The organism is Salinicoccus roseus, from assembly GCF_003814515.1.
Taxonomy (GTDB): Bacteria; Bacillota; Bacilli; order Staphylococcales; family Salinicoccaceae; genus Salinicoccus; species Salinicoccus roseus.
Map to the genome: position 1 here is coordinate 459,303 of NZ_RKQJ01000001.1, position 57,671 is coordinate 516,973.

At 51.2% G+C, this 57,671-nt stretch carries 58 protein-coding genes and 1 pseudogene (2 of these 59 cut by a window edge); 10 read left to right on the forward strand and 49 right to left on the reverse strand.

Annotated elements, in window-relative coordinates; all coding sequences use genetic code 11:
• On the forward strand, positions 1–324 hold the final stretch of the coding sequence (chrA, locus tag EDC33_RS02500; protein WP_124010635.1) for a chromate efflux transporter. Its footprint begins 831 nt before the window's first position; 324 of the gene's 1,155 nt are visible here — the last part of the coding sequence; its start codon lies beyond the left edge, outside the window; the stop codon is at positions 322–324.
• 86 nt (positions 325–410) lie between these two features.
• Entirely contained in the window at positions 411–650 is a 240-nt protein-coding gene (locus EDC33_RS02505; RefSeq protein WP_094905660.1) for a hypothetical protein, read from the forward strand.
• 86 nt (positions 651–736) lie between these two features.
• Here EDC33_RS02505 and EDC33_RS02510 read toward each other — a convergent pair whose 3' ends face one another.
• The gene (locus EDC33_RS02510) at positions 737–2,443 is read right to left on the reverse strand and encodes an ABC-ATPase domain-containing protein (protein ID WP_124010078.1); all 1,707 of its coding nucleotides are present in this window, start codon (positions 2,441–2,443) and stop codon (positions 737–739) included.
• A 137-nt stretch (positions 2,444–2,580) separates the two neighbouring features.
• Between EDC33_RS02510 and EDC33_RS02515 the strand changes: the two genes are divergently transcribed.
• The gene (locus tag EDC33_RS02515) at positions 2,581–3,663 is read left to right on the forward strand and encodes an AI-2E family transporter (protein WP_124010079.1); all 1,083 of its coding nucleotides are present in this window, start codon (positions 2,581–2,583) and stop codon (positions 3,661–3,663) included.
• A 57-nt stretch (positions 3,664–3,720) separates the two neighbouring features.
• Here EDC33_RS02515 and EDC33_RS02520 read toward each other — a convergent pair whose 3' ends face one another.
• Together EDC33_RS02520 and EDC33_RS02525 are read right to left on the reverse strand one after the other, a co-directional pair.
• Positions 3,721–4,752: a threonine aldolase family protein gene (locus EDC33_RS02520; RefSeq protein ID WP_124010080.1), complete on the reverse strand. Its 1,032-nt coding sequence runs from the start codon at positions 4,750–4,752 to the stop codon at positions 3,721–3,723.
• 141 nt (positions 4,753–4,893) lie between these two features.
• A pseudogene (locus EDC33_RS02525) lies at positions 4,894–6,954 on the reverse strand (copper-translocating P-type ATPase).
• Positions 6,955–7,145: 191 nt separating this feature from the next.
• On the opposite strand from EDC33_RS02525, the gene EDC33_RS02530 reads away from it, so the two are divergent.
• Positions 7,146–7,337 (forward strand): hypothetical protein, encoded by a 192-nt coding sequence (locus EDC33_RS02530; RefSeq protein ID WP_040104580.1) that lies wholly within the window; start codon positions 7,146–7,148, stop codon positions 7,335–7,337.
• Positions 7,338–7,390: 53 nt separating this feature from the next.
• On the opposite strand, the gene EDC33_RS02535 is transcribed toward EDC33_RS02530, so the two are convergent.
• The 17 genes from EDC33_RS02535 to lepA form a co-directional block, all read right to left on the reverse strand.
• Positions 7,391–9,262, reverse strand: coding sequence for a PTS fructose transporter subunit IIABC (locus EDC33_RS02535; RefSeq protein ID WP_124010081.1), 1,872 nt, complete (start codon positions 9,260–9,262; stop codon positions 7,391–7,393).
• Positions 9,262–10,176 (reverse strand): 1-phosphofructokinase, encoded by a 915-nt coding sequence (pfkB, locus tag EDC33_RS02540; RefSeq protein WP_040104578.1) that lies wholly within the window; start codon positions 10,174–10,176, stop codon positions 9,262–9,264. Before pfkB ends, EDC33_RS02535 begins: the two co-directional genes overlap by 1 nt.
• Positions 10,176–10,943 (reverse strand): DeoR/GlpR family DNA-binding transcription regulator, encoded by a 768-nt coding sequence (locus tag EDC33_RS02545; protein ID WP_229716651.1) that lies wholly within the window; start codon positions 10,941–10,943, stop codon positions 10,176–10,178. The genes pfkB and EDC33_RS02545 overlap by 1 nt, the downstream gene beginning before the upstream one ends.
• 92 nt (positions 10,944–11,035) lie before the next feature.
• Positions 11,036–11,704 (reverse strand): hypothetical protein, encoded by a 669-nt coding sequence (locus EDC33_RS02550; RefSeq protein WP_124010082.1) that lies wholly within the window; start codon positions 11,702–11,704, stop codon positions 11,036–11,038.
• 11 nt (positions 11,705–11,715) lie between these two features.
• Positions 11,716–12,693, reverse strand: a complete 978-nt coding sequence (floA, locus tag EDC33_RS02555; RefSeq protein ID WP_031549028.1) for a flotillin-like protein FloA — start codon at positions 12,691–12,693, stop codon at positions 11,716–11,718.
• Between the two features lie 52 nt (positions 12,694–12,745).
• Entirely contained in the window at positions 12,746–13,429 is a 684-nt protein-coding gene (locus EDC33_RS02560; protein ID WP_094905667.1) for an NfeD family protein, read from the reverse strand.
• Positions 13,430–13,546: 117 nt separating this feature from the next.
• Positions 13,547–13,723 carry a 30S ribosomal protein S21 gene (gene rpsU / locus EDC33_RS02565; protein ID WP_017548804.1) on the reverse strand — a complete coding sequence of 59 codons (177 nt, stop codon included), beginning with the start codon at positions 13,721–13,723 and terminating at the stop codon, positions 13,547–13,549.
• Positions 13,724–13,824: 101 nt separating this feature from the next.
• Positions 13,825–14,490 carry a deoxyribose-phosphate aldolase gene (gene deoC / locus EDC33_RS02570; protein WP_094905668.1) on the reverse strand — a complete coding sequence of 222 codons (666 nt, stop codon included), beginning with the start codon at positions 14,488–14,490 and terminating at the stop codon, positions 13,825–13,827.
• Between the two features lie 74 nt (positions 14,491–14,564).
• Positions 14,565–15,917, reverse strand: a complete 1,353-nt coding sequence (gene mtaB / locus EDC33_RS02575; RefSeq protein ID WP_094905669.1) for a tRNA (N(6)-L-threonylcarbamoyladenosine(37)-C(2))-methylthiotransferase MtaB — start codon at positions 15,915–15,917, stop codon at positions 14,565–14,567.
• Between the two features lie 86 nt (positions 15,918–16,003).
• A complete protein-coding gene (locus EDC33_RS02580) occupies positions 16,004–16,729 on the reverse strand; it encodes an RsmE family RNA methyltransferase (RefSeq protein ID WP_124010083.1) in 726 nt (241 codons plus the stop codon).
• Between the two features lie 4 nt (positions 16,730–16,733).
• Positions 16,734–17,666, reverse strand: a complete 933-nt coding sequence (gene prmA / locus EDC33_RS02585) for a 50S ribosomal protein L11 methyltransferase (protein ID WP_094905670.1) — start codon at positions 17,664–17,666, stop codon at positions 16,734–16,736.
• A 2-nt stretch (positions 17,667–17,668) separates the two neighbouring features.
• The gene (dnaJ, locus tag EDC33_RS02590; RefSeq protein ID WP_040104572.1) at positions 17,669–18,793 is read right to left on the reverse strand and encodes a molecular chaperone DnaJ; all 1,125 of its coding nucleotides are present in this window, start codon (positions 18,791–18,793) and stop codon (positions 17,669–17,671) included.
• A 94-nt stretch (positions 18,794–18,887) separates the two neighbouring features.
• A complete protein-coding gene (dnaK, locus tag EDC33_RS02595) occupies positions 18,888–20,720 on the reverse strand; it encodes a molecular chaperone DnaK (RefSeq protein WP_094905671.1) in 1,833 nt (610 codons plus the stop codon).
• Positions 20,721–20,766: 46 nt separating this feature from the next.
• Positions 20,767–21,381 (reverse strand): nucleotide exchange factor GrpE, encoded by a 615-nt coding sequence (grpE, locus tag EDC33_RS02600; RefSeq protein WP_094905672.1) that lies wholly within the window; start codon positions 21,379–21,381, stop codon positions 20,767–20,769.
• On the reverse strand, positions 21,368–22,381 hold the full coding sequence (locus EDC33_RS02605; RefSeq protein ID WP_124010084.1) for a heat-inducible transcription repressor HrcA: 1,014 nt from the start codon (positions 22,379–22,381) through the stop codon (positions 21,368–21,370). The genes grpE and EDC33_RS02605 overlap by 14 nt, the downstream gene beginning before the upstream one ends.
• A gap of 100 nt (positions 22,382–22,481) precedes the next feature.
• Positions 22,482–23,597 carry a radical SAM family heme chaperone HemW gene (gene hemW, locus EDC33_RS02610; RefSeq protein ID WP_124010085.1) on the reverse strand — a complete coding sequence of 372 codons (1,116 nt, stop codon included), beginning with the start codon at positions 23,595–23,597 and terminating at the stop codon, positions 22,482–22,484.
• A gap of 44 nt (positions 23,598–23,641) precedes the next feature.
• Positions 23,642–25,465, reverse strand: a complete 1,824-nt coding sequence (gene lepA / locus EDC33_RS02615; RefSeq protein WP_124010086.1) for a translation elongation factor 4 — start codon at positions 25,463–25,465, stop codon at positions 23,642–23,644.
• Between the two features lie 161 nt (positions 25,466–25,626).
• On the opposite strand from lepA, the gene rpsT reads away from it, so the two are divergent.
• Entirely contained in the window at positions 25,627–25,872 is a 246-nt protein-coding gene (gene rpsT / locus EDC33_RS02620; RefSeq protein ID WP_031548992.1) for a 30S ribosomal protein S20, read from the forward strand.
• Between the two features lie 77 nt (positions 25,873–25,949).
• Here rpsT and holA read toward each other — a convergent pair whose 3' ends face one another.
• On the reverse strand, positions 25,950–26,912 hold the full coding sequence (holA, locus tag EDC33_RS02625) for a DNA polymerase III subunit delta (protein WP_124010087.1): 963 nt from the start codon (positions 26,910–26,912) through the stop codon (positions 25,950–25,952).
• 92 nt (positions 26,913–27,004) lie between these two features.
• Here holA and EDC33_RS02630 point away from each other — a divergent pair, with 92 nt between their 5' ends.
• Complete coding sequence (locus EDC33_RS02630) at positions 27,005–27,139, forward strand: YqzM family protein (RefSeq protein ID WP_084217810.1); 135 nt, start codon at positions 27,005–27,007, stop codon at positions 27,137–27,139.
• Between the two features lie 9 nt (positions 27,140–27,148).
• Here EDC33_RS02630 and EDC33_RS02635 read toward each other — a convergent pair whose 3' ends face one another.
• From EDC33_RS02635 to EDC33_RS02750, 24 genes are all read right to left on the reverse strand, one after another.
• On the reverse strand, positions 27,149–29,389 hold the full coding sequence (locus tag EDC33_RS02635) for a DNA internalization-related competence protein ComEC/Rec2 (protein WP_124010088.1): 2,241 nt from the start codon (positions 29,387–29,389) through the stop codon (positions 27,149–27,151).
• The gene (locus tag EDC33_RS02640; RefSeq protein ID WP_040107039.1) at positions 29,386–29,847 is read right to left on the reverse strand and encodes a ComE operon protein 2; all 462 of its coding nucleotides are present in this window, start codon (positions 29,845–29,847) and stop codon (positions 29,386–29,388) included. Before EDC33_RS02640 ends, EDC33_RS02635 begins: the two co-directional genes overlap by 4 nt.
• A 24-nt stretch (positions 29,848–29,871) precedes the next feature.
• Entirely contained in the window at positions 29,872–30,483 is a 612-nt protein-coding gene (locus tag EDC33_RS02645; protein WP_094906046.1) for a helix-hairpin-helix domain-containing protein, read from the reverse strand.
• 135 nt (positions 30,484–30,618) lie between these two features.
• The gene (locus EDC33_RS02650) at positions 30,619–31,365 is read right to left on the reverse strand and encodes a class I SAM-dependent DNA methyltransferase (RefSeq protein WP_229716650.1); all 747 of its coding nucleotides are present in this window, start codon (positions 31,363–31,365) and stop codon (positions 30,619–30,621) included.
• Positions 31,352–31,687, reverse strand: a complete 336-nt coding sequence (rsfS, locus tag EDC33_RS02655) for a ribosome silencing factor (RefSeq protein ID WP_094905679.1) — start codon at positions 31,685–31,687, stop codon at positions 31,352–31,354. Before rsfS ends, EDC33_RS02650 begins: the two co-directional genes overlap by 14 nt.
• Positions 31,688–31,691: 4 nt before the next feature.
• Positions 31,692–32,261 carry a bis(5'-nucleosyl)-tetraphosphatase (symmetrical) YqeK gene (gene yqeK, locus EDC33_RS02660; RefSeq protein ID WP_094905680.1) on the reverse strand — a complete coding sequence of 190 codons (570 nt, stop codon included), beginning with the start codon at positions 32,259–32,261 and terminating at the stop codon, positions 31,692–31,694.
• Entirely contained in the window at positions 32,251–32,814 is a 564-nt protein-coding gene (gene nadD, locus EDC33_RS02665; protein ID WP_094905681.1) for a nicotinate (nicotinamide) nucleotide adenylyltransferase, read from the reverse strand. The genes yqeK and nadD overlap by 11 nt, the downstream gene beginning before the upstream one ends.
• The gene (yhbY, locus tag EDC33_RS02670; RefSeq protein WP_094905682.1) at positions 32,811–33,107 is read right to left on the reverse strand and encodes a ribosome assembly RNA-binding protein YhbY; all 297 of its coding nucleotides are present in this window, start codon (positions 33,105–33,107) and stop codon (positions 32,811–32,813) included. The genes nadD and yhbY overlap by 4 nt, the downstream gene beginning before the upstream one ends.
• Positions 33,104–33,913, reverse strand: a complete 810-nt coding sequence (gene aroE / locus EDC33_RS02675; protein WP_094905683.1) for a shikimate dehydrogenase — start codon at positions 33,911–33,913, stop codon at positions 33,104–33,106. Before aroE ends, yhbY begins: the two co-directional genes overlap by 4 nt.
• Positions 33,913–35,019 carry a ribosome biogenesis GTPase YqeH gene (gene yqeH / locus EDC33_RS02680; RefSeq protein ID WP_124010090.1) on the reverse strand — a complete coding sequence of 369 codons (1,107 nt, stop codon included), beginning with the start codon at positions 35,017–35,019 and terminating at the stop codon, positions 33,913–33,915. Before yqeH ends, aroE begins: the two co-directional genes overlap by 1 nt.
• Before the next feature lie 3 nt (positions 35,020–35,022).
• Positions 35,023–35,547, reverse strand: coding sequence for a YqeG family HAD IIIA-type phosphatase (locus EDC33_RS02685; RefSeq protein ID WP_040105505.1), 525 nt, complete (start codon positions 35,545–35,547; stop codon positions 35,023–35,025).
• A gap of 194 nt (positions 35,548–35,741) precedes the next feature.
• Positions 35,742–36,443 (reverse strand): 5'-methylthioadenosine/adenosylhomocysteine nucleosidase, encoded by a 702-nt coding sequence (locus EDC33_RS02690; RefSeq protein WP_124010091.1) that lies wholly within the window; start codon positions 36,441–36,443, stop codon positions 35,742–35,744.
• Positions 36,436–36,912 carry a transcription elongation factor GreA gene (greA, locus tag EDC33_RS02695; RefSeq protein ID WP_040105506.1) on the reverse strand — a complete coding sequence of 159 codons (477 nt, stop codon included), beginning with the start codon at positions 36,910–36,912 and terminating at the stop codon, positions 36,436–36,438. Before greA ends, EDC33_RS02690 begins: the two co-directional genes overlap by 8 nt.
• A gap of 40 nt (positions 36,913–36,952) precedes the next feature.
• A complete protein-coding gene (udk, locus tag EDC33_RS02700) occupies positions 36,953–37,573 on the reverse strand; it encodes a uridine kinase (RefSeq protein ID WP_040105507.1) in 621 nt (206 codons plus the stop codon).
• The gene (locus EDC33_RS02705; protein WP_124010092.1) at positions 37,570–38,211 is read right to left on the reverse strand and encodes an O-methyltransferase; all 642 of its coding nucleotides are present in this window, start codon (positions 38,209–38,211) and stop codon (positions 37,570–37,572) included. The genes udk and EDC33_RS02705 overlap by 4 nt, the downstream gene beginning before the upstream one ends.
• A gap of 111 nt (positions 38,212–38,322) precedes the next feature.
• Complete coding sequence (gene mltG / locus EDC33_RS02710) at positions 38,323–39,450, reverse strand: endolytic transglycosylase MltG (protein ID WP_124010093.1); 1,128 nt, start codon at positions 39,448–39,450, stop codon at positions 38,323–38,325.
• 69 nt (positions 39,451–39,519) lie between these two features.
• Positions 39,520–39,825, reverse strand: a complete 306-nt coding sequence (locus EDC33_RS02715; RefSeq protein WP_040105510.1) for a DUF1292 domain-containing protein — start codon at positions 39,823–39,825, stop codon at positions 39,520–39,522.
• A gap of 3 nt (positions 39,826–39,828) precedes the next feature.
• A complete protein-coding gene (gene ruvX / locus EDC33_RS02720) occupies positions 39,829–40,260 on the reverse strand; it encodes a Holliday junction resolvase RuvX (protein ID WP_124010094.1) in 432 nt (143 codons plus the stop codon).
• Entirely contained in the window at positions 40,253–40,516 is a 264-nt protein-coding gene (locus EDC33_RS02725) for an IreB family regulatory phosphoprotein (RefSeq protein WP_040105512.1), read from the reverse strand. Before EDC33_RS02725 ends, ruvX begins: the two co-directional genes overlap by 8 nt.
• Before the next feature lie 54 nt (positions 40,517–40,570).
• The gene (alaS, locus tag EDC33_RS02730; RefSeq protein ID WP_124010095.1) at positions 40,571–43,198 is read right to left on the reverse strand and encodes an alanine--tRNA ligase; all 2,628 of its coding nucleotides are present in this window, start codon (positions 43,196–43,198) and stop codon (positions 40,571–40,573) included.
• Positions 43,199–43,450: 252 nt separating this feature from the next.
• On the reverse strand, positions 43,451–45,811 hold the full coding sequence (gene recD2, locus EDC33_RS02735; protein WP_124010096.1) for an SF1B family DNA helicase RecD2: 2,361 nt from the start codon (positions 45,809–45,811) through the stop codon (positions 43,451–43,453).
• Positions 45,812–45,844: 33 nt separating this feature from the next.
• Positions 45,845–46,483 (reverse strand): tetratricopeptide repeat protein, encoded by a 639-nt coding sequence (locus EDC33_RS02740; protein ID WP_124010097.1) that lies wholly within the window; start codon positions 46,481–46,483, stop codon positions 45,845–45,847.
• A complete protein-coding gene (mnmA, locus tag EDC33_RS02745; RefSeq protein WP_040105735.1) occupies positions 46,483–47,589 on the reverse strand; it encodes a tRNA 2-thiouridine(34) synthase MnmA in 1,107 nt (368 codons plus the stop codon). The genes EDC33_RS02740 and mnmA overlap by 1 nt, the downstream gene beginning before the upstream one ends.
• Before the next feature lie 28 nt (positions 47,590–47,617).
• On the reverse strand, positions 47,618–48,742 hold the full coding sequence (locus tag EDC33_RS02750; RefSeq protein WP_094905692.1) for a cysteine desulfurase family protein: 1,125 nt from the start codon (positions 48,740–48,742) through the stop codon (positions 47,618–47,620).
• A gap of 145 nt (positions 48,743–48,887) precedes the next feature.
• Between EDC33_RS02750 and EDC33_RS02755 the strand changes: the two genes are divergently transcribed.
• A complete protein-coding gene (locus tag EDC33_RS02755; RefSeq protein WP_124010098.1) occupies positions 48,888–49,886 on the forward strand; it encodes an LLM class flavin-dependent oxidoreductase in 999 nt (332 codons plus the stop codon).
• Positions 49,887–49,922: 36 nt separating this feature from the next.
• On the opposite strand, the gene thrB is transcribed toward EDC33_RS02755, so the two are convergent.
• From thrB to EDC33_RS02770, 3 genes are read right to left on the reverse strand one after another with little or no spacing between them, the layout of a single operon-like run.
• On the reverse strand, positions 49,923–50,789 hold the full coding sequence (gene thrB / locus EDC33_RS02760; protein WP_040105518.1) for a homoserine kinase: 867 nt from the start codon (positions 50,787–50,789) through the stop codon (positions 49,923–49,925).
• The gene (gene thrC / locus EDC33_RS02765; RefSeq protein WP_040105519.1) at positions 50,770–51,852 is read right to left on the reverse strand and encodes a threonine synthase; all 1,083 of its coding nucleotides are present in this window, start codon (positions 51,850–51,852) and stop codon (positions 50,770–50,772) included. The genes thrB and thrC overlap by 20 nt, the downstream gene beginning before the upstream one ends.
• Before the next feature lie 4 nt (positions 51,853–51,856).
• Positions 51,857–53,074: a homoserine dehydrogenase gene (locus tag EDC33_RS02770; RefSeq protein ID WP_124010099.1), complete on the reverse strand. Its 1,218-nt coding sequence runs from the start codon at positions 53,072–53,074 to the stop codon at positions 51,857–51,859.
• Between the two features lie 153 nt (positions 53,075–53,227).
• Here EDC33_RS02770 and EDC33_RS02775 point away from each other — a divergent pair, with 153 nt between their 5' ends.
• Both EDC33_RS02775 and EDC33_RS02780 read left to right on the forward strand, forming a co-directional pair.
• Positions 53,228–54,592, forward strand: coding sequence for an aspartate kinase (locus EDC33_RS02775; RefSeq protein ID WP_094906048.1), 1,365 nt, complete (start codon positions 53,228–53,230; stop codon positions 54,590–54,592).
• Positions 54,593–54,673: 81 nt separating this feature from the next.
• Positions 54,674–56,356 carry an ABC1 kinase family protein gene (locus EDC33_RS02780; RefSeq protein WP_124010100.1) on the forward strand — a complete coding sequence of 561 codons (1,683 nt, stop codon included), beginning with the start codon at positions 54,674–54,676 and terminating at the stop codon, positions 56,354–56,356.
• A 36-nt stretch (positions 56,357–56,392) separates the two neighbouring features.
• Here EDC33_RS02780 and EDC33_RS02785 read toward each other — a convergent pair whose 3' ends face one another.
• The gene (locus EDC33_RS02785; protein WP_040105521.1) at positions 56,393–56,809 is read right to left on the reverse strand and encodes an RrF2 family transcriptional regulator; all 417 of its coding nucleotides are present in this window, start codon (positions 56,807–56,809) and stop codon (positions 56,393–56,395) included.
• A gap of 76 nt (positions 56,810–56,885) precedes the next feature.
• On the opposite strand from EDC33_RS02785, the gene EDC33_RS02790 reads away from it, so the two are divergent.
• Positions 56,886–57,671, forward strand: the 5' portion of a protein-coding gene (locus EDC33_RS02790; RefSeq protein WP_094905699.1) for a replication-associated recombination protein A. It continues 483 nt past the right edge of the window; the window shows 786 of its 1,269 coding nt (coding positions 1–786); its start codon is at positions 56,886–56,888; its stop codon lies beyond the right edge, outside the window.

Here is a 57,671-nt window from a genome sequence, read left to right on the forward strand (position 1 = left end):
ATAATCAGTGGGTGGCAGGGAGGACTGTTTGCGGTGTTTGCAATCTTCCTGCCGGCATTCCTGCTCATACTGGGAAGTCTGCCATTCTGGAATATGCTGCGCAGCAATCCAAACATAAAAGGTGCACTGACGGGCATCAATGCTGCGGTCGTCGGCATATTGATCTCAGCCCTATACAACCCGATATGGACGAGCAGCATCAACCAGACGGCCGACTTTGTTCTTGCCGCCATACTTTTCAGCATGCTTGTCCACTGGAAACTCCCGCCATGGGTGGTTGTATTGGCGGGTGCCGCAGGTGGCACGCTGATTGCCGTTCTATAGAGGATATAGGATGGTGTTTAACTGCATGTCAAAAATGGTAGAACAAACTGTATCATCATAATCTTTGCGCAAAGGAGTGCATGATCATGACAGAGCAGAATAAAGATCAGCAGGAACAGATGCGGCAGGAAGCCGAACAGAAGGCTGAAGAAGGCAAGAGCCAAAAGGAACAGATGAAGGAGAAGGCCCAGGCCAAGCAGCAGGATTTCAGGGACGAGAAGTCGAAAGTACAGGCGAAACAGGATGAAACGCAAGGGAAGATCAATGATGCAGCAGACCAGGTCGAACAGGAAAAAGGCGACAACCAGTTCAACCAGTATAAGTAGCACATGCTTCCTGCAGCTGTGTATTAAATGAACATGCAAATAATGAAGCGGCATCCCCAAAATTTGGAGATGCCGCTTTTTTTGTCCTAGCTTCTGCTGCTCTTCACCTTCAAGCCGCGGTAACGGTTGATGGCCGCGCAGAATTCCTGTTTTCTCGGCAGCGCAAGATTCCCCGGATGGCCGGTATAGGGGGAAATGGAATCGAGGCCATTCTTTTCAATATGCGCATAGATGACGTCGGCCGCTTCCGACAGCGTCCGTCTGTCATCCAATACCTCATTCCTGAAATAATCCAGCATGACCGCAATGCAGTTCGTCTGACTGGCATCGACAAGCTGCTCCAGCCCCGACATGTCGATCGGTTCCCTGCCATAGAGGATGCTGGTTCTGCCTTTCGGCTTCAGTCTTCCGTCCTTACCGGATTTGGAGAACCCTGATTTCAATGGAATTCTGGAACTCACCTCGCCGAACTGGTCATCAAAGGGGTTCTCACGCCTATACCCTTCTGTTGCGGCGATTTCCTTGGCAGCATCCGTAACATCCTTCAGCCTGTATTCATCCATCATAAGCACCTGGTCGGCCGCTTCAAAATAGTCGCCTGAGCCGCCGACAATCAGGATGGTGGACACACCTTTGTCATCATAAAGCGGCTTCACTTTGCTCGAGAATGGTGTAATCGACTCCTTCTCCGGTGCAATCAGCTTCTGCATCCTTGCATCCCGGATCATGAAGTTCGTCGCTGATGTATCCTCATCAATGAGCAGGAGGGACGACCCATATTCCAGCGCCTCCATGACATTTGCCGCCTGGGAGGTGCTTCCGCTGGCATTTTCGGTCGAGAACGCCCCTGTATCCTTTTTGGCGGGCAGGTTGTTGATGAAGGTACTGATGTTCACCTTCTCTATATTCCGTCCATCTTCCGCCCGTATCTTCGAAGCATCGGGCCGGGTGATGACCATCTCACGCCCATCCCCCGGTATGTGGTGATATACCCCGCGTTCCAATGCCTGGAGCAGGGTCGACTTACCATGATACCCGCCGCCGACGATCAGGGTGATTCCTTCAGGGATGCCCATCCCGGTCACTTTCCGGCCGCTCGGCAGGGCAATTTCAATTTCAAACCGCTCCGGACTTGCAAATGGTACGGCACCCTCCATCGGTCTGTCCGAGACGCCGCTTTTCCGGGGGAGGATGGAATCATTCGCCACAAATGCGACCAGGTTCCTGCGTGCCAATTCCTCCTGCACATATGTCTGATCGACCATGAGTGTCGTTTGCTCCTTGAGCGCCTCCTGGTCCAGATTCCTATACAGCAGAGCCTTCTCGGCCACCTTTGGGAGTATGTCCATGAAGATGTGTGCAGCGGCCTTCCCGAGTATCTTTCTGCCTGCTGCAGGCATCCCGACTTCAAAGCGCACTTCCAGTTCCTTTTCCCCGATCATTACGGAAGTACGTTCCAGAATCTCCTGGCCGCACCTGTCGATCTGGATGCTGGCCCTGCCCTTAGAGGCCTTCTTTTCAGCTTGTATCTGATCTGCGAATGCCCGTGTCAAAAAGTCGGATGCTGCGGTGACCTTGGTTTTGCCATCCAGCAGGTCATCAGGGATGCCGGCTGTGTCCCTATCCATGATGATACGCATCTTGGATGGCGGTGCATATGGATCGGACTGGATATTGTCCACGGCAAGTCTGAACCGCTCAAAGCGGTATGTGCCCTTCAAACGTTTGTATGCTCCGTATTTCTGCCCATCCAGGCTTTTCAGCAACGCTTCAAACTGCTTGGAATCCTTCATTCAAATTCTCCTTTGGCTCATGTGTTTCATTGATTATACCCTTCCCTGATTTTAGCAATTCAACCGGACGAAGTATAGCCATTGTGAAATACGATGCCGCGGTCCGGGTATGGAGTATAGAAGAAAGGAGTGTTTGAATGACACATAAAATCTGGTTCCGTACAGCCGTCGCCATTATTTTTTCATTACTGATCATACGCTTGTTCATGGAAGTTCAAGGCATATTTTCTCCGATCGTGGTGGTCGCACAGACCATCTTCCTGCCCCTGCTGCTTGGTGGAGTCCTTTTTTATCTGACAAGACCTATATTGTATTTTCTCGAAGAAAAGGGCTTTCCGAAATGGTCCGCCATCCTGGCTATCTTCATTTTGCTGGGAGTGCTCATTTGGCTGTTTTACATCCTGATTGCACCAATTGTTGCCAGCCAGATCAATTCCTTTGTGAATAATGCGCCCGGAATCATCAGGAGTGCAGAAGAATATGGAAGATCCCTACTGAGCCAGCGTGAGAACCTGCCGGATTCTGTCCGGGAACAGGCCAACAGCATAGCCGGACAATTTTCCGACTGGGCTTCGAATGTCGGCTCGTGGATCGTATCTTTCCTGACTGGTCTGGTTTCTGGGGTGCTTACCCTCATCCTCGTTCCATTCTTCCTGGTGTACATCCTGATCGACCACCAGAAGTTCGCACCGTTTGTCGCCCATTTCTTTACCGGTGAAAGACGGACATGGATCCGCAAAACGCTGCATGATGTGGATGAAACCTTGAAGGCCTATATCGTCGGACAGCTATTCGTCAGTCTGTGTGTTGGGGCCATGCTGCTGATCGGCTATCTGCTCATTGGCCTTGACTATGCCTTCCTTCTTGCGCTCATCGGTGTCGCAACCAATGTCATTCCGTTTTTGGGTCCCTATCTCGCTGTGATTCCAGCATTGATAATCGCTCTTGTTCAGGATCCGATCATGACTTTGTATGTGGCGATCATCATGATTGTCGCCCAGCAGATTGAAGGGAATCTGATCACACCGAATATCATGGGCAACGCACTGAATGTTCATCCCCTGACAGTGATCACGATCATACTCGCAGCTGGAAACATTGCCGGCATCTGGGGCATCATACTCGCCGTCCCCTTCTATGCGGTGCTTAAGGTCATCGTGACGAACATCTATGAAAAACGGGAGGAGATTACAAGGACAGCAAGAACAGACTTATACTGATCGGAAAAGTATGAACAATTGACTATAAATAATGCCCATCCTCCGGATGGGCATTATTTATAGCTTCCCTATGTCTGCAATCAATGCTTCTACATCGTTTTCTTTGGTCGACCAGCTGGTACAGAAGCGGATCACTTTCCTGTCTTCATCCAGTTCTTCCCATGGCTGGAAAGCATACTTTCGGCTCAATTCATCAATCTGTTCCGTCGTCAGCACGGGAAACAGCTGATTGGTCGGCGATGGATAATGCATGTGGATCCCTTTGCTTTCAAAGCCTTCCTGGAGGCGTTTTGCCATTTTCAGGGCATGACGTGATATGTCCACATACAGGTCGTCTTGAAACAGCACTTTGAACTGGATGCCGAGCAGCCGCCCCTTTGCCAGCATGCCGCCCTTCTGCTTGATGATATAGCGGAAATCCTCTTTGAGGGCGCTGTTCGATATTACGACTGCCTCCCCGAATAATGCCCCCACCTTTGTGCCACCGATGTAGAAGACGTCACATAACCTGGCCAGGTCGGCCAGGGTGACATCATTGTCTTCAGCGGCAAGTGCATAACCGAGCCTCGCCCCGTCCACCATGAGATGAAGATTATGATCATCACAGACCTTCCGGATCTCCTCCAGTTCCTGCTTGGAATACATGGTCCCCGACTCGGTCGGCTGGGAGATGCAGACCATCTTCGGCTGGGCCATATGCTCACGGATGGGACTGGTCCAGTGTCCAGCCACAAAATCCTGGATCTGCATCGCACTGATCTTCCCATCTTCATTTTCAATCACCAGTACTTTGTGGCCTGTCGCTTCTATCGCTCCGGTTTCATCAGCTGCGATATGTCCGGAATCCGGGGCGATGACCCCCTGATGGGTCCGGAGAGCTGATGAAATGATGGTCAGATTCGCCTGCGTACCGCCGACCATGAAATGTACATCCACATCGTTATCACATAATCTTGTGATCAGCGCCTTCGCCTCATCCGAATAGTGGTCCCTGCCGTAGCCGGGAAGCTGTTCTTCATTCGTCTCTGCAAGCTTTTCCATAATCCTTGGGTGTGCACCTTCAGTATAGTCATTGTCGAATCGGGTCATCCCTATCCCTCTTTTCACATGGTTTGGCCCAAAAGCACCTTCACTTTTATAATAGTGTCATATGGATGCGGCCGTCAATCATGTGCCCCTCGATTTTCTTTCCACAAAAAAGGAGCGCCAGCAGGCGCTCCTTCTTATTCATCATTCAACTTCGAAACGGTGCAGCAGCTGTGCATTGATGGCGACGATGATGGTGCTCAAACTCATCAGGATCGCACCGACAGCAGGACTCAGGATGATGCCCCAGGGGGCAAGTACGCCGGCTGCCAATGGAATCGCGAAGATGTTGTAGCCGGTGGCCCAAATCAGATTCTGGACAAGTTTGTTGTACGTCTTCTTCGACAGGCTGAATATCGCAAGGATATCCTTCGGATTACTGTCGACGAGCACGATATCTGCACTGTCCATGGCGATGTCTGTACCTGCTCCGACAGCAATGCCGACGTCTGCCCTCGTCAATGCGGGAGCATCATTGATACCGTCGCCGGTCATCGCCACGACGAGTCCCCGTTCCTGGATTTCTGCCACCTTGTCCGCCTTCTGATCCGGCAGGACTTCGGCATAGACTTCATCGATCCCAATCTGTTCTGCCACATGGTCTGCCACTTTCCGATTGTCCCCGGTCAGCATGATGGCTTTGATATTTCTTTTATGCAGTTCAGCCACCGTCTCTTTTGCACTTTCCTTTATCTTGTCTGCAAGTGCGATTGCTCCAGACAGCTCCTCATCCACCACGAGGAAGACGACGGTCTTACCCTGGCTTGACCATTCATTGAAACGTGCATCATCAAAGTCGATATCATGTTCAGCAACGTAGCCGGGACTGACTACTTTGACATTCCTGCCTTCAATCTTTCCTTCGATACCGACGCCTGTAATGGAATTGAAATCGGACATTTCATGAAGCTCCAGATTCCTTGCAGAAGCTTCATCCACTATACCTGTCGCAATCGGATGCTCCGAATCATTTTCTACAGTTGCCGCATATGACAAGATTACATCTTCATCCATGCTGCTGAAGGTCTCCATATCAGTGACCCCGAATGCTCCTTCAGTCAATGTGCCTGTCTTATCGAATATCACTGCATTAATATTGCGCGCCTGCTCGAATTGGGGACGGTTGCGTATCAGCAGTCCATGTTTTGCAGAAAGCGCAGTCGAAACTGAAATGACGAGCGGTGCTGCCAGACCAAGAGCGTGCGGACAGGTGATGACCATGACCGTCACCATCCTCTGGATGGCCGTATCCACAGTCGATCCGATGGCGAGCCAGACGATGAAGGTGATGATCCCTGCAGCCAAGGCGATATAGAACAGTCACTTGGCTGCCTTGTTGGTAACATCCTGGGTCCTGGATTTGGTCTTCTGTGAGTCCTTCACCATTTCGATGACCTGATTCAGGTAGGACGCATCCATGAGTTTCTCTATTTCTACAGTGAGTGAGCCTTCCCTGTTGATCGACCCGCCGATCACTTCATCACCTACGGATTTCACTACCGGCACCGACTCCCCGGTCAGCATCGATTCGTCCACCTGTGATTCCCCTTTTATAATCTTTCCGTCCAGAGGCATCTTATCCCCAGGCTTCACCAACACATGGTCCCCTGCTTTGATTTCATCGACACGCACTTCATCTGTAGAACCATCCCCTGAAATGCGGTGTGCCGTATCGGGCATGAGCGAGGCCAGAGACTCCAGGGCTTTGGATGCATTGTTGATTGAGCGCATCTCGATCCAGTGACCGAGGAGCATGATGAGTACGAGTGTGGCGAGTTCCCAGAAGATCTGCTCCCCATCAAAACCGAATACGACGGCGACACTGTAGAAGAAGGCGATGGATATGGCCATGCCGATCAGGGTCATCATACCGGGTTCTCCACCCTTCAATTCATCGACAGCCCCCTTGAGGAACGGCCAGCCGCCATAGAAGTAGACGAAGGTGGACAATGCAGCGAGAATGTAGAGGTCACCTGTGAAACGCCACTCCACTCCCATGAATTCCTGGATCATCGGTGACAGCAGCATGATGGGAACGGTGACTATCAATATGATGAAGAATTTGTTGCGGAACTCCGTCACCATATCTCCATGATGGTCATGCCCCGTGTGGTCGTTATTGCTTTGCTCATGACTGTGGGAACTTTCATGCTCTTCATGACTAGTTCCGTTCTCATGGTGATGTTTTCTACTATCATGTTCCATATAATCACTCCCCATGTTTCATTTCATTTACACTATACCCCTTAGGGGTATTTTTGTAAACAATTTTGCATACCCTGACGAATTGACATGCCGTAGAATGTATAAACAGTGGGTTTTTCAATAAACAAGCTTTATGTTACAGTGGAATGGCAATCACGAATATCGATTATATTCCTATGGAGAGATTTTTTATGAAAAGCAACAGCGCAATACTCTATCTATTGCTTGCTGTAGCACTTGTCATCCTAATCAGCGGCATCTACAACATCGCAGTCAACAACACGGCGAGTGTCGTGCAGATTCTTGCACTGACTGGCCTTGGCGCTCTTATAATAGTAGCGCTTCTGGGTTACACCGTAAGTTACTTCACCACACGAAAATAACTGTATAAAGCCGCAAGAAAGCCCACATGAATCATCATGTGGGCTTTTTCGTGCTATTGTTTGATTGGTTTTTTCAGGAGTCCAAGCATCACTGCAGCTATCAGCGTACCTATAAGGAGTGAAAGCAGGAACATGAGTCTGCCTTCTCCAATGGTCAGTGCAACAAAGAGTCCGCCATGCGGGGCATTGACCGTCGTTGCAAATGCCATTGCAAGGGCGCCTGCTGTTGCAGAACCGACTACCATGGATGGAATGACCCGGAGCGGGTCGGCGGCTGCGAATGGAATGGCCCCTTCGGTGATGAAGGATGCACCCATGATCAGGTTGGTCGGCCCGGAGGACCTCTCCACCTGGGTGAACCTGTTCCTGAACACCATGGTTGCCACAGCAATCGCAAGTGGCGGTACCATCCCGCCGATCATCGCTGCGGTGATCGGTTCCGGGTTGTTCGCAGAAAGCGCTGCGATACCGAAGGCATAGGCAGCCTTGTTGATCGGGCCGCCCATGTCGATGGCCATCATGCCGCCGACGATTGCACCGAGGAGGACGATGTTGCCCCCGCTCATATTGCTGAGCGTCGTATTCATCCAATCATTGAGTGCCGTAGCAGGCGGATCGACGATGTAGTACATGATGATCCCTGTCAGGAACACGCCAAGCAGCGGGTAGAGCAGGACAGGTTTCAATCCATCAAGCACCTGCGGCAGGCCTTCAAGAAGTTTCTTGATGCCGACCATGAGATAGCCTGCGAGAAAACCTGCAATCAGACCACCGAGGAAGCCTGAGCCCATCGTCGATGCCATGAGCCCGCCGATCATGCCTGGAGCGAGACCTGGCCTGTCAGCGATGCTCATTGCGATGAAACCGGCGAGGATTGGAATCATCAGCTGGAAGGCATTGCCACCGATGAAGTTGATCATTTCTGCAAGCGGATTATACTGTGCGTGGTCCGGATCGGCGGAGTGGATGCCGAACATGAAACTGATCGCAATCAGTATACCGCCGGCGACAACGAACGGCAGCATGTTGGAGACACCGTTCATCAGGTGCTTGTAGATGGAAGGCTTGCCCTTGGCACCCTTCTCCCCTTCCATCTGCTTTTTGGACTGTTCTGCACGGTATGGGGCCCTTGATGTATCGAGTGCCTGATTGATCAATTCTTCAGGGCGTTTGATGCCATCCGCAACAGGTGCTTCCACGACATTCCTGCCATCGAAGCGTCCCATCTGGACGTTTGTATCCGCTGCGACGATGATGCCGGCAGCACGGGCGATATCCTCATCCGTCAGTTCGTTTTTCACGCCTGCAGATCCGTTCGTCTCAACTTTGATGTCGTAACCCATTTCCCCTGCCTTCTTCTTCAGTGAGTCAGCTGCCATATAGGTGTGGGCGATCCCTGTCGGACAGGCTGTGACCCCCAGGATGAATGGGCGGTCGGATGGCTCCGAAACAGCATCTTCCGTCGGCTCGGAGTCATCGAAGGCGTCGATCGTATCGATGACTTCGTCTTTTGATGAAGCATTCATCAGCTGGTGTCTTGCATCGTCGTTCATCAGTATGGTGGACAGTTTCGCCAGTGCATCCAGGTGCGTCGTGGCCTGGCCCTCGGGTGCGGCGATCATGAAGAACAGATACGCCGGCTGACCGTCCATGGAGGCGTAGTCGATGCCTGCCTGGCTGCGTCCGAACATGATTGCGGGTTCAAGCACTTCCGCAGTCTGTGCATGGGGAATGGCGATGCCATCCCCTACACCTGTCGTGCTCTGAGATTCCCTCCTGTGGATGGCTTCCTGGAACTTTCCCTTCTCGGAAATCTTCCCTGCTTCATGCAGCCCTTCCACCAGTTCCGTGATGACAGCATCCTTTTCCGATGCACGGACGTTCATATTGATGGTGTCTTTAGTCAAAAGTTCTGTAATTCTCATCATTTCACCTCTTCTATCGTATGGATTTCTATCTTCTCAAGCAGATCTTCAATGTCTCCGCGTGTGGCAAGGTCGTCACTGAAGGCAGTCGCACTGCCGCATGCAATCGCGTATCTGAGCTGTTCGGTGAGAGGATGGCCTTTTCTGCTGATGAATCCTGCTACAGTGGAATCCCCTGCCCCGACCGAATTCTTCAATGTTCCTGCAGGCGACGGAATATAGTACCTATGCTCCGGGTTGATGAATAGCGCACCATCGCTGCCGAGGGTGAGCAGAATGTTCTTTGCTCCAAGATCGAGCAGGCTGGCTGCCGCCTCTATCATCTCAGCTTTGCTCGACGGTTTCCTGCCGGTGATGCCTTCAAGTTCAAACAAGTTCGGTTTGATCAGATATGGACCGTGTTCGAGTGTCGATGTCAGTTTGTCGCCTTCGGCATCGATCGTGAATTCTACCCCTTTGCTCTCAAGGAGGCGGGCCAGATTTGCGTACAAGTCGTCATGCCCCGAAGGAACACTTCCAGCAAATACGACATGATCTTCTGTAGTGAGTTTTGACAGCTGGTCTTTCAGCCTATCGATATCTGAAGTGTCAATCATCGGCCCTGCGGCATTGATTTCCGTCTCTTCACCAGTTTTCAGTTTAATATTTATCCGCGTGTCCCCTGCAACTTTGATGAAGTCATGATGTATACCCTGAGTCTGAAGCGCCTCTTCTATGAAACTTCCTGTAAACCCACCGGCAAAACCGAGTGCCGTCGACGGCACTTCCAGGGCATTCAGAATCCTGGAAACATTAATCCCTTTACCTCCAGCATATTTTGCAGTGTCGCTGGTCCGATTGAGAGCACCGATTTCAAGCGCATCCAGCCGGACGATATAATCCACCGAAGGATTGAATGTGACTGTATATATCATTATTTTTCACCCCCATAAATTTCAGTGCGTGATTTTATCTTTTCCACAAAAGGATGATGCACATCATCGGTGATGATGGATGCGTCCTCTATATCCGCAAACCTGATGAAAGCCGTACGATTGAATTTTGTGCTGTCCACCAATGCATATGCATTCCTGGACTGGCGGATTGCACGACTTTTGATATAGGCCTCTTCCTCTTCAGGAGTGGAAAGGCCATGCATCACATCCGCTGCATTCGCCCCGATGAAACACTTGTCGAACGACAGCCTGCTGATCTTATCGATCACTTCAGGCCCAACGACTGCTTTGGTGACCGGTTTGATCCTGCCGCCAAGTACATGGACCTGATGGCCATTGCGTACCAGCTGTTCAATCAATGTGATTCCATTGGTTACGATAGTAAGATTGTGCTGGGAGATGAATGGCACCATCTCATATGTCGTCGTGCCGGCATCTATGAAGATGATATCGCCGTCTTCAATCAAGCCTGCTGCTTTTTGAGCGATTTTGATTTTTTTGGAAAGGTTTCTTACAGATTTTTCTCCATAATCCTCTTCCCTTTCTATTTGACTTACTGTAGCTCCGCCATGGATGCGTTCAAGCATCCCTTTTTCTTCAAGATACGTCAAATCCCTGCGAATAGTTGGCGCACTGCTTGAAGTGATTTCTACAAGTTCACTGACTGAAGCCATCGTGTTGGCATTCAAATAGTCCATTATCTTCTCATATCTTTGGTTGGTCAGCATTTCATCACCTTCTTCCATTTGAATATACACTTTTTTATAATCATAGTCAATCATAAACACTCAAAAACAATCAATAATGGCAAAAAAAGAAACGCCAGCATATGCTGACGTTATCTTCTGGATCTTGGTTTTCCGATGATTTCTGAAAAGATGACACCATTCACGATATCCTTGCGGCCGAAGGAAAGGGATTCCTTCTGGATTTTAGGCTTCGGTGCCGGTTCCGCCGGCTTCTGCTGCCTGCGGGGGCGTTCTCCTGATGCAACTGTTTCTACCTCATCCTTTTGTCCACGGCCTTGTTGGCGGTTCTTCACTTCTTCACGGGCTCGGTCAGCCCAATCGTAACCTTGTGATGCGCCCCTCGTCTTCTGCCTATAGGGATCCGCCGCCTTTTTGCCTGCATTCGTTTCTTTGGCCTTCTCTTCAAGGCTTCTTCCAAATGACCGCTCGCTCATAGGACGCTGGTTCGATTGACGCTCTGCACGTTGTGTTGCAGGTCGTGATGGACTGGCTTCCTGTGCAGGCTGTCTCGTATTTTTTGGAGTCTGTTCTGTTTCACCGGAAAAGCGACGTTCTATCTCTCCGACCATATCATCAAAAAGTCCTTTTGACTGATTCTCGGAGCCTGATTGTCTTCTTCTGGGAGCAGCTGAACCGGTTGGCCGGTCCATCTTGCTCGGATCAATATTCCGCTCTTCTTTATTGCCTTTATCCTTCTGGCTGGCAATCGCCGTGTAGATGATGCCGCCTATGAAGATAAGCAGAGGGAGTATTTCCATATTATCACAGCCTATTCATCGTCTTGGGTATCACGTGTCGGATCGGTCATCTTGTTGATCGAATCCCTCATGTTCGTATCCGCTTCGACGTTTTTAAGGTTGTAGTAGTCGCTTACGCCGATATTTCCACTTTTGAGTGCCTGGGCAAACGCGAGAGGTACTTCGGACTCGGCCTCTACAACTTTCGCGCGCATTTCCTGAACGCGTGCTTTCATTTCCTGCTCTTGCGCTACGGCCATTGCACGACGTTCTTCGGCTTTCGCCTGGGCAATGTTCTTATCTGCCACAGCCTGTTCAGTCTGAAGATCGGCACCGATGTTCTTGCCGATGTCGACATCGGCGATATCGATCGACAGGATTTCAAATGCGGTACCTGAATCAAGACCCTTCGAGAGGACGGTCTGTGAAATGCTGTCCGGATTCTCGAGTACTGCAGTATGTTTGTTGGAAGAACCGATTGTTGATACGATGCCTTCGCCGACACGGGCAACAATCGTATCTTCACCGGCACCACCGACGAGGCGTTCAATATTCGCACGCACCGTAATGCGCGCTTTCGCCTTGACTTCGATACCATCCATCGCTACACCGGCGATGAAAGGCGTTTCGATGACTTTCGGATTGACGCTCATCTGCACAGCTTCAAGTACGTCACGACCTGCAAGGTCGATTGCCGCACATCTCTCGAAAGTCAGATTTATGTCTGCACGTTGTGCCGCAATCAGTGCATCAACGACACGGTCCACGTTACCCCCTGCAAGGAAGTGGGACTCGAGCTGGTTTGTAGTGACTTTGAGTCCAGCCTTATGCGCCTTGATCATTGGTTCGATTACACGCTTCGGCTTGACCCTTCTCAATCTCATCCCGACAAGGGAGAAGATCCCCACATTCACACCGGCGGCAATGGCTGAAATCCATAGACCGATCGGTACGAAGGACAGGAGGAAGGAAATGACGATGAATGCGATGACAATAAGGAATATTATCATCAGACTTGAACCGGTGATAAACATTAGATTCATGTAAAACGCTCCTTTTAGATTATTCTTCCAGTGGACGGACTACAACCCTGGTTCCTTCAACATGTATCACTTTAACTTCAACATCCCCGGTGATATAGCCGCCTTCCGCCACAGCGTCGATCCGCTCGTCCCCATATCTTATCGTGCCCGAGGGCCGGAGCGGTGTGACGGTCTTGGCCGTCTCGCCGAGCAGATAGGATCTGTCATCGAATGATGTATAACCCGATTCTGCATCTGTCGCATCCCTCAGAATCAGACGATTGAGGAATGGCAGCTTACTCTTTTTCTTTTTCACAAATATCACCCACTCGATTATAGCTAGAAAAATGATGACGAGAATGTAAAAACTGAACAGAAGTGCACTGCCGCTCACCAGAACCATGCTTACTATGATGATGATGCTGCCAATCAGTGCCAGGAAACTTCCGGTCATGAATAGTCCGACGACTATGAAAAGGATGCCGATGATGAAGAGGGCAAGTACGATTCCATTATATTCACCGATGAGAAGATGTCCTGCATAGTAGACGATGATGGAGAGTATTGAAAGCATACCGATGATACTGACTCTTTCGGAAAAGAGCTGATAGATCAGCCCCAGGAAGAATATCGCTAATAAAATAAAGGCAATCAATGGCATCGTAACCACATCTCTGAAGGCAGTGAGAATATTTCCTATCACAAATGCCTGAGTTAGAGCCATGACAATCCCCTCCATTAACTTTATTATACATGAAACCGTTATATTATTAAATTGATTGCATAAAAAAAGACAGCACAGTGTGCTGTCTCTATATCGTGATTATCAGAGGGAGTCGAACTATTTGAATTTACGCTTACGGGCAGCTTCAGATTTCTTCTTACGCTTTACGCTAGGCTTTTCGTAGAATTCTCTCTTACGAGCTTCCTGGATCGTACCGCTTTTAGAAACTGTGCGTTTGAAACGACGCAGCGCGTCTTCAATAGGTTCGTTCTTCTTAACTACTGTTTTAGACATCGTCTTCCCTCCCTCCGGATAACAAAAACCTTACTTTTACATAGCAATTACTATGTACTCACACATTATAATATATTGTAAAAAGCGGGTCAACTGCTAATTCAATAACTGCTCTCACTTGTACCGCCGCTGACGATCTCCTTGCCGCTTGAGGCACCGATCCTTGTCGCGCCGCTCTCGATCATGAGTTTGGCATCTTCAAATGAACGGACACCGCCGCTTGCCTTGACGCCCATGTCTTCCCCGACGGTCAGGCGCATCAGCGTGACATCCTCAGCCTTGGCACCTTCGCCATTGAATCCGGTCGAAGTCTTGACGAAATCGGCGCCGCATTTTTTGCTCAGTTCACATGCTTTGACGATTTCATCGCTGTCGAGCAGTGCCGTCTCGATGATGACTTTGACGAGTACATCCTGGCCGGCTGCATCGCATACAGCTTTGATGTCGTTGTATACAAGATCTTCATTGCCGGATTTCAAAGCGCCGATGTTGATGACCATATCGACTTCGTCGGCACCATTCTGGATGGCATTCATCGTTTCAAAGGCCTTGACTTCGGATGTTGTTGCACCGAGCGGGAAACCGATGACGGTGCACACTTTGACATCGCTGTCCTTCAGCAGGTCACTGCATGTTGAAACCCATGTCGGGTTGATGCATACGCTGCAGAAATTGTATTCCATCGCTTCCTGGCACAGTTCGAAGATCTGGTCCTGTGTAGCAGCTGGCTTGAGCAGTGTATGATCGATATATTTCGATAGTTCCATAGTATCACTCCATTAGTTGTTGGGATCGGTTGTTCGGTCCTGTTTCATTATATACTAGTTGGACCATTCATACATCAGATAGTGCGTTCGAGATAGGCATAGGCTTTGACCATCGGCTTCTCAAGTACTTTGACGACCTCGCCCTTGCTTACCGGATAGCCTGGCTCGGTGATTTTGACCTTGACGAGTTCGCCTGTAAGTGAAGCATCGCCTTCGACTTCCACTTTGAGGTAGTTGTCGGAGTGGCCGATGAGTTTGCCGTCCTTCTCCTCCTCGGGGATGATTTCGAGTACATCGTCCTTGAACTGCTCTGCATATGAAGTTGCCAGTGCGTTCGACAGTTCAATCAGTCGATGGACACGCTCATTCTTGACCCCTTCGTCCACCTGATCCGTCATCCGCGCCGCCGGAGTGCCCGTACGGATGGAATATGGGAAGACATGCAGTTCTGAGAAGTGGTGCTTTTTGATGAAATCGAACGTTTCCATGAACTCCTCTTCCGTCTCACCCGGGAAGCCGACGATGACATCGCTTGTGATGGCGACGTTCGGCATGATTTCCTTCAGTTTGATGATGCGGGATTCGAAGAATTCCATCGTGTATTTTCTGCGCATGCGCTTGAGCACGGTGTCGCTGCCCGACTGGATCGGTATATGCAGGTGGCGGACGATCTTATTGGAATCATTGATCACATCGATCACTTCATCCGTCAGCTGGCTGGCTTCGATGCTGGAGATGCGCAGACGGTTCAGGCCGTCCACTTCCTCCAGGTCACGGAGCAGCTGTGCAAGGTTGTAGTCCTTCAGATCCTCGCCATAGCCCCCTGTATGGATGCCGGTGAGGACGATTTCCTTATACCCTTCATCCACGAGCTGCTGCGCCTGTTCCACGACCTTTTCCGGGTCACGTGAGCGCATGAGGCCCCTGGCCCATGGAATGATGCAGAAGGTGCAGAAGTTGTTGCAGCCTTCCTGGATCTTCAGTGTGGCGCGTGTACGGTCCGTGAAATAAGGCACATCCATCTCTTCGTATGTACGCTTCTTCATGATGTTCTTGACTCCGTTGATCGGCTGGCGCTCCTCATGGTACTGGTTCACATAATCGATCAGCTTGTCACGGTCTTCAGTACCGATGATGATGTCGACACCGGGGATATTCAGAATATCCTTCGGGGACGTCTGGGCATAACAGCCTGTAACACAGACGACTGCGTCCGGATTGTTTCGGATGGCACGCCTGATGACCTGCCTGCTCTTCTTGTCCCCTGTATTCGTCACTGTGCATGTGTTGATGACGAATACATCCGCATTCTGCGTGAAGTCGACACGGTCATAGCCTTCGCCCTTGAAGAGCTGCCACATCGCTTCTGTTTCATAGTGGTTCACTTTACAGCCTAATGTATGGAATGCGATTGTTTTTTCGCTCATAAAAATCAGATCTTTCTTCAGTGGATTTGTGGTTCATCTGCCCCATATAATAGCATAGCCTGCCCCTTTCTTCAATGAGAGGCAGGCTATTCGAACGTGGCGCTGATCGCCGACAACGCATAAAGCGGGGCCGTTTCGGCACGAAGTATCCTGGGTCCGAGACGAATGGAATTGTGGCTGGAAAGCGCCTCTGTTTCCGCTTCACTGAAGCCGCCTTCAGGCCCGAATATGAAAGCGATGCGGTCGCCTCCACTGAGGGCCTGGAGCGTCTCGTTTAGGCTTGCAGCCGGATTGGATGCATTGCCTTCATAGGCGAACAGTACATGGTCGAAAGCATCGAGGGACAGCTCCTTCACAGCCGGCACGAAACCGATTTCCGGGATATGCTGCCGTCTGCTTTGTTCACTTGCCTCCCTGATGATCTTCATGTACCTTTCGATACGCTTCCGGCGCTTCTTTTCGTCAAGCTTCACGATGCTCCTGTCCGCATCATAGATGTTGAATGCATGGGCGCCGAGCTCCGTCGCCTTCTGGATCATCCAGTCGAACTTCTCGCCTTTCAGGAGCGGGCAGTAGACGGTGATGTCGACGGGCAGTTCCGGTGCTTCCTCCACCAGTTCCAGTGGACGGCATTCCACGGTTTCCCCGGCCGATGTGATCTCGCATAGGAAAGTGTGCCGGCTGCCGTCCACCATGTGGAAGGCATCACCGGGCTTGAAACGCATCACATTCTTCATGTGGTGTGTATCATCAGCTGACGCTGTGAAAATCTCACCAATGCTTAATTTTTCATCCGTAAAGTATCGCTGCATGGTCTCACGCTTTCCTGGCCAGAATGCTGACCCATCCATTTTCTTCAAGCACTTCCTCTACGGAGAAGCCGGCACCCTCCATATGCGCAATGATATCATCGCGTGCTTCCGTAATGATTCCGGATGCAATGAAGCTGCCGCCCGCATTCAGGCGGTCATGCGCATCATCGATCATGTCATCGATGATATGGGCGAGGATGTTCGCAATGATGATGTCGTATGTTCCTGTTTCCGACTTCAGAAGATCGCCCGTTTCAAGCACTATATCTTCTGCACACCCATTCAATTCGAAGTTTTCCCTGGCGACCTTTATGGACAGTTCATCGATATCCGTCGCCTTGAGGTCCCTCGCCCCCATCAGGTGGGAACCGATCGTCAGAATGCCCGAGCCTGTGCCGACATCGATGATCTTGTGTTCCGGTTTGACCGTGTTCTCAATCATTTTGAGGCACATGCTGGTCGTCGGATGATCACCTGTACCGAAAGCCATGCCAGGATCAAGTTTGATCAGCTTATCATCCGGCTGGAATTCGTAGTCCTCAAGTTCCCATGACGGCACGATGACGAACTGTTCGGAGACACGGAAGCTGTGGAAATACTTCTTCCATTCGTTTTCCCAGTCCTCTTCGTTGATTTCCTTGGTTTCGATGACGATGGCAGACTTCTCGTCGAGCGGCTGCGACTCGATGAAATCATGGATTTCACCGAGTCTTCCCTCAATGTCCGCAGTCTCGTCAAAATAGACGGTGATCCGGATGTCGCTTTCAGGGTAATCCTTCGGATCGAGGCGGTATTTATCGTCGAAGTCATCGATCTTCTGCTTCAGTATATCCAGGGAATGCTCGACGGAGATCCCTTTTGATATCGAATTGAGGAACAGTGCAAAGGACTCTTCATTGCTTTCCTTCGTCTGGATGGATACTTCATGCCATTTCATATCTAGTCACCCTTAAAGAATCGTTTTGTCTTGTCGAAGAAATTCTCGTTCTGCTCGGTGATGTCTTCACCGCCATGTTCGGCAAGCTGGCGGAACAGATCCGCTTCACGATCTGTAAGCTTGGTCGGCGTAACGACCTTAACAGTGACGAACTGGTCACCATAGCCATATCCGTGGACATTCTTCACGCCTTTTTCCTTGAGGCGGAAGCGCTTGCCGGACTGGGTGCCTGCAGGAATCGTAAGCACAACTTCCGAGCTCAATGTCGGTACTTTCACTTCATCACCAAGCGCCGCCTGTGCGAACGAAATCGGCAGTTCGAAGTGGATGTCATCGCCGTCTCTGGTGAATCTGGAGTCCGGTCTGACGCGGAACACGATATAGAGGTCTCCCGCCGGCCCACCGTTGATTCCAGGGTCGCCTTTGCCCTGCAGTCTGATCTGCTGGCCGTTGTCGACGCCTTCAGGGACGGTGACTTCAATCTGCACATCTTTTGTGACAGTGCCTGCACCTTTACAGCTGTTGCAAGGATCCTCTATCTCTTCCCCTGAACCGTTGCAGGTTGGGCATGTGCGTTCGGTCTGTATCCTGCCGAATGGTGTATTCTGCTCTACAGCTACACGGCCTGCACCGGAGCACATCTTACATGTCGATTTGGATGTACCCGGCTTCGCACCGGTACCGTCGCAAGTATCACAGTTGACTTCTTTTTTGACTGTGATGGTTTTGGTGACTCCGAAGACGGCCTCATCGAAATTGACGGTCATCGTATATTGAAGGTCATCACCTTTCCTCGGTGCATTCGGATCCATTCTGGAGCCGCCGCCAAAGAATGAGCTGAATATATCCTCGAACCCGCCGAAGCCGCCGGCGCTGCTGAATCCGCCACCGCCGCCGAACTGCTGGTTCATGCCTTCATGGCCAAAGCGGTCGTACTGCGCCCGCTTGTCCTCATCACTCAATATTTCATAGGCTTCCGATATCTCCTTGAACTTGGCATCGGAGCCTTCTTCCTTATTTATATCCGGGTGGTACTTTTTCGACAGCTTGCGGTATGCCTTCTTTATTTCGTCCTTTGAAGCATCCTTGCCGACGCCAAGCACCTCATAATAGTCTCTTTTCGCCATTCTATCGCCTCCAACCTGTATACTATATCATTTAAAAAAGTCAAAGCCAATGCTGTTGGCTTTGACTTTCATCAATCAGAAATTGATATCATGATTATTTCTTATCGTCTTCGTCCACTTCTTTGAAGTCTGCATCCACGACATCATCGCCGGACTCCTGGGAAGTCTCTCCGCCTTCTTGGGCCTGCTGCTCCTGAGCCATCTGCTCATAGAGTTTCATGGACATGCCTTGGACAATCTGTTCAAGTGCTTCCTTTTTGGATTTGATTTCATCCATATCGGAACCTTCAAGTGCTTTCTTGAGGTCTTCTTTTGCACTTTCCGCCTTTTCTTTCTCTTCAGCGTCGACTTTGTCTCCAAGGTCTTCAATTGTTTTGTCGGTTGTGAATACAAGCTGATCCGCTTCGTTTCTCAGATCCACTTCTTCACGGCGTTTCTTGTCTTCTTCTGCGTTCTTTTCAGCTTCTTCGACCATTCTGTCGATATCGTCATCAGAGAGGTTGGAGCTGGATTCGATTGTGATCTTCTGCTCTTTGCCCGTGCCCTGGTCCTTCGCTGTAACATTGACGATACCGTTCTTGTCGATGTCGAATGTCACTTCGATTTGAGGCACGCCTCTTGGTGCTGGTGGAATATCCGTCAGCTGGAAACGGCCAAGCGTCTTGTTGTCTGCCGCCATTGGACGCTCACCTTGCAGTACATGGATATCCACGGCCGGCTGGTTGTCGGAAGCTGTGGAGAATACTTGGGACTTGCTTGTCGGAATCGTCGTATTGCGCTCGATGAGGACTGTGGATACACCGCCCATCGTTTCGATGCCGAGTGACAGTGGTGTCACGTCAAGCAGAACAACGTCCTGTACATCTCCGGAAAGTACGCCACCCTGGATGGCTGCACCCATTGCAACAACTTCGTCCGGGTTGACACTCTTGTTCGGCTCTTTGCCGGTTTCCTTCTTGATGGCTTCCTGTACAGCCGGGATACGTGTAGAACCACCCACGAGGATGACCTGGTCGATTTCGTTCCTGTCGATGCCGGCATCTTTGATCGCCTGGCGTGTAGGTCCCATCGTACGCTCTACAAGGCTGTTGGAAAGCTCTTCAAATTTTGCACGTGTCAGGTTCATTTCAAGGTGCAGCGGTCCTGCTTCCCCTGCTGAAATGAATGGCAGTGAAATCTGTGTGGAAGACACACCGGAAAGGTCTTTCTTCGCTTTTTCAGCAGCATCTTTCAGGCGCTGCATTGCCATCTTGTCCTGGGAGAGGTCGATGCCGTTCTCCTTCTTGAATGACTCTACGAGATGGTCGATGACAACCTGGTCGAAGTCGTCCCCGCCAAGGCGGTTGTCACCGGCTGTGGAAAGCACTTCGAATACGCCGTCGCCGAGTTCAAGGATGGATACGTCGAATGTACCGCCACCAAGGTCGAACACCAGTACTTTTTCATCCTGTTCCTGCTTGTCGAGGCCGTATGCAAGCGCTGCCGCAGTCGGTTCGTTGATGATGCGCTCCACTTCAAGTCCGGCAATGCGTCCGGCATCCTTCGTCGCCTGGCGCTCTGAGTCGTTGAAGTAGGCCGGTACTGTTACGACAGCTTTAGCAACCTTTTCGCCCAGGTAGCTTTCTGCAGTTTCCTTCAGGTTCTGGAGGATCATTGCAGAGATTTCCTGAGGTGTGTAATCCTTGCCATCGATGTTTTCCTTGTGATCTGTACCCATATGCCTCTTGATGGACATGATCGTGTTCGGGTTGGTGATCGCCTGGCGCTTCGCGACTTCACCGACCTGTTTTTCGCCATCTTTGAATGACACGACGGAAGGCGTCGTACGGTTGCCTTCTGCATTCTGGATGACTTTCGGTTCTCCGCCTTCCAATACGGATACGACAGAGTTTGTAGTTCCCAAGTCTATGCCTATAACTTTACTCATAATAAGATTCCTCCATTATAGAAAATTTTCATTCGGTGTTGTACTGCTATTCGCTTACTTTGACCATGCTCGGGCGGATGACCCTGTCCTTCAGGATGTAGCCCTTCTGGAATTCCTCGATGACGATACCGTCATCTTCGTCGGAAGCTTCCGTCATCACGGCCTGGTGATAGTTCGGATCGAACGGTTGTCCGACACTCTCTATTTCCCTTACATCATGCTTCATCAATGTGTTGACGAGGTCGTTATAGACCATCTCCACACCTTTGAGGAGGGAATTGAACGAGTCGGAGTCCCCTTCGATCTTGAGTGCACGTTCGAAATTGTCGATGATCGGCAGCAGGTCCTCAACCATTCCCTGATGCTTGTACTTGTTGTTGGTTTCCATTTCCTGACGGTTTCTGCGCTTGAAGTTTTCAAACTCCGCATAGAGCTTCAGGTACTTGTTCTCTTCCGTTTCGACCTGCTGCTTCAATGATTCGATCTCTTCATCTTTCGCCTTCAGTTCTGAATCTGCTTCATCCCCGCCATCTGCTTCGACGTCGGCTGCATCTTCAACCGCCACGTCTTCGGTTTCAGTCTGGGAGGTTTTTGTTTCCTCTTCAGAAGCCTGTCCATCAAGCTCCTGCTCCAATTCTTCCTTGGTTTTATTCTCTGTCACTGCGATCACTCCTTCTTATTTCCTGGTTCCGGATGGAATACATCAGTCGGATGACTTCCTTGTACCCCATTATTTCAGGACCAATTATCATGAGATTCCCATCCATGCCATTGACGTTGAAATTCGTTGCAATGACCGAAATGGAATCATAATCCCGATTCAGCTCGTCACTGAAATATACGTCGACCCCATCTATTGTATTGAGATCGATGATATCATTCAACTGATCCGATTCCATATCATCGTACAGCAGCTGTAATGTACTGATATCCGTGCTGATCTGGTGGATCAGATGATTGAAGCCGGAATGGCCGACCACCTGCTGCGGTTCGCCTATTCCGTCAACGACCGCGTTGATGATGCTTGATTTGAGGGTGCCGAGCTGACGCCTGACACGTATCGCATGGATGATCGACGGCAGGCTGCTCACAGGCTGTCCATATGAGAGCACATTCATTTCATTACCAAGCTTTTCAAGCTCTGGAACAGTGACATTTCCATCCATTTCAACCGGTATCTTTCTGATTGTTCCCGACTCAAGGACGATGATAAGGAGTAGTGTATTTGTGGTGATGGGTGTCAGAAAAAGACCTTTGACCGTTTCGTCCTCTTCGGACAATGACACTTGTGTCAGATACTGTGTCGTATTGCTGATCATATCGGCCAGGGACCGGCTCATCTCATTGCGGTCCATATCCCCTCCCGCTTCCGGGATGATGTTGAAATTCAGCTGGTCTTCGGATTCGCCGATCTGCTTGTTGAGCATATCTATATAGAAGCGCAGCGCCTTCCTAGAAGGAATCCTGCCGGCTGATGTATGGGGTTTCGTCAGGAAGCCGTCAGCTTCCAGCCTGACCATTTCGTTTCTGACGGTCGCCGAAGAGATGTCAAGCCTGTACTTTTCAATCAGATGCTTGGAACTGATCGGCATCATAACCTTCAAAAAGTCATCGACAATTGAAAAAAGAATGATCTCCTGTCTCTGGGTTAAAATTGACATCACCTCATTAGCACTCTATATCCTTAAGTGCCAATATTAATTTATCAAAATGGTCAAAGTATGTCAATCCTTATGTTCGATAATTGCCGAAAACCCAATTTTAGAGCAGGAACTCCATGAATACGGTGTTTCCGACCAGACGCCCCTTCTCCGTCAGGGAGATGAAACCATCCCTTTCCTGAAGGTGCCCCTTTCCGATTTCCTGTTCGAGCACGGATCCATACACATCACCCATCGGGCGGCTGAACTTCCTGTCGAACCTTGCGATTTCGACGCCCCTGTTCATACGGAGGCCAAGGAACATCTCCTCCTCCATCTGCGCCTTCTCATCGAGCGGCAGGGTTTCCTTGACGACACTGCCCGTCTCCTTCATGGACTGGATATAATGGTTGACCGGCTTGATATTGTAGTACCGCGTCCCGCCGACATACCCATGACTGCCTGCCCCGGTGCCATAGTAGGGTGCGTTCAGCCAATACGTCTTGTTGTGGGCAGATTCGTACTGCGGCGTCGAAAAATTGGATATCTCATACTGCGGGTAGCCGCGCTCTGCCAGGGCTTCGATGATATGGAAGTACTTCTCCCCTTCCGCCGAATCATCATCCACCTGCATCCGTCCTTTCCTGATCTGGTTGTAGAACACCGTATGCGGTTCGATGATAAGCGAATACCAGGAGATGTGCTTCGGTTTGAGGCGTTCGATGTGGCGCAGGCTGTCTTCTATATCTTCCATCGTTTCCCCAGGCAGATTATACATCAGATCAAGCGAATAGTTGTCGAGGCCGATCTTCTCCATATGATTGATGGCATTGAATATATCATCATAGCCGTGGGAACGGCCGAGCACTTTCAGAAGGTCTTCATTGAATGTCTGCACACCAAGGCTGATGCGGTTCACACCGTAGCTTTTGAGCACATCGAGTTTCCCCGGCGTCAGTTCATCAGGATTGGCCTCGAACGTGAACTCATCCGTCACCGTGAATTTCCCGGTGACCACTTCAAGCAGACGGGCAAGCTGCGCCTCCGTCAATGCCGTCGGTGTGCCCCCGCCGACAAAGATCGTCTTCATGCAGTCCTCCCCGATCATTTCGATCTCGCGGATCAGTGCATCCAGATAGTCGTCGACCGGCTGATTTTTGATCAGTACCTTGTTGAAGTCGCAGTACGTGCATATGCGGTTGCAAAAGGGAATATGAATATAAAGACTCTCGACCATTTTTTCCACTCCATTCAAAAGTAAAAGCCACTTGATAGTGGCTTCTACTCTTCATCCATTTTAAGTACAGAAAGGAATGCCTCCTGAGGTATTTCGACATTTCCGACTGCCTTCATTTTCTTCTTTCCTTCCTTCTGCTTCTCAAGCAGTTTGCGCTTCCGGCTGATGTCCCCGCCGTAGCACTTGGAAAGTACGTTCTTGCCCATCGATTTGATGTTCGTCCGGGCGATGACCTTGTTTCCGATTGCCGCCTGGACCGGCACTTCGAACTGCTGGCGCGGAATGAGGGTCTTAAGCTTCTCCACGATATTCTTGCCCCGGTCGTATGCAAAGTCGCGGTGGACGATGATGCTGAGTGCGTCGACTTTCTCGTTATTAAGCAGTATATCCATCTTGACCAGCCTGCTTTCCTGGTAGCCGATGAGTTCATAGTCGAATGAAGCGTAGCCCTTCGTCTGACTCTTGAGCTGATCGAAGAAGTCGAACACCACTTCCGACAGAGGAATTTCGTAGATGATGTTGACGCGGATGTCATCCAGATAATCCATGTTGACGAAGTTGCCGCGCTTCTTCTGGCAAAGCTCCATCACTGCTCCGACATATTCATTCGGCACCATGACCGTGGACTTGACGTAAGGTTCCTCGATGTGGTCGATCTTCTGCGGATCCGGCATTTCTGCAGGGTTATCCACCGTCATCACCGAATCGTCCGTCATGTACACTTCATATATCACTGAAGGTGCAGTCGCAATCAGCTCGATGCCGAATTCACGCTCGATGCGTTCCTGGACGATCTCCATATGGAGCAGACCGAGGAATCCGGTACGGAAACCGAAGCCAAGTGCCTGGGATGTCTCCGGCTCGTAGACGAGGGAGGAGTCGTTCAGTTCAAGCTTCTCGAGCGCCTCACGCAGGTCGTTGTATTTGCCCGTGTCAATCGGATAGATGCCGCAGTAGACCATCGGGTTCATCTTCTTATAGCCTTCAAGCGGTGTTTCCGCCGGATTGTTGGCCAGGGTTATCGTGTCTCCGACGCGGGAATCGCTGACATTCTTCACGGATGCCATGAGGTAGCCGACGTCTCCGACGGTCAGCTCCTTCACAGGCAGCGGCTTTGGTGTGTTGATGCCGACTTCGGCCACTTCAAATTCCTTGCCGGTCGCCATCATTTTGATCTTGTCGCCCGGTTTCACGGTCCCTTCCATGATCCGTATGGAGGAGATGACACCCCGGTATGGATCGAAGACAGAGTCGAAGATCAGTGCCTTGAGCGGTGCGGACGGGTCTCCTGCAGGAGCAGGGACAGTCTTGACGACGCGCTCCAGAATCTCCTCGATGCCGATGTTCGCCTTTGCAGAGGCACGGATGGCCTCGTCCTTGTCGAGCCCGATGACGTCCTCCACTTCCTGGGCAATCCGGTCGGGATCCGCTGCAGGCAGGTCGATCTTGTTGATGACTGGAATCAGTTCGAGATCGTTATCCAATGCCAGATATACATTGGCAAGCGTCTGCGCTTCGATGCCCTGTGCCGCGTCCACGACAAGCACAGCCCCTTCACATGCTGCAAGGGATCTCGAGACCTCGTATGTAAAGTCGACATGCCCCGGTGTATCGATCAGGTGGAAGATGTAGTCTTCCCCATCCTTGGCCGTATATTTAAGCTGTACCGCATTCAGTTTGATTGTGATGCCGCGCTCACGCTCCAGATCCATCGAATCCAGGAGCTGCGCTTTCATCTCCCTTGATGTGACGGACTTGGTGTTTTCAAGAATACGGTCTGCGAGTGTACTCTTGCCGTGATCAATATGGGCGATGATTGAAAAGTTCCTTATTTTTTCCTGACGTTTCAAACGCTCTTGATCATTCATATATCTTCCAACTTTCTCTTATTAGACAGTGGTTGTATTATAACAACAAACATAATTTCATTCAATTCATTTTCCATTTATATTGCATAACGGCGGGATATTTGATAAAATACTTTTTGTTGCAATAAAAGTTGTACAACTACAAGGTGGAGGTGAATGCAATGCCTAACATTAAATCAGCAATCAAAAGAGTGAAGACTACTGAATCCGCTCATAATCAGAACATTGCCCAAAAAAGTGAGATGCGCACAGCTGTCAAACGCGCAATGACTGCTAAAGAAAATAATTCAGAAAACGTTGAAACACTCGTTTCAAACGCTGTGAAACACGTAGATAAAGCTTCCAAGAAGAACTTGATCCACGGTAACAAAGCAGCACGTATGAAATCCAAGCTCATGGCAAAATAAAACCTTCCACAGGAAGGTTTTTTTATTTGCCGTAAATGAAGACAGCCCCCTTTAGTCATTCCTGAAGGGGGCCGTTTTCATATCTCCATGATGAACAGTTCAAACAGGCTCTGCCTGTCCAGATAGCTGGATTTGAACTTGTAGTCGATGTCCCGGCATTTGACCATCTTTTGTTCAAGCTCCTCCTGCCGGTACTTCCTGACCTCGCGGCCGGCAAGCTTCACCCTGTACGGGTGGACCTTGAGGGATTTTGCAATGAAGTCCCCCTGATAGCCCTCACCCTGCATCAGCTTCACCTGGTAAAGCAGCCTGAGCTGGCTGATGATGAGGTGCAAAAGCTGCATCGGCTCCTCATTCTGCAGGATGAGCACCCTGAGCAGCCTTACCGCTTCCGCCTTTCTGCCCGAGAGGATGAGGTCCGTCAGTTTGAAGATGTTCTGCTCCAGGCTGACGCTGACGATCTCCTCGACATCCTCCCTCGTGATGGTGTCCTCCACATACAGGAGCAGCTTTTCAAGCTCGTTGGTCACGTGATCATACTTGATGCCGACCAGCTGGATGAAGAGGTCGAGGGCTTCAGGCGCCATATCGACCTCCGCCTTCTCGGCCGTGCTTCTTATATGGCTGCGGACTTCCTGCTCGGTCATTTCGCTGATTTCCGTCACTTTCCCCTTCGACTTCATCAGTTTGGTGATCTTCTTCCTGTTGTCCAGCTGTTCGCTGTATACTTTGAAGATGATGAGCGTATCATCATTCTTATTGTTGATGTATTCCACAAGCAGGTCGATATTGTGTTCGACTTCCGAGCGCACTTTGGCCCCGGTGAAGGAAAAGGCATCCTCCACGATGACGGCTTTCGCATCCGAGAGGAACGGCAATGTCTGCGCTTCCTCTATAATGGCTTCAACCGGTGTCTCTTTATAATTCAGGGTGACTATGCTGAAGGCATCCGGCTCTTTGACATAGGACTGTGCCAATATCTTTGCCTTTTCGGAAATCCTCATGGTGTTGCTACCGTATATTAGCTGTAATCGTTCCATTTAACGTCACTCCTGTATTAATTGTAAATCCATTATAGCTTTTTTATAATAAATATCCTATACTATTAGTGATATGTTTAGGAGGTTATCTCATGAATAAATTCGAAAAGCATGTACAATCAAAGAACAATGATGTCGTCGATTCCGGACTCGGCTTCATCGTCGGATTCCTTGGGCTTACTGTAATCTACGTCATCGCCCAGATCTTCCAGATTGTTGCCGGATAGAAGAGCTGATCATTCAGCTCTTTTTTTTATGCAGTGATTGAGCGATGGATCAAGCTTCGTTTCGATGCACATCTCCCTGCCGTCGATCCTAAAACGCACCATGCCGTGCTTCGATGTATCAAGAATGGCCATACCCCCTGCCCGCTCCAAGACCTCACGGTGCGGATGCCCATACCGGTTCCCCGCCCCAGCGGATATGAGGCCATAAGTGAAATCCGAATTGGCAATGAAATATTCTCCTGTGGATGTGTCCGAACCATGATGTGCAAGCTTCAGCACATCCGCTTCAATCCGGCCTGCCTCGCCCACCCACAACTGCTCCATCTCTTCATCCGTATCCCCTGTAAAAAGGAAACTGTAGGACCCGGTGTCCACTTCCAGTACCAGTGAATTCCTGTTCGGATCATCATCACTGTGCGCAGGTCCGGGGAAAAGCCGTCTGATGGCGATATCCCCCACCTGCAGCTCCCTGGTTTGAAGTGCATCTACGACCGTTCCCCGAAAATCATCGGGCATCTCTTCATGCCACACCTGGAAGCCGGGATCGTTGGGGTTCACGTATATGTGGTCCACAGACATCTTTCCGATGATATGATGCGCCTCCCCCACATGATCCAGGTCGAAATGCGACAGGACCATCATATCGATGCGGTCGATTCCCGCTTCCTTGAGATATGGGAGGACGGTCTGGTCGGAGAGCATCTGTCCCGCATCCCGATAATAATATCTGCCGCCCGTATCGATGAGGAGGACGGAGCGGTTCCGGTGATCCTCTATGACGAATGCATCCCCCTGGCCGACATCCACCATTGTAACAGTAAAGTCATCGTGGGGAATACGGTCGATCAGAAATATTGATAGGATGAAGCATGCAGAAAGCATCAGGAACCGCCTGACCTGCCTGAGACAGAGGGTCCGGATCATCCAGTAGGACAGGGTGCTCAGCAGGATGAGCCAGAATGGCCCCAGGCTGCCCACCGATGTACGGTGGTCCATGCCGTCAGCGATCAGCGTGATCACATCCTTCAGAGTTCCGAAGACGAAAGCGTATCCTGCATCCACGACTTCAGGCAGGTGGGTGAAAACCATGATATTGAACAGTATGACCATCGGGAAGATGACGGAGGTGAAGATCGGTACAAAGATCATATTCATTGCAATGCCGCTGATGCTCAGTTCATTGAACTGGTGGAGCAGGATGACCAGCGTGGATATCTCGGCGATCAGGGTGATGCCGAGCAGTTGGATGAAGAAGCCTGAGCCGCTCCAGTAATGGCGGCTCAGGATGATCATGAAGGTCGTGATGTAGGACAGTTGGAAGCCGGCATGGAGGACGATCCAAGGATTGATCACGACCTGCACCAGTGCAGAGAGCGAGATGACGGAAAGATACGGCTTTTTTCTTGTGAATGAAACAAGGAGCAGCGTCACCGTCATGAAGACTGCCCGAAAGACGCTCGGACTGAAGAAATTGAGGCACAGGAAGACCAGAAGTGCGGCAATCATCAACAGCTTGATCAAAGTGATGTCCAGCCTGAACCGGTTCAGTACATGGAACAGGATGGCAGTGATGAAGGCCACATGCGTGCCCGAGATGACATAGAGGTGATAGATGCCGAGCTTCTGCAGCTTATCGAAGAGCTCGGAGGTGATATATGACTTGTTGCCGACGGATAGGGTGAGTATATCAAACTTATAGTCATGCACTGTCGACCCAAGCACGGCTTCCATATATCCGTCACGCATTTCTGCCAGCTGCATGCCCCATGTCATGGGACCTGCCGCACATTGGCTTGAATCGACCGAATCGGCATATATGCGGCCATCCAGACCATTGACCTTCATGCGCACACGGTCATCCTTCTTGATGAAATTCCGCTGCACTTCCGGCACCACCACTTCAAAAGGCCCCTGGCATACTGCCCCAACCGGGAGTTCTACCGCCTCCTCCATGTACAGGTCGTAGCGTCCGTCTTCATGGGCCACAGTATGTGCGACTCCATCCCGGTAGTACTTATAGCCAGTGACTGTCACGTTATCCACCATGGCGGGTGAATCGGTTTCAGGCAAAATAAAGACAGCCATTGCTACAATGGCTGTCGTTCCAAGATGGAAGAGAAGGAATGCCTTCCCCTCCATTCTTCTATGGCATATGAGACTGGAAATGATGATGAAAAACACCGCCGGAACCGGCTGGGCATGCAGAATGTATCCATTGAGCACCGAAAGCAGTATGAGAAAAAGGATCATGGCTGCTTTTCAAAAGAATCGATGATGCTTGCCCTGTCGAAATCGATGCGTTCATAATGGACACCGGTCTTATCCAGCAGTTCCAGGGCGTATGGATGGTTCTTATAGTCTTCGGCATAGTATATGTATCGGATACCGGCCTGTATCAGCGACTTCGTGCAGTGTACACATGGGAAATGCGTGACATAGATGCTCGCCCCTTCCGTGGACACGCCGAATTTGGAGCATTGGAGCAGTGCATTGATTTCCGCATGGATGGTCCTGATGCAGTGGCCTCCTTCAACGAGGCAGCCGACATCTATGCAGTGGGCCTCTCCCGATACGGATCCATTATAGCCACCGGCGATCACCCGGTTGTCCTTCACGATCGTCGTCCCCACCTTCAGCCGCTCACATGTCGAACGGAGGCTCAATAGGTGGCTCTGTGCCAGAAAGTACTGATGCCAGTCTATTCTCATTCTATCCCTCCTCTTGTCTGTCCATTAATCTATTGTAATATAAGGTTCCAGACTTTCAAATGTTTTATCGCCGATGCCGGGTATGTTCTTGATGTCTTCAAGTTTCATGAACAATCCGTGCTCCTCCCGATAATCGATGAAGAGCTGTGCCTTCTTCTCTCCGATGCCGTTCAATGTCACGAGCTCCTCCACCCCAGCGGTGTTGATGTTCACCTTTTCGCCGTCATCGGCGGTCGCGGGGCTTTCGGGCACGGGGACATCCGCCTCCCCGACTTCTCCGGCCACAGGTACGTAGATCACCATCTCGTCCACAAGCTTCATGGACTGGTTGACGGTGAGGAGGTCTGCATCGGCCTCAAGCTGGGCCATCTCCAGCACATTTTTGACCCTGGCATCAGGCGGCAGCTCAAATACCCCCGGATACTTCACCGCACCCTTCACTTCCACAAAAATGGTCGCCGCTTCCGTCGTCATCTCCTCCAGGGAGGGCTCTTCAATGGAGGATTCCGGCTGATAGGCCATCACCTCCACACCCTCATCGGCGGAAAGCAGGGCAAAGGCTGCAGCCACCAGCAGCAGGACGCCACCGCCGGCAATCCAAAATTTGTACTTCTCCCATATTGATCTGATATCCATCATGCCATTCTCCTCCATAAAAAACCTCTTTATATATATATATGGAGCAAAAAGGGCATTTTGATTTTTTTCGATGTCAAATAAATAAAAAAACTTGAGAAATAAAAATAACCCGGCTCAATAGCCGGGTTCATGTCATCGCTGTTTCTTCTTCAATATATAGAATACCCTATCACACACTTCTGTCACTGCATTCTCGGCATCAAAATCACTGAATGCGGTATCGATGATGAATCCGGACCTGTCGATGAGCTGGAGCATGTCCTTATGCGTATAAGTCCGCTGGACATGTGTTTCCTGCACTTTACGGTAAAGGTCCGATGTTTCCTCCTCCTTTATGAAGAAGGTCATGTCGTGGATGACGGAAAGGGGCGCCTCCCCTTTGATGGCATTCCATATATAGGTGATGTGATCCGTTTCATCACTGTATGTCACATCGTTGAAGTCGTTCGTCATCTTGAAGACGCTGTGGATGTCGAATATGAAGAGCCCCCCGGGGGTCAGGTGGTTGTAGACATTCTCAAGAACAGCCAGCACCTCACCTTCGTCGTGGCAATAGTTGAGGACGTCGACGGTCGCCGTCACCATATCAAACTGTCTGCCGAGATCGAAATCCTTCATGTCGCCCTGAACATACGAGATATTCCCTCCACTTTCCTGTCTCGCCACATCGATCATCATATCCGACTGATCCATGCCGATGATTTCATCGAAAGGCAGCTGGGCCGTCAATCTGCCCGTCCCGCAGCCGATGTCGAGTACCGTCCGGCGTCCACCCTTGAATTGGCGGATGATGTCGAGCCACAGTCCATAGGGCATATCATATGTCAATTCATCATAATAGTGGCTGAACAGCTGATAGACGGGTCTAGACTTCAACACGCTCACCGTGTTTGAACAGGCGTTCAAGGTTATAGTAGTCTCGTTCAGGCTTGTGGAAGACATGTACAACCACGTTATTGACATCAAGAAGGACCCATTTTGCATCCTTATATCCTTCAACGAGGAAATCCAGATCATTCTCCTTGCAGACATCCATGACTTCATCTGCAATCGCCTGCACCTGCCTGTCCGAATTCCCATGGCAGATCAGGTAGCAGTCCGTGACACTGCTCGTATCACTTACATCAAATTTCATGATTTCTTCTGCACGTTTATTATCACATGCTTCAATCAGCATATTGACAAGGTGTTCCGTATCCATACAGTCACTCCTTAACCATATTATAGTAGTTGAGGCACTCCACTGTCCTGTGATAGACTGCCCGGTCCTTCGAGACCAGATGGAGCACATTCGCTTTTGTGATTTCATATATCGCGAGATCGAGGTTCTTCTCCTCGAATACGATATCACGTATTTGGTCGACGCCGGGCTGGGACCGTTTCGGTTCGATGTAGTCGGCAACATAGATGATCTTCTCATTCAGGGACATATGGCTTCTGCCGGTGGTGTGGTTCATTATCGCCTGGTAGATCTCCTCGTCCAGGATGCCGTGCTCCTCCCGCATCTTGACTGCCGCCACAGGTCCATGCAGCACTTCAGCTTTAAAGCTCAGCAGTTCCGGGTCGAGCTTGTAGTTCGTCACGTACTGGTACATTTCTCCCAGTTCATCGTATTTGGAGAAATCATGGAGAATGCCGGCCAGGAAACATTTGTTGGCGTCCCCACCATATATCTTGGCCATTTCAATTGCTGTTTCAGCAACCCGTTTGGAATGCTTGTAGCGTTTCTCGGGCAGTTTGTCCTTTACGAGGGTGATGGCTGCCTTATGCTTCATACAGATGATTCTCCTTTACATACTGATACACTTCGGGATCCAGCTGATGGCGGACGATTTCACCGTCCCTGATGCGGTCCCTGATGATTGTGGAGGATATTTCGATCACCGGCTGGTTGATGGTGATGAACCTGTCATCGCTGATGGGCTCACCCGAATACCGGTCCATGATGACGAAGTCCATGAGCTTGAGCAGTTCCTCATGCCGATGCCATTTTTCAAAACTCTTATACTGATCGGTACCGATCAGGAAATAGCGTTCATCCTCCGGATATTCTTCCTGCAGATGGACGGCTGTATCATATGTGTAGCTGATGCCTTCCTGGGTCATTTCCCAGTCGTCGATCTCCATGAAACCATAATCCCTGATGGCAAGTTCCAGCATATTCAGGCGATGATCATCCCGGGTGGGCGCATTCTTTTTGAGCGGCGACTGCTTCGCGGGAATGCAGACCACCTTGTCCAGTCCAAGTGAAATTTTGGTTTCAACGATCGCATGGATGTGCCCGGGATGGACCGGATCGAATGTTCCGCCAAAAAAACCTATCTTCATGACAGCTCAATCTTTTTATTTTCTTTTGACTCCCTATACAGCACAATCGTATTGCCGATGACCGTAACGATATGGCTCTCCGTCCCTTCGCTGATCTGTGCTGCAATGTTGTCCTTGTCTTCAAGGCAGTTCTGAAGGATGGAAATTTTGATCAGTTCCCGTTTTTCAAGCACATCGTCGATCTGCTCCAGGAAATTGTCATTCACCCCATTTTTACCGACCTGGAAAATGGGGTTGAGATGATGTGCCTTTGATTTGAGCTGCTTCACTTGACGTGAAGATAATTTATTCATGATTTACCTCCGATATATTCTTCATATTTTTTATTTATTGCCCCGTAGTCCCCTTCTTCACCTGTCCAGATGCCATATGCGTCCATTGCCTGATGGATGAGCATCGGCATACCATTCATATGATGGCCGTCCGCAAAATACTCAAGGAACTTCGTCTTCTGTGGCTGATAGATCAGGTCGACTCCGACCGCACTTCGGGATATCAATGATTCAGGAATATCCATCTCCTTCAGAAGGTCCTCCCCCTTCATGCCCACGGGTGTCGCATTTACGATGGCATCAAACTCTTCTGTCCCGGTGATGTCCGGGATCAGCATGGCTTTGAAGTCATCGTCTGTGAACCGTTTGAAGCTTTCGATGCGCCGGGCCGCGATCGTCACGTCATCCCCATTGTTGGCATGCGCGCGATGGACGGCTTTGGCGGCCCCGCCCGCACCGATGATGAGCACGCGCCGCTTTGCCTGGCCGAAAACCTCGAGGAAGGCATTCATGTAGCCGGTAATGTCGGTATTGTGGCCCGTCAGCCTGTCCCCATCGATCGATACCGTATTGACCGCTCCGATCTTCTTTGCGTCCGTGTCCACTGCATCCAGATATGAAATGATCGCTTCCTTATGCGGAATCGTCACGTTGAATCCTGAGAGCTCCTTCGACGCAACCAGATCCCTGATATGCTGCAAGTGATCCGGATGTACAGAAAGTGCCGCATAGTTGTCATCTGATCCCTTCGCCTCAAAATTCGCATTGTGGATGAGGGGGGAGAGAGAATGGGAGATTGGATATCCTATTACTGCATAATTACCCATTATACCCCACCTTTAAATATCGTCGGCCTGCTTGTGACATCGATTCCTTTCGGAACGCGGACCGACACTTTTGCGCCTGCACCCACACGGATGAAGGCCAGACCGCTGATGGAAATGTCGCTGTCCTCCCTGATGTCGAATTCGAACGTTTCATAGGACGCGCTCAAATATGGCGTCTCGAGTTCCGGGGGTGCAAGCAGTGTGTTGAAATGCTTTTCGTAGAAAGCCTCGGCATTTTCCGTCTTGGTACGGTGGATGTTCAGCGCGTGGTTGGTATAGACGATGAAGCTGTTCCTGTCCCCATCGACGAAATCAACACGTGCGAGATTCGATATGAACAGCGTCTGACCGGAGTCCAGCTGGAACCCCTTCGGCTTGATTTCCTTCGCCGGGGTGATGTGCTTCAGATCCTCACTGCTCACATAATGGGCCATCTGGGAATCCATCACTACACCCGGGGTATCATAGATGAATGCACCCCCGCCGAGCGGGATGTCGATCAAATCGAGCGTCGTGCCCGGGAACCTGCTCGTAGTGATCACTTCCTTATCGCCGGAAGTATTCTCGATGAGCCGGTTGATCAGCGTCGACTTCCCGACATTCGTCGTGCCCACGACATAGATATCCTTACCGTCGGCATATCCCGACAGCTTATCGACGAGCTTATCGATGCCCTCATTCTTCATGGCGCTGACCACTACCGTGTCCACGGCTGTGATGCCCGCTTCGCTGAGCATCTGCTTTGCACGGTGCACCAGACGGCCGCGGTTGATGGATTTCGGCAGCAGGTCGATCTTGTTGATGACGGCGACCACCTTCTTGTCGCCGACGATACGGTTGAAGGAAGGGATGAGGCTGCCATGGAAATCGAAGACATCGATGACTTTGACGATCAGCCCGTCGGTTTCATACAGGGCGTTCAGCATGGTCATGAACTCCCCGGAGTCCACATCGATATCCATCACTTCATTATAATGTTTGAGCCGGTAGCACCTTTTGCAGATCGGCTCCTCCTTGTCGAGCCCGCTTGCCGGGATGAACCCCGGTCTATTCTTATCTTCGGTCTGCAGCTCAGCGCCACAGCCGATACATTTTATCGATTCCAAATGTTAGTCCCCCCATTGGATTAGACCTTTACGGTCGAAATACTTCATGATGATGCGTTCGATCCTCCGATTGACGACAGTCGCCCATCCGTCCTTGTCCTTGACGGGAAGGACAAGGATGCTCTTCAGACCGGCCCGGTTCGCTCCGAATACATCGGTGAGCAGCTGGTCGCCGATCATGACGGTCTCGGAACTGTCCATGCCCATCATGTGCACTGCCTTCCTGTAGGATCGCGCAAGCGGCTTCCTTGCTCTGAATATATATTCGATGTCATGGGGATCACTGAATTCACTGACCCTGACGCGGCTGCCATTGGAGACGATCGTTACCTTAATGCCATTGTCCTTCATCGTCCTGAACCATTTCAGCACCGTTTCGCTGGCTGATGGTTCGTCGAATCCCACAAGCGTGTTGTCGAGGTCTATGATGACAGCGCGAATTCCGCGTTCCTTCAAATATTGGGGCGTAATTCCTTGAAATTCCTTGAAATAGTCACTGGGAAGGAAATATTTTTCTAGCAGCTTCAATATGCGCACTCCTAATGAGTTTTTTTTATATTCTACCACATAAATAAAAGCCCCTTAATAGATTAAGGCGCTTTTTGTGTTATTCAATGATTTCATTATCTTCTGTTTCAGTATCCTTGTAGATGAGGAAACCGATAACGACTGTAATGATGATTGAAATGATCATAAGAAAAAGCATGGATTTTCCCTCCTGATTACAAGTCCTTCAATAATGATTTTACAACTTCGGATGAATGAACACAAGCTTTCGACAGAAATTCTTCATAAGTCATATCGGCCGTGTCATCCGCCTTGTCGGATATGGAACGGATGATGACGAATGGTGTGGAATACTGGTAGCAGGTCTGTGCAATGGCGGCCGATTCCATATCGACGGCCATCGCCTTTCTGAAGTTGCGGGTGATGCCATTCTTCTGTTCACTGTTGCTGATGAATGAATCTCCACTGACGACCAGACCGCCATGTCCCTTGATGGAGGGATGCGCCGCTATCGCTTCAAGCGTCAGCTTGACGAGCCCTTTGTCAGCAATATAGAACTTAGGCATACCGGGCACCTGCCCGAGCTCATAGCCGAACTCGACGGCGTCCACATCATGGTGGAGGACCGAAGTACTCACCACCATATCCGTCACATCAAGGTCACCCGACAATGCGCCGGCGACACCTGTATTTATGATGATCCGGACATTGTAGCGTTCGATCAGGAGCGCTGTTATCATGCTGGCATTGACTTTGCCGATGCCGCTTTCAACAAGTACGGTATCCTGTTCAAAGAGGGTCCCCCTGTACACTTTCGTATGGGCAATCGTATCCGTCGCCTCGATATCCATCCACTCCTTGAGGATATCGATTTCAGGCTTCATGGCTCCGATGATGCCGATGGTGCCTTTAGTCAATAGACACGATCTCCACTTTCATCTCATTGCCGTTCGGGAGCGGTACATTCACAGAATCATTGAGCTTTGCACCAAGCAGTGATTTCGCAATCGGTGATTCATTTGAAATCTTTCCTTCAAATGGATCCGCTTCGGCACTTCCCACGATCTGGTAGGATTCTTCATCCCCGTCCGGGAGTTCCTTGAATGTAACCGTCTTGCCGATCTGCACCATATTGTTGTTGCTTGTATCCTCGATGATTTTTGCATGGCGCAGCATATCTTCGATTTTAGTTATTTCCTGCTCCACAAAACCCTGTTCATCCTTCGCAGCATCATACTCGGAGTTCTCGGAAAGGTCCCCGAAGCTTCTTGCTACCTTGATCTTCTCCACCACTTCGGGACGCTTTACCGTCCTCAGATGCTCGAGTTCCTCCTGAAGCTGTTCATAGCCACTCTGTGTCATTGGATATTCTTTTTGTAGATCCATCGTAACCCTCCATATAATTGTTAAGTTTGTTTTCTATCGTCTATTCATTGAGCAGAGTGCGGATCTTAGTCGTAATCAGATCGATTGCCACATTGTTTTCTCCGCCCTCTGGGATGATGATGTCACTGAAACGCTTGGTCGGTTCTATGAATTGCAGGTGCATCGGCCGGACGACGTTCAAATATTGGCTGATGACCGAGTCCATTGTGCGTCCCCGCTTCTCGATATCCCGCTTCAGCCGTCTCAGGATGCGGATGTCGGAATCGGTATCCACATAGAGTTTGACATCCATGAGGTTCCTCAGCTGCTCATTTTCAAGGGCAAAGATCCCCTCTATGATGATGACATCCTTCGGCTCCACCTGGATGGTCACATCACTCCGGGTGTGTATTTCATAGTTGTATGTCGGTATCTCGACCGGCTGGCGGTCGATCAGCTGCCTGATATGGGATATCAGAAGATTGTTGTCGAAGGCGAAAGGATGATCATAGTTCGTCTCGAGCCTCTCTTCGAATGTCTTATCGCTCTGATCCTTGTAGTAGTAGTCCTGTTCGATCAGAATGACGCTGTGACCATTCAGCGCCTCCATGATTTTACGGGTCACCGAAGTCTTTCCGGAGCCGGAGCCTCCGGCAATGCCTATGACTGTTGGTCTTTTCATCTGTGCTCTCCCTCTTTGTCCTTAGTGATGACGAGCAGTCCGTCGCCCACCGGCAGGAAGGCCGAGGACGCATCCGATTCTGCAATCATCCTGTTGAAGCCGTCGACCTTCTCCTTCATCCTGCGCGTCCCCCTCGAGGTGATGGCCTCTTCGGTAACAAGGCCGCGCAGCAGTATGTTGTCGACGATGATCAGTCCGCCCGGTTTCACGAGCGGCATGTACCGCTCATAGAAGCGCCGGTTGTTCCCTTTTGATGCATCAATGAAGAGCAGGTCAAAAGGTTCGCCGCCAAGCGCTTCAAGCGGAATCTCCTTGGCGTCCCCAAGCAGGCTCCGCACCCTGCCTGCCAACCCATGCTGTTCAAAGAAGATGTTCGCCCGGCTGTGGGCGGCCTCGTCCTTCTCTATCGTCACTACATCAACATCTTGATCGACGGAGAGCATATGCATTGCACTATAGCCTATGGCCGTCCCGACTTCAAGCACATGCCTGACACCGGCGAGTTTCATGTAGTGCTTCAGTACGCCAAGCGCATCCGCATCCATGATCGGAACATGATGCGCCTCTGCATATTCAAGCATATCCGGAAAGATTTCCGGCTGTGCATTAAGATTCCTAACATATTCGTAAATGTCCATATTCCCCACCATATACAAAAAATACAACTGATAACCTAAGTTATCAGTTGCTTTGTTTATCACAATTCATAGTAGCACAAAATATTTTGGTTGAAAAGGTGATTTTCACCTTTAGTTGTTATTGATGTACTTCTCACGATTCTCGACGTGTTCCTCGAAGGTTTCAGCAAAGTGGTTGTTGCCTTCACTGTCTGCAAGGAAATAGTAATAGTCGGTGTTGGACGGGTTCATCGTACTCTGGACGGACTCCATGCCAGGTGAAGCAATCGGACCCGGGGGCAGCCCCGTATGGATATAGGTGTTGTATGGGTCTTCGACTTCCAGGTCTTCGAAAAGGGTGCGCTCCTGGTGTTCACCGAGAGCATAGAGTACGGTCGGGTCCGTCTGGAGCGGCATGCTCGGCGTTTCCGACATCCTGTTCAGGAAGACGCTCGCAATCTTGGAACGATCGGCGAGCGAAGTCGCCTCCTTCTCCACAAGGGAGGAGAGGGTCAGGAATTCATGGAAGGAAAGCTCCTCTGATTCCCCTTCGAAATTGATCGAGTAGCCATTGCCCGACTGGAAGACGCTGTAGGTGTTGTTTCTTGTCGCATCCAGCATCTGCCTGACGAGTGTCTCTATTTCAGGCTCCTCCTCTGTAATATCGTAGGTGGCGGGATACAGATAGCCCTCAAGCGGATACTTTATGTCATCGGACAATATATCCTCTGAAAGCATATCCGGATAATCCTCAATCAGCGATTTGATGAACTCCTCATCCTCCATCAGCTCGAGGAAGCGGTCTGCCACTATCGGCAGCTGTTCATCCGCCTGTTCGGCGATCTGCTCGATGGCATACCCTTCAGGTATCGTCAGCCTATGGTGCACTTCTTCGTAGACCCTGCCGGTCTCGAGTGTCTTGGCTATCTGTTCGAAATCCATGGAGGGGGAGAGTTCATAGTCCCCTGCATGATAGTTTGTAATGCTGTTCAGCTTCAGGAAGTATTCGAACATCGTACCGTTTCTGATGATTCCCTCCTGTTCGAGCTGGTCACCGATCATGCCCGCTGATGATCCCTGCTCAATCGTCACGTTCTTCATCTCGGTTGAGTTCGGGTCCAGCGGTTCGGACCCCGATTTGATGTACATATAAATGAAGAATGCAGCCACGATGAAGATGACCGCAAGCGCAGCAATCACAAATAACGAAAGGTAGGATGAAACAGTCTTTGAAAATTTAATATCATCGTATTTACTCATATATGACTCCTATCTCAAAAATAGCTTCCAATCGATATTGGAAGCCATTCCCTATTAACTGAAAAAGATCTACTCTTCCGGTTCATCCATCCGGGTGTTTACAACCTCTTCAATCATATCCCATTCTTCATCCGTCTCGACAGGCATGAACTTGCCGCCATCGCCGTCTTCATCCGGCACATTGATCATCGGGATGAGCTCTATTTCTTCATCATCATTGGAGAAGTTGCCTTCTTCAGCAAGGATCACATAATCCTTATTGAATTCTGGATGATGGAATTCCAGCATCTTGCGATAGAGGACCTCGTTGCCTTCCTCATCATACAGTGTCAGAAGTTCTTCTTCCATGTTGAAATCCATTTCTTCCTGACTCATAGTTCAGTCTCCTTTAACTGGATTATCGAGATAGCCCTGCAGTATAAATACCGCGGCCATTTTATCGATTACAGCTTTTCTTTTTTTTCGGGAGAGATCCGCTTCAAGGAGCGATCTCTCTGCACCGATGGTGCTGAGACGCTCGTCCCATAATATTATTTTAACATCTGGCAGTTCGTTTTCAAGCAATTTACTATAATGGATGGACCTGTCGCCGCTTTCGCCGACAGAATTATTCATATTTTTGGGGAGACCGACGATGATTGTGGAGACGTCATTCTCCTCCACAATCCGGGCCACCTCTTCAATGCCGTATACTTCTTCATGATAGTCTATCTTCAGTGTAGTCAGTCCCTGTGCTGTCCAGCCCAGGGCATCGCTCAGTGCGATGCCGACTGTTTTTGTGCCTACATCAAGCCCCAGTATCCTATTCATGGATTTCCTTCTCGATATATGTCCGTACAAGAACTTCCATGATTTCATCCCGGTCGATGTGGCGGATGCGGTTCCGCGCTTCATTATGGCGCGGGATGTACGCAGGGTCCCCGCTCTGCAGGTAGCCGACGATCTGGTTTATGGGGTTGTATCCACGCTCTTCAAGCGTGTTATAGACAGTGGTCATGATTTCCTTCACATTGTGTGCTTTCGCATCATCCACATCAAACTTCATCGTTTCATCAAATTGATTCAAAATCAGCACTCCCATCCTTGCTTGCATTTCATCCATTATATCATTGTTACCGTTTTATTGAGAACTTTTAATGTAGTCTTCAACAAATTGTAATGCATTTGTTATATTCTCGGGCGCCGTACCGCCGCCCTGTGCCATATCCGGCCGGCCGCCGCCTTTGCCTTCCACTGTGGAGGCCATGCCTTTCATGATTTCACCGGCCTTGAACCTGTCCGTCAGTTCTTTCGGCACCGTGACCACAAGCGAGACCTTGCCGTCATTGACGGCGCCGAGGGCGATGATGGCGTCCTGCGCCCGGGACTTTATGCGGTCCATCGTTGCGCGCAGTTCCTTGGCATCATCCGCCGGAACTTCCTTGGAGAGGACGGGGACACCGCCGATTTCCTTGATGTCGCCGGTCACATCCGCAAGCTTTTCATCCTGTCTGGATGCCTGCAGCTCCTTGATCTTCTGCTGGAGGCTGCGATTTTCATCCAGCAGGGAGTCGACACGCTTCTCCACCTGGTTCTCCCTGACCTTCAAACGGCCTGAAATGGACGCAAGCAGTGCCTCCTTCTCTTTGTAGAGATTGACGGCATAACGGCTCGTCACCGCTTCGATCCTGCGCACACCGGCACCGATGCCCGTTTCGGAGACGATTTTGAACAGCCCGATCTCCCCGGTGTTCCTGACATGGATGCCTCCGCACAGTTCGACGGAGTACTGGTCGATGTCCACTACGCGGACGACGTCTCCATACTTCTCCCCGAACAGTGCCATCGCACCCTTCTCCTTGGCCTGGCCGATCGGCATTTCGGAAATCTCGACATTCATGTTGCTGTAGATCTTCTCATTGACGATCGTTTCGATCCTTTCAATCTCCTCATCGGTAAGGCCTTCGAGGTGGGAGAAGTCGAAGCGCAGACGCTCCTTCTCGACGAGGGAACCTGCCTGGTTGACATGGTCTCCAAGCACATCCTTGAGCGCCTGATGGAGCAGGTGCGTCGCCGTATGGTTCTTCGTGATGAAGTCGCGGCTGTCCTTCAGCACATCCAGGGTGAAGGTTTCACCGGATTTGACGGTGCCGGACCCGATGCGCGCCACATGGACGTTCTGGCCATTCGGTGCACGGTACACGGATTCGACCTGAAGTTCCGTCCCTTCATTCGAAATGCGTCCCTTGTCTGCGACCTGTCCCCCGCTTGTGGCATAGAACGGCGTCCTGTCGAAGATCAGTTCGACCGTGCCCTCTGTGGCACTGTCGACCGCCTGATCGTCCTGGACGATGTAGAGCAGTCGGCCGGACTCCCTAAGGGAGTGGTAGCCGGTGAATTCACTCTGTGCTGTAAGGCCCGCAAGCGTCTCGGACTGCACCTGCATGGATTCGCCCGCTTTCCTTGCGTTCCGCGCACGTTCACGCTGCTGCTTCATCTCCTCGACGAATCCTTCCTCATCGACTTCAAGGCCGTCATTCTCCGCATATTCCTTCGTCAGCTCATACGGGAATCCATATGTGTCATAGAGCCTGAATGCATCATGGCCGCTGATGACGCCGCCGCCCGCTTTCGCCTTTTCACGGACCTGCTCATATATCTGGATGCCTTCATCGAGGGTCGCCAGGAAGCGCTCCTCCTCCTTCCTGATGACGTCACGGATGAAGGAGAGGCGCTCTGTGACATTGGGATAGAAGCCATGCATCACTTCAGCAACAGGATCCGCTAGCTCGTACATGAAGGCACGCTCGATATCGAGCTCTTTGCTGAAGCGTACTGCACGGCGGATCAGCCTCCTGAGGACATATCCCCGGCCTTCGTTCGAAGGCAGCGCCCCGTCCGCCACCGCAAAGCTCACTGTACGGATATGGTCGCTGATGACCTTGAAGGCGACGTCCGTATCTTCACTCTGGCCGTACTTCCTGCCGCTGACAGCTTCAATGCGGGAGAGGATCGGCGTGAACAGGTCGGTGTCGAAGTTCGTCGGCACCTCCTGCGTAATGCTTGCCATACGCTCCAGGCCCATGCCGGTATCGATGTTCTTCTTCGGCAGCGGCGTGTATGAGCCATCCTTGTTGTGGTTGAACTCACTGAAGACCAGGTTCCAGATTTCAAGATAGCGTTCATTTTCCCCGCCAGGATACATTTCTTCAGCCGGTGTATCGAACTCGAATTCCGGTCCACGGTCGTAGAAGATTTCACTGTTCGGACCGCATGGACCTTCGCCGATATCCCAGAAGTTCCCTTCGATGCGGATGATGCGCTCAGGAGAGAGTCCGATGACATTCCTCCAGATGTCGTATGCGTCCTCATCCTCAGGGTGGATCGTCACGTAGAGCAGATCTTCATCGAAGCCGATCCACTCACTGTTCGTGAGGAAATCCCAGGCATACTTGATTGCCCCCTCCTTGAAATAATCTCCGATGGAGAAGTTCCCGAGCATTTCGAAGAATGTATGGTGGCGGGCTGTGAACCCGACATTTTCTATATCGTTGGTACGGATCGCCTTCTGTGCGTTGACGATCTTCGGGTTGTCCGGGATGACCCGGCCATCGAAGTATTTCTTCAGGGTCGCCACCCCGGAATTGATCCAGAGCAGGGAGTCGTCATCGATCGGGACGAGCGGTGCACTCGGTTCCACCATGTGCCCCTGTGTCCTGAAATAGCTGATGAACATTTCCCTTATCTCATTGCCTGTCAATTGCTTCATTACTCTCACTCCTCAGTTTTTGGAAAATAAAAAAGATCCTCCCAATATGATATGGGACGATCTGAACCGCGGTACCACCCAAGTTATGACCGGAGTCATCACTCTAAGAGTATTCACCTGGACGGAAAGCAGCACGTGAAGGGATGCGTCATTGTTTCCACCAGCCACAATGTCTCTATAAAGCGCATGCCAACACTCAGAATTCCATCTTTATCAAACTTGTTTTGATTATAGAAATATTCATCCGATATGTCAAATGAAATCGTACGGGGTCACATCCTCCATATTGATCATCGCCGGGATCTCGAACATCGTCTCCTCCGTAAGGGCCGCAGGAGGCGCCCCGTCGTTTTCCGTCCCGGATTCCCTGCCGAAGAGCAGACGGATCATTTCATACAGTGAGGTCCGCCGCTGGATGCCCTCCTTCTCCAGTGATTCATAGAAGGCCTCGGCGTCACCGCACAGTATCAGTGACTCCTTCGCCCGCGTGATGCCGGTATAGACGATGTTCTTCATCAGCATGTGGCGGTAGCTCCTGACCACAGGCATGATGACAATCGGATATTCACTCCCCTGCGCCTTATGGATGCTGGTGCAGTATGCATGGGAGAGTTCCGTCAGTTCCTTCCGCTCATAGGCGATGTGGATGCTGTCGTAGTCCACCATGATGGTGTCCTTCTCCGCCCCGTCGCCATCCTTGAAGAGTATGGATTCGATGACGCCGGAATCGCCGTTGAAGATGTTGTCCTCTGCACGGTTGACGAGCTGAATCACCTTATCGCCCTCCCTGAAGATGACATCACCGAAGGCGATTTCGTTCTTGTCCTCCGTTTCCGGATTCAATATGGACTGGAGGATCTCGTTCAGCTTCAGTATACCGGCATCCCCCTTGTAGATCGGGGCGAGGACCTGTATGTCCCGCATGTCATACCCCTTGGCCACAGCCTTGTTGACGACATTGTCCACAAGGTCGGGTATCTGGTTCACCCTTGCCGGAATGAACAGCCGGTCCTTGAACTTCGCGGTGATGTCCATCCGCTGCCCTTCCTTTATTTCATGGGCAAGGCGGATGATGGAGGAACCTTCCCCCTGCCGGTAGATCGTGTCGAGTTCGGTCATGGGAATGATTTCAGACTCTATCAGATCCTTGAAGACCGTCCCCGGCCCGACCGAAGGGAGCTGATCCCTGTCGCCGACGAAGACGAGATTCGTGAAGGGCTTGACGTTGCGCATCAATTGGTAGAAGAGCCATGTGTCGACCATGGACATCTCGTCGATGATGATCAGATCGGCATCGATTTCGGCATCGATCATTTCATCCTTCTCCGTGTCCATGCCCCATCCGATCATCCGGTGAATCGTGGAGGCGGGGATGCCCGCGGTCTCGCTCAGGCGCTTCGAAGCGCGTCCAGTCGGGGCGACGAGCCTGATCGGATATTCATCCCCTTCGTACTCCTCGTGATCCTTCAGGTCATGGAGCTCGTGATAGGCCTTGATGATGCCCTTGACGATGGTGGTCTTGCCCGTACCTGGTCCGCCGGTGATGATGGAGATCTTCTCTGTGAGTGCGGCGATCATCGCAGACTTCTGCTTCGCATTGTAGTGGATGTTGAACCGCTCCCCCACTTCGCTGACGACTTCCCCAGCCTTCTCTTCACTGACCGGGACATCCATCCGGTCGTTCATCATCCTGTAGATCTGTTCAGAGGATTTGTATTCGGAATAGAACAGCGAAGGGATGTACAGGCGTTTCTCGTACTGGACCAGCTTGTCATTGTCCGAAAGTGAATCGATCGTCCGGCTGATGTCTTCCCTGTTGAAGTATTCCTGGCCGTCCTGGTTCAGCAGGTCGGCCGCCAGATCGATCAGCTCGTCGTGCCCCATGAAGGTATGCCCGTCGGACATGACGATGCCTTCCATGATGTACATGATGCCCGCCTCAAGACGGCTTTCATCATTGCGGGCGATGCCGGCCGTATGTGCGATGCGGTCCGCCGTCTGGAAACCGATGCCTTCTATGTCCATGACCAGCCTGTATGGGTCCTTCTCTATCACGTGGAGCGCCTGATCCTGATATGTCTTCAGGATCTTTGCGCTCATGCGTGCCCCGAAGCCGAGCTCGGTGAGCTTGATGACGAGCCTTTCGGTCTGGCTGTTCTCGAGGATGCGCTGATGGATCATCTCCCGCTTCTTTGCGGTGAGTCCTCCCACCTCATTGAGCGCAGAACGGTCGTCTGCAATCTTCTTAAGCGCATCGACGCCGAGCGTTTCGACGATCTTTTTGGCCGTCTTCTCACCGATGCCCGGGAAGGTGTCCCCGGACAGGTACTGGATGACACCGCGCACTGTGGTCGGCTGCTCCTTCTTGAATGTTTCCGCACTGAACTGCTCGCCGAAGCGTGCGTGTTTCGTCACCTTCCCGGAAAAACGGTATGTCTCCCCTTCTGCAATCGCATGGAAATAGCCGGTGACGATCACTTCATCATCGAAGTTTGTATTCGTTTCATTTATCAATACTTTGAGTACAGTAAAGCGCGTCTGTTCACTGAGGAAAATGACGCGCTCCACTTCACCGACGATATACGTATCATCGTAGATTGTTGATTGTGCCAAATGAGATCACCGTCCCTGACGCTTGCTGTCTTCCTATTTGAGTTTACTGATGGCATTGTGGGCGAGATGATGGTCTGCCTGGATGTCTACAGCCCGGTGGAAGTGCTCGAGCGCCTGTTCCCGGTCATCATCCTTCATCAGCTTCAGAAGCCCCATATTATACTCGGCGTCTGCATTATCTCCATTGCCGACTACTTTGCCGAGCAGCTTGTCGGCCGGTTCATACAGGCCGATCTGGCAGCACAGCAGTCCATATTGGAAAGTGACTTCCAGATCTTCCGGCTTCGCCTTGTGGGCCGCTTCAAAGAACTGCAGCGCCCGCTCCGCATCATTCAGGTGGACATGCGACATCGCCAGCATGAAGTTCAGGTCCCCGTCTTCCGGATTCCGGCTGTATGCAAGCAGGTAGAGCCTGACCGCCTCTTCGAACCGCCCGCTGTCATAATAGATGTTGGCAAGCGTGTAGTAGGCGCTTGTACTCCCGGGATTGAGCGTGATCGCCTTCTGCAGGAAGCGTTCCGCCTCCTCGTCCCGGCCCGCCTGGTGGAGGAGGTTCCCGCCATTGATATAGTGGGCCTCCTCCTCAGGGTGCGCCTCTATCTCCTTGAAGATCTCCTCGAGTGCCTCTTCGATCCGTCCTTCTTTAATGAGTTGCTCATATTTGATCGCCATTATCCCAGATACTCCAATTCTTTTGCTTCTTTGAAGACACGGTCGATCGTTGCACCACCGAGGCAAACATCCCCATCATAGAAGACGACTGCCTGGCCCGGTGTGATTGCGCGTGCCGGATCGTGGAATTCCACGTGCAGCCTGCCGGCATCAAGCTTGGTCACCGTGACCGGCACATCCTCCTGGCGGTATCTGAACTTGGCCGTGCATTCGAAGTGGTCCGGCGTATCGTTGATGAAGTTGATTTCGGACGCTTCAAGGCTTGAAGAGTACAGCGCTTCATTTTCGTAGCCGGAAACGACGTAGAGTTCATTCGTCTCGAGATTCTTGCCTGCAACGAAGTATGGACCGCCATCCCCTCCGATGCCAAGTCCCTGACGCTGGCCGATCGTATAATACATCAGACCATCATGCTGGCCCTTGTCCTCTCCGGTATCCATATTGATCATGCGGCCCGGGTTCGCAGGCAGATATCCGCTCAGGAACTCCTTGAAATCCCGCTCGCCGATGAAGCAGATGCCGGTCGAGTCCTTCTTATCCTTCGTGGCAAGGTCATATTCCCTGGCGAGTGCCCGCACTTCGGATTTCTCCATATGTCCAAGCGGGAACATGACGCGGGAGAGCTGCTCCTGGGACAGCTGGTTCAGGAAATAGGTCTGATCCTTGTTGCGGTCGACCCCCCTGAGCATCGTCGATCCATTCTCATCGTGGATGACCTGTGCATAGTGGCCGGTCGCGACATAGTCGGCACCGAGTTTCATGGCATGGTCGAGGAATGCCTTGAACTTGATCTCCTTGTTGCACATGACGTCGGGGTTCGGTGTCCTGCCCTTCTTATATTCGTCGAGGAAGTACTGGAATACCCTGTCATAGTACTCCTTCTCAAAATTGACCGAGTAGTACGGGATGCCGATCTCCTCTGCAACCAGCCTGACGTCCTCGTAGTCTTCGGTTGCGGTGCATACACCGAATTCATCGGTGTCATCCCAGTTCTTCATAAAGATTCCAATGGTGTTGTAGCCCTGGTCCTTGAGCAGCTTGGCGGTGACGGAACTGTCCACGCCGCCGCTCATTCCGACTACAACCGTCGTATTCGAGTTGTCCATCAGATCATTCCTTTCCATTTATAGTTCATCAGTTCATGAGTCTTTCATATATATCTCCAAGTGCTTCGGCGATCCTTTCGATCTCCTCGTCCGTCATCATGTATGAAAAACTGAAACGGATGGATTTCGTGCTCCTGTCCGTCTCCCCATACATGGAAGACAGCACGTGGGAAGGCTCCAGTGTACCTGCATGGCATGCTGAACCCGCCGACAGGCAGATGCCGGCCATATCGAGTGCCGTCAACAGGAATTCCGCGTCTGTCCACGGGAAGTACAAGTTGATGATGTGGCTGGCCGACTGGTTGACGTCGCCGTTCACCTGGAACGGGATTTCAGCTGAAGTCAGCGTGTTCAGCAGCAGTTCCTTCAGCTGCATCTCACGGATGCTCCGCCGTGTCATCTCGTCCGATGCCTTCTGCATCGCCGCCGCCATCGCCTGTATCCACATGGTGTTTTCGGTGCCGCCCCTTGCATCCCGTTCCTGGGAACCGCCTGTGATTACGGGATCAAGATGCACGTCCTTCGACTTGTAGAGCAGTCCCACACCTTTTGGCCCGTACAGCTTATGGGCGCTCAAAGACAGCAGATCCACGCCGAGATCTTCGACGTCGACCGTCATATGCCCGAATGCCTGTACCGCATCGACATGCAGCAGTGCATCTGATCCGGAGAGCATCTCCCGGATCTCGTAGATCGGCTGCATGACACCTGTTTCGTTGTTGACGAGCATGATTGAAACGAGTGCTGTATCCTCCCGGAGCGCGCGCTTCAATGCAGCCATATCCACAACGCCCCGCTCATCGGCGGGTACATAGGTGACTTCGGCATCGGCCTCGAGGGCCCTGAACGTGTTGAGGACCGAGGCGTGTTCAACCTCGGTTGTGATGACATGCGGACGGTCACGGCGTCCGATCACGCCCCTGATTGCCATGTTGTTCGCCTCTGTCGCACCACTTGTAAAAATGATTTCCGAAGCGGAAGCGTTGAGCAGTGCAGCCGTTTGCCTCCTCGCCTTCTCAAGCTGTGCCTTGGCACGCTTGCCGGCCTTATGGATGCTGGATGGGTTGCCGAACTCATCCGCATTGTCGATTATATTTTTCAGAATATCCCTGTCCACCGGAGTGGTCGCTGCATAGTCAGCATACACTTCCACTGTTGATCACCCTACTTTGCAAATAGCTTTATTATACAATATAGAATTTTAACATGGAATAGTAAATTTTTATACTTTCCAGACCGTTTATTAGACAAAATAATTCCGATGGCCGATAATTGTGCACAGATAGGAGGAATTGCAAATGCCAAAGAAATTGACACCATCCATCCTGAACCTCGTGCCTGTGCGTGAGGGCAAGGATGCCGGCGATGCATACAGGGATATGGTGGGCCTTGCACAGCATGTGGACGGTTCCGACTATGCCAGATATTGGGTCGCTGAGCACCACAACACTACATCCATCGCATCTTCTGCGACACGGCAGCTGATCCACCATATTCTGCAGCACACGGAGCACATACGTGTCGGAAGCGGCGGCGTCATGCTCCCGAACCACTCCCCCCTCATTGTGGCTGAGGAGTTCGGCACCATGCACGCCATCTTCGGGGACCGCCTCGACATCGGCCTCGGGCGCGCACCGGGTACGGATATGCGGACGGCTGCGGCGATAAGACGGAATAACCATGACGGTGTATATACATTCGGTTCGGAGGTCGAAGATATCCGGAAGTACCTCTCCGATGAAGAGACGAAAGTGGTCGCCTTCCCGGGCCATGGGACGAATATCCCATTGTACATCCTCGGGTCTTCTACGGATTCCGCACATATCGCCGCAAGGCTTGGACTGCCTTATGCCTTTGCAGCCCACTTTGCACCGGATCAGATGGAAGCGGCCTTCAAGATATATGAAAGAGAATTCGAGCCTTCCGGACAGCTCGATGAACCATACAAGATCGCCTGTCTGAATGTCATCTGCGCAGATACTGACGAAGCGGCTAAATACCTCTCCACGACGATGTCCCAGTTCGTGCTGAACGTCGTGCGCGGCGGTCGGAATAAACTCCAGCCGCCCGTCGATGACATGGGGCCGCTCTGGACGGAGCCCGAAAAACAGATTGTCGAAAGCCGCTTCCCGGTGGCGCTCCTCGGCTCGGAAGGAACGGTCCTGGACAAGCTCAGACTGTTCCAGCAGCAGTACAATGCCGACGAAATCATGGCGGTCAGCTATATATATGATACAGATGCACAGAAGCATTCCTACGACATATTCGAAAAAGTGGTACAGAAATACAACAGTTGACCCGAAGAAGCCCCCTCATGATCATGAGGGGGCTTCCTATTGGAAAATATCCACTTTTTCGTGCAGGCAGCCGGATACGCTGGCGAGGGCGCCGACGATGCGGTCGGCGTCCTCCTCCCTGCATAGTGTGAGGAGCGATGGGCCTGCGCCGCTGATGACCGTCGCATAGGCGCCTTCCGAAAGCGTGATCCGTCTGATGTCTTCATACTCTGCAATCAATGATTCACGGTACGGTTCATGGAGGCGGTCAGACATCATCAGCTCACCCATCGATCGATAGTCGTTGTTCATGATGGACAGCAGCATGACATTGTTGATGGCATTCTGGCTGACCGCATCCGCACGTGAATATGAAGTCGGAAGTGCCGCACGTGCTTCCCCCGTATCGATCTCGTATGGCGGGACGCTCACGATGGCCGCAAGACCATCAAGCGCCAATGTATGGTAATGGAGGTCTCCGTCGCTGTAGTACCCGACGAACAGCCCTCCGGTCACAGCCGGTCCGACATTGTCGGGATGCCCTTCAAATGCACTGCCGCACTTGACCTTGTCGAAATCGCTCAGTCCGAGCCGGCAGAAATGGTCCGCAAGTTCGACCCCGGCGATGATCGCCGAGGCGGAACTGCCCATGCCATGGGTCAGCGGGATTTCACTGGACATCTTTATCTTAAGGGGCGGGAGCGTTTCGCCGTACTTCTCTGCAACCTGGATGGCGGTAGCCAGGACGAGGTTCTCTTCATCGGCAGGCAGGACTTCAAGGAAATCATCCTGAAAGACGACTTCGAAACGGCCGCTCTCCTCCGCTTCGATCTTGAGGAACTTTCCCAGGGCGAGTCCCATCGAGTCGAATCCCGGCCCGAGATTCGCACTCGTTGCCGGCACCCTAAACTGATGGGCTGGCATCTTTTGATATGCTTTCGATATATTCGATGATCTGATCCTCATCATTCGGCAGCACCTTCGGCTTCTGTGTAATCTGTTCGATTGCGGTTTCCGGATCCTTCAGTCCATTTCCTGTAAGGACGGTCACGACTGTGGATCCTTTTTCTATCTTCCCATTCTCGAGAGAGCGGATCATGCCGGCGACACTCGCATTGGAGCCGGGTTCTGCAAAGATGCCTTCCGTGCCCGCAAGGAGCTCATAGGCTGAAAGGATCTCATCATCGGTGACCGATTCGATCATGCCGCCGGATTCGTCCCTGGCCGCGACAGCAAGAGACCAGCTTGCAGGATTTCCGATGCGGATGGCGGTTGCCACGGTCTCGGGCTGGGCGATGATTTCATCATTGACGATGGCCGCCGCCCCTTCCGCTTCAAAGCCATACATCTTGGGGCGTCCGCAGGATTTCTTTTCATCGTATTCCTTGAAGCCCTTCCAATATGCGGAGATGTTGCCTGCATTCCCGACCGGGATGGTGAGGTAGTCCGGCGCCTTGCCGAGCACATCGACGATTTCAAATGCCGCCGTCTTCTGTCCCTCAAGCCTGTACGGGTTGACCGAATTGACGAGGGTGATGTCATCCTTCTCCTCGGCGATGCGGCGGACGATCTTGAGTGCTTCGTCGAAATTGCCCTCGATGGAGACGATCTTTGCGCCATACATCATCGCCTGCGCCAGTTTGCCGAGGGCGATCTTGCCTTCCGGGATGACGACGATGGTGTTGAGCCCCGCTCTTGAGGCGTAAGCTGCAGCCGAGGCGGATGTATTGCCTGTCGATGCGCAGATGACGGTGTGCGCCCCCGCTTCCTTCGCCTTCGCCACGGCCATGACCATGCCGCGATCCTTGAAGGAACCTGTCGGGTTCACCCCTTCTACTTTTGCATAGAGGTCGGCTCCATACTTTTCACTCAGCGTATCAAGACGGATGAGCGGCGTATCCCCTTCATGGAGCGTCAATTTCGGTGTTTCTCCGGTGACGGGGAGCAGCTCACTGTATTCTTTGATCAAGCCTTGCCAATTTGCCATGCTATCAATCTCCTTCTACCTGATATATTGCTTCAATGCCGAAATTCTGGTCCTGCTTCAGCTGTTCGAGCTGATCCGGATCGATCGGTGATGTGATCACCGTCGTCTCCGCTCCTGAATCCAATACACTGTATTCGACCTTCAGGCCAGCAAGATGATTCTTCAAGGCGTCCGCTTCTGCGGCGAAGCGAATGAAATACTTGTGGCTCGACTGCGACGGCTTCACTGACGCCGTCTGCTGCGGCGTGAGGTTGAACTGCTTCCTCCCGGCGTTCCGCCAGCAGTTGATCAAGTCCGACACGACGGCCGATGCCGTTTCCTTTCCGCCCGCACCCGGGCCGTAGAACATCGTCTCCCCGACTGCATTGCCGTTTACATATACTGCGTTCTTTTCATACCCGACCGAGGACAGCTGATGATCGGATGGCAGGAACACGGGCGCCACTTCCACCGACAGGCCCTGGTCGTCAAACTCACTCTTCCCTACAAGCTTCAGTATCAGCCCTTCCTTCTTGGCTGTCTCTATATCCTTCAGTTCAACATTGTTGATGCCTGTAACTGGAACCTCGTCGATATCGACCTTGCGGTCGTAGGCCAACCGGGACAGGAGGACGATCTTGCGCTGGGCGTCGAAGCCGCCCACATCATTTGTAGGGTCAGCTTCAGCATACCCCTTATCCTGCGATTCCTTCAATGCCTTTTCATAATCCCAGCCATCGTTCGTCATCTTGGTCAGGATATAGTTCGTCGTCCCATTCAGAATGCCCATGACCTTATGTATCTCATTGGCGTTCAGACCATGTTCGATGGCATGCAGGATCGGTATGCCGCCAGCCACACTTGCTTCATAAAGCAGCCTCGCATCATTTTCATTCGCAACTTCGGTCAGTTCATCGATATATTTGGCAAGCATATCCTTGTTCGCACTGATGACGTGGATGCCCTTTTCGAGGAATCTCTTGAGGATATCCCGTGTATCTTCCATGCCGCCCATCACTTCTATGACGGCATCTATATCATCCGCTCCATACAGATCAGTGATGTCATCGGTCAGCTTCACATCCGTCAGGTCAACATCCCGTTCCTTGTCGATGTTGTTGACGAAGACGTGGCTGATCGTTACATCTTCACCCATCAGTCCTGAGATCTTGCTTTTATTCATTAGGAGCACTTCAACGACTCCGCAGCCGACTGTGCCCATTCCAAGTATTGCCAAATTCATATCGCAAACACCCTCCTGTATCTTTTCTTCGTATAAGATTATATATTAGAGAGAAAAGTTCAAAAATTCAAGAAATAATTTAAAAAAAGGTACACAAGTTTTATTATTTCATGTAATATTGTTTTTAAAATTCAGAAATGAGGGTGTGAGATGATGAAAGTTGTGAAGTTTGGAGGGAGCTCCCTAAGCGATTCCCATCAGGTCAGAAAAGTGGCCGATATAATAAAAAGTGATGCCGAACGGCGGATTGCTGTCGTCTCGGCCCCAGGAAAACGGTTCAGTGAGGATACGAAGGTCACGGACATGCTGATTGCCCTGCACGCGAACAAGACGGCAGGATTCGACACCGGGGAGGCGATCGACCGGATCATCGACAGGTTCTCCTCGATCATCGACGACCTCGGCATAGACCAGGATCTGCTCGCTCAATACCGGGCGACCCTGAACAATTATCTAGATGACATAAAGGAAGAAGACAGGCTTCTGGATGCCCTGAAGTCCTGCGGGGAGGATTTCAACGCCCAGCTGCTGAGCGCCCATCTGAATAAAATCGGCGTGGAGGCGGAATACATGTCACCGAAGGATGCAGGCATCCTGGTCACGGATGAGCCTTCCAATGCCCAGCTGATCGAGTCATCCTACGAGCGCCTGAACAGGCTGAAGGATGCACCGCATGTGATCGTCATCCCCGGCTTCTTCGGATATTCCGAAAACAACCAGATCGTCACCTTCCCGAGAGGCGGATCAGACATCACCGGGGCCATCGTGGCGAGGGGCGTCGAAGCCGACCTGTATGAAAACTTCACGGATGTCAGCTTCATCTATTCAGCACATCCTGGGCTTATAGATGAACCGCATGCAATCAAGGAAATCACCTACCGCGAGATGCGTGAGCTCTCCTACGCAGGCTTCGGGGTCTTCCACGACGAAGCGCTTGCTCCGGTATACAAGAAGAAGATTCCGATCATGATAAGGAATACGAACGACCCTGAGGTTGAAGGGACGAAGATCGTCTCTGAACGGGAATTCATCCCTGAAATGCCAGTCATCGGCATCAGCTGTGATGAAGGATTCACTTCAATCACCATGAACAAATACTTGATGAACCGTGAGATCGGCTTTACGCGGCGGCTGCTCCAGATACTCGAGGACCACTGCCTCTCCTACGAACATATCCCGTCCGGAATCGACAACCTCTCCATAATACTCAGGTCCAGGCAGTTCGAAGGGAATACGAAGCTAGAAGAGGTGATGGCGGACATCAACGATAAGCTGGAGCCGGAATCCATGTATGTGGAGGATGACCTTGTACTGCTCGTCATCGTCGGCGAAGGCATGAAGGAGCACATCGGCATCGCAACCAAGACGACGACTGCGCTGAGCGATAATGGCGTCAACATCAGCATGATCAACCAGGGCGCATCCGAAATCAGCATGATGTTCGCAATCGCCTTAGAAGACGAGGAAAAGGCGCTCCGTGCGATCTACCGCAACTATTTCAAAGAAGTGAAAGTGTGATTCCTGCATTCAAATGGATGAATCATTTCCTCCCACAGGGTATACTGATAACAAGAGATACTGGAATATGGGAGGGCCAGAATGATATTTGAAAAAAGACTGCAGCATATTAAAAGGTACAGGGAAATCGCCCTCGCCTTCTCGAAGAGCGGCTTCGGCTACATCGTCGAGGAGCTTGGGCTGGATGAAGTGCTGTCCCTGCCGAAACGGCTCCTGCTGAAGCAGGATCCTGAACATGTCGAGAAGACGCGGGGGGAACGCATCCGGCTGTTCCTTGAAGAGATGGGGCCCACTTTCGTCAAAATCGGACAGGTGGCGAGTACCCGTCCCGACCTCGTCCCGGAGGACATCATCAATGAACTGTCGAAATTGCAGAGTCACGTCCCCCCGTTCCCCTATGAGGAAGTGGAGGCGCTCATGGAAGAGTCGCTCGGTGCCCGTGTAAGTGATATCTTCGACACCCTGGAGCCCGAGACGATCGGATCAGCCTCCATCGGCCAGGTGCACAGGGGGGTGCTGACTACTGGAGAAGCGGTGGCTGTCAAAGTGCAGCGCCCAAACATTGAAAAGATCGTGCGCAATGATCTTGAAATCCTCCACAACCTGGCGATGATGGCGGAATCAAGACTTGAATGGGCACGCCAGTACCAGCTGATGGACATGATTGAAGAATTCAGCAGAGCCATCATCGATGAGCTGGATTATACGATAGAGGGCCGGAACACCGAAAAGATCGGCAGACAGTTTACAGAGGATGAAACCGTCCACATACCGGCGATATTCTGGGATGTGACCACGAAGAACGTTCTGGTCATGGAATACATCGACGGCATCGGAATCAGTGATTTCAATGCCATAGAGGAAAAGGGGTATTCAAGGGAACGCCTCGCCGAGCGGCTCACCCATGCCATCTTCCATCAGATACTGATCGAAGGCTTCTTCCACGGCGATCCGCACCCCGGCAACATCACCATCATGGAGGATGAAGTCATCGGCTTCATGGACTTCGGGATGGTGGGCAAGATGACAAAGGAGATGAAGGCCAATTTCGGATCGCTCCTGATCGCCATGATGAGGAAGGATGCAGACGGTGTCGTCAGGGCCATCACCCATATGGGCGTCGTCCCCGACGAAGTGGACATGAAGGCACTGAAGAAGGATGCTGAACTGCTCCGGGACAAATACTATGACATACCCCTCAGTCGCATGAACCTTGGCGAGGCGGTACAGGACATCTTCGACATCGCCAATACACACCGCATAAAGCTTCCGACCGATTTCACCATGCTCGGCAAGACGATCCTCACACTCGAGAGCATCGTCCGTCAGCTCGACCCTGATTTCAGCATCGTCGATGTAGCGGAACCGTTCGGCAGACAGCTGCTCAAGGAACGGTACAATCCGAAGAATATTACCGACCGCGCATGGCACCAATGGCTTGAATTCAGCGATGATCTGAAGGATGCCTCGAGCAACCTCCATCAATTTTCAAAAGGTCTCAAGAAGAAGAAGGTGCCGGTCGAACTGGAGCTGCGGCGCAGTGAACAATTCATGAAGCGGCTGGATCGGCTCGGCAACAGACTGTCCTTCAGTATCGTCCTGCTTTCCTTCAGCATCATCATGGTCGGGCTGATCATCAGTTCGGCCCTCTCGGACCAGACCAATGTAATCTTAAGCATTCCTGCTGTTGAAATAGGCTCCGTAGTCGCCCTCATCATGTTCATCGGAATGATCTACTCGATATTCCGATCGGGAAGATTCTAAATAAAGCGTTGGAGATCATAGGATCTCCAACGCTTTTTAAATGTAGAACATATAGTCATCCACTTCGTCCTCATCGTGGTTGATCATGTCCTGCAGTGAAGTATGATCGAGCACATCCCTCAGGGCATCCCTGATGCGGCGCCACAAATACCGTTCCGTATCCGTATCCTTATCGTCGCCCTCGACGGCGACGATGTTCTCCTCAAGCGTCCTGAATATCTTGCCTACCGTAATTTCATCCGGCGGAAAGTTGAGTTCATAGCCACCGTACGCACCCCGTGTACTTTTGACCAGTTCTGCCTTCTTCAGATTGGCCACTATCTGTTCCAGGTAGAGGTCGCTGATGCCCCGCTCTTCTGCAACCGACTTGACGCTCCGTTTCTTTCCTCCATAATTCCTGGCCAGAGCCAGCATGAAGTACAGTCCATATCTTCCTCTTGTAGAGATTTTCATAAAACACCTCGTAGTTTAAGTTCATTTATAATTATAGTAGTATTAAATATACCATAACTCTGAAACAGGTGAAAATATGTCAACTCAACCATTAAGCTACAGGATGCGTCCGAAGACGATCGACGAGATACTCGGACAGTCGCACCTCGTCGGCGAAAACAGCATCATCAGAAGGATGGTCAAGGCAAGAAGGCTTTCCTCCATGATCCTCTATGGACCGCCGGGCATCGGCAAGACGAGCATAGCCAGCGCCATCGCAGGGTCCACGAACTACAAGTTCAGGACACTCAATGCCGTGACGAACACCAAGAAGGATATGCAGGCAGTCGCCGAAGAAGGGAAGATGAGCGGCAGCGTCATCCTCCTCCTCGATGAGATCCACCGTTTGGACAAGGCGAAGCAGGACTTTCTGCTTCCACACCTTGAGAATGGGAACATCATACTGATCGGCGCCACGACCTCCAACCCCTATCATGCGATCAATCCGGCCATACGGAGCCGGTGCCAGATATTCGAACTGGAACTGCTCGACCCGGACGATGTAAGGGAAGCACTTGAGCGTGCCATCGGGGATGCATCGCGCGGCCTCGGGGACATCAACCTGGAAATTTCCGATGAAGCGATCGGCTACCTCTCCCACACCAGCCAGGGGGATGTGAGAAGTGCATTGAATGCACTGGAACTTGCTGCGCTCAGCACAGAGAAGAATTCCGAGGGTGTCACGGTCATCGGTATTGAAGATGCCAAGGCATGCATGCAGAAATCGGATCTTCTGTATGATAAGGATGGCGATCAGCACTATGATGTCATGAGCGCGTTCCAGAAATCGATCCGCGGCAGTGATGTGGATGCAGCACTCCAC

What these genes read in the sequence shown, in the direction of transcription:
- EDC33_RS02505 (WP_094905660.1), top strand. Translation starts at nt 411, where the DNA reads ATGACAGAGCAGAATAAAGATCAGCAGGAACAGATGCGGCAGGAAGCC.
- EDC33_RS02510 (WP_124010078.1), bottom strand. Translation starts at nt 2,443, where the DNA reads ATGAAGGATTCCAAGCAGTTTGAAGCGTTGCTGAAAAGCCTGGATGGG.
- EDC33_RS02515 (WP_124010079.1), top strand. Translation starts at nt 2,581, where the DNA reads ATGACACATAAAATCTGGTTCCGTACAGCCGTCGCCATTATTTTTTCA.
- EDC33_RS02520 (WP_124010080.1), bottom strand. Translation starts at nt 4,752, where the DNA reads ATGACCCGATTCGACAATGACTATACTGAAGGTGCACACCCAAGGATT.
- EDC33_RS02530 (WP_040104580.1), top strand. Translation starts at nt 7,146, where the DNA reads ATGAAAAGCAACAGCGCAATACTCTATCTATTGCTTGCTGTAGCACTT.
- EDC33_RS02535 (WP_124010081.1), bottom strand. Translation starts at nt 9,262, where the DNA reads ATGAGAATTACAGAACTTTTGACTAAAGACACCATCAATATGAACGTC.
- pfkB (WP_040104578.1), bottom strand. Translation starts at nt 10,176, where the DNA reads ATGATATATACAGTCACATTCAATCCTTCGGTGGATTATATCGTCCGG.
- EDC33_RS02545 (WP_229716651.1), bottom strand. Translation starts at nt 10,943, where the DNA reads ATGGAAGAAGGTGATGAAATGCTGACCAACCAAAGATATGAGAAGATA.
- EDC33_RS02550 (WP_124010082.1), bottom strand. Translation starts at nt 11,704, where the DNA reads ATGGAAATACTCCCTCTGCTTATCTTCATAGGCGGCATCATCTACACG.
- floA (WP_031549028.1), bottom strand. Translation starts at nt 12,693, where the DNA reads ATGATAATATTCCTTATTGTCATCGCATTCATCGTCATTTCCTTCCTC.
- EDC33_RS02560 (WP_094905667.1), bottom strand. Translation starts at nt 13,429, where the DNA reads ATGGCTCTAACTCAGGCATTTGTGATAGGAAATATTCTCACTGCCTTC.
- rpsU (WP_017548804.1), bottom strand. Translation starts at nt 13,723, where the DNA reads ATGTCTAAAACAGTAGTTAAGAAGAACGAACCTATTGAAGACGCGCTG.
- deoC (WP_094905668.1), bottom strand. Translation starts at nt 14,490, where the DNA reads ATGGAACTATCGAAATATATCGATCATACACTGCTCAAGCCAGCTGCT.
- mtaB (WP_094905669.1), bottom strand. Translation starts at nt 15,917, where the DNA reads ATGAGCGAAAAAACAATCGCATTCCATACATTAGGCTGTAAAGTGAAC.
- EDC33_RS02580 (WP_124010083.1), bottom strand. Translation starts at nt 16,729, where the DNA reads ATGCAGCGATACTTTACGGATGAAAAATTAAGCATTGGTGAGATTTTC.
- prmA (WP_094905670.1), bottom strand. Translation starts at nt 17,666, where the DNA reads ATGAAATGGCATGAAGTATCCATCCAGACGAAGGAAAGCAATGAAGAG.
- dnaJ (WP_040104572.1), bottom strand. Translation starts at nt 18,793, where the DNA reads ATGGCGAAAAGAGACTATTATGAGGTGCTTGGCGTCGGCAAGGATGCT.
- dnaK (WP_094905671.1), bottom strand. Translation starts at nt 20,720, where the DNA reads ATGAGTAAAGTTATAGGCATAGACTTGGGAACTACAAACTCTGTCGTA.
- EDC33_RS02605 (WP_124010084.1), bottom strand. Translation starts at nt 22,381, where the DNA reads ATGTCAATTTTAACCCAGAGACAGGAGATCATTCTTTTTTCAATTGTC.
- hemW (WP_124010085.1), bottom strand. Translation starts at nt 23,597, where the DNA reads ATGGTCGAGAGTCTTTATATTCATATTCCCTTTTGCAACCGCATATGC.
- lepA (WP_124010086.1), bottom strand. Translation starts at nt 25,465, where the DNA reads ATGAATGATCAAGAGCGTTTGAAACGTCAGGAAAAAATAAGGAACTTT.
- rpsT (WP_031548992.1), top strand. Translation starts at nt 25,627, where the DNA reads ATGCCTAACATTAAATCAGCAATCAAAAGAGTGAAGACTACTGAATCC.
- holA (WP_124010087.1), bottom strand. Translation starts at nt 26,912, where the DNA reads ATGGAACGATTACAGCTAATATACGGTAGCAACACCATGAGGATTTCC.
- EDC33_RS02630 (WP_084217810.1), top strand. Translation starts at nt 27,005, where the DNA reads ATGAATAAATTCGAAAAGCATGTACAATCAAAGAACAATGATGTCGTC.
- EDC33_RS02635 (WP_124010088.1), bottom strand. Translation starts at nt 29,389, where the DNA reads ATGATCCTTTTTCTCATACTGCTTTCGGTGCTCAATGGATACATTCTG.
- EDC33_RS02640 (WP_040107039.1), bottom strand. Translation starts at nt 29,847, where the DNA reads ATGAGAATAGACTGGCATCAGTACTTTCTGGCACAGAGCCACCTATTG.
- EDC33_RS02645 (WP_094906046.1), bottom strand. Translation starts at nt 30,483, where the DNA reads ATGGATATCAGATCAATATGGGAGAAGTACAAATTTTGGATTGCCGGC.
- rsfS (WP_094905679.1), bottom strand. Translation starts at nt 31,687, where the DNA reads ATGGATACGGAACACCTTGTCAATATGCTGATTGAAGCATGTGATAAT.
- yqeK (WP_094905680.1), bottom strand. Translation starts at nt 32,261, where the DNA reads ATGAAGCATAAGGCAGCCATCACCCTCGTAAAGGACAAACTGCCCGAG.
- nadD (WP_094905681.1), bottom strand. Translation starts at nt 32,814, where the DNA reads ATGAAGATAGGTTTTTTTGGCGGAACATTCGATCCGGTCCATCCCGGG.
- yhbY (WP_094905682.1), bottom strand. Translation starts at nt 33,107, where the DNA reads ATGAATAAATTATCTTCACGTCAAGTGAAGCAGCTCAAATCAAAGGCA.
- aroE (WP_094905683.1), bottom strand. Translation starts at nt 33,913, where the DNA reads ATGGGTAATTATGCAGTAATAGGATATCCAATCTCCCATTCTCTCTCC.
- greA (WP_040105506.1), bottom strand. Translation starts at nt 36,912, where the DNA reads ATGGATCTACAAAAAGAATATCCAATGACACAGAGTGGCTATGAACAG.
- udk (WP_040105507.1), bottom strand. Translation starts at nt 37,573, where the DNA reads ATGAAAAGACCAACAGTCATAGGCATTGCCGGAGGCTCCGGCTCCGGA.
- EDC33_RS02705 (WP_124010092.1), bottom strand. Translation starts at nt 38,211, where the DNA reads ATGGACATTTACGAATATGTTAGGAATCTTAATGCACAGCCGGAAATC.
- mltG (WP_124010093.1), bottom strand. Translation starts at nt 39,450, where the DNA reads ATGAGTAAATACGATGATATTAAATTTTCAAAGACTGTTTCATCCTAC.
- EDC33_RS02715 (WP_040105510.1), bottom strand. Translation starts at nt 39,825, where the DNA reads ATGAGTCAGGAAGAAATGGATTTCAACATGGAAGAAGAACTTCTGACA.
- ruvX (WP_124010094.1), bottom strand. Translation starts at nt 40,260, where the DNA reads ATGAATAGGATACTGGGGCTTGATGTAGGCACAAAAACAGTCGGCATC.
- alaS (WP_124010095.1), bottom strand. Translation starts at nt 43,198, where the DNA reads ATGAAGCAATTGACAGGCAATGAGATAAGGGAAATGTTCATCAGCTAT.
- EDC33_RS02740 (WP_124010097.1), bottom strand. Translation starts at nt 46,483, where the DNA reads ATGGCGATCAAATATGAGCAACTCATTAAAGAAGGACGGATCGAAGAG.
- mnmA (WP_040105735.1), bottom strand. Translation starts at nt 47,589, where the DNA reads ATGGACAACTCGAATACGACGGTTGTAGTCGGAATGAGCGGCGGCGTG.
- EDC33_RS02755 (WP_124010098.1), top strand. Translation starts at nt 48,888, where the DNA reads ATGCCAAAGAAATTGACACCATCCATCCTGAACCTCGTGCCTGTGCGT.
- thrB (WP_040105518.1), bottom strand. Translation starts at nt 50,789, where the DNA reads ATGCCAGCCCATCAGTTTAGGGTGCCGGCAACGAGTGCGAATCTCGGG.
- thrC (WP_040105519.1), bottom strand. Translation starts at nt 51,852, where the DNA reads ATGGCAAATTGGCAAGGCTTGATCAAAGAATACAGTGAGCTGCTCCCC.
- EDC33_RS02770 (WP_124010099.1), bottom strand. Translation starts at nt 53,074, where the DNA reads ATGAATTTGGCAATACTTGGAATGGGCACAGTCGGCTGCGGAGTCGTT.
- EDC33_RS02775 (WP_094906048.1), top strand. Translation starts at nt 53,228, where the DNA reads ATGAAAGTTGTGAAGTTTGGAGGGAGCTCCCTAAGCGATTCCCATCAG.
- EDC33_RS02780 (WP_124010100.1), top strand. Translation starts at nt 54,674, where the DNA reads ATGATATTTGAAAAAAGACTGCAGCATATTAAAAGGTACAGGGAAATC.
- EDC33_RS02785 (WP_040105521.1), bottom strand. Translation starts at nt 56,809, where the DNA reads ATGAAAATCTCTACAAGAGGAAGATATGGACTGTACTTCATGCTGGCT.